This is a genomic window from Pseudosulfitobacter pseudonitzschiae, from assembly GCF_900129395.1.
GTDB lineage: Bacteria > Pseudomonadota > Alphaproteobacteria > Rhodobacterales > Rhodobacteraceae > Pseudosulfitobacter > Pseudosulfitobacter pseudonitzschiae.
In genome coordinates, this window is sequence record NZ_FQVP01000013.1 from 1 (window position 1) to 57,372 (window position 57,372).

The 57,372-nt window shown below is 65.4% G+C and carries 52 protein-coding genes (1 of these 52 only partly in view); 33 read left to right on the plus strand and 19 right to left on the minus strand.

What is annotated here, in order from left to right:
• The first annotated feature begins 197 nt into the window (after positions 1-197).
• The 9 genes from mmsA to BUC08_RS22130 all read left to right on the plus strand — a co-directional run bounded on the left by mmsA (position 198) and on the right by BUC08_RS22130 (position 10,124).
• A complete protein-coding gene (gene mmsA, locus BUC08_RS22090; protein WP_037930028.1) occupies positions 198-1,718 on the plus strand; it encodes a multiple monosaccharide ABC transporter ATP-binding protein in 1,521 nt (506 codons plus the stop codon).
• 12 nt (positions 1,719-1,730) lie between these two features.
• The gene (gene mmsB / locus BUC08_RS22095; protein ID WP_037930031.1) at positions 1,731-2,927 is read left to right on the plus strand and encodes a multiple monosaccharide ABC transporter permease; all 1,197 of its coding nucleotides are present in this window, start codon (positions 1,731-1,733) and stop codon (positions 2,925-2,927) included.
• A 12-nt stretch (positions 2,928-2,939) separates the two neighbouring features.
• Positions 2,940-4,682: an L-arabinonate dehydratase gene (araD, locus tag BUC08_RS22100; RefSeq protein WP_037930034.1), complete on the plus strand. Its 1,743-nt coding sequence runs from the start codon at positions 2,940-2,942 to the stop codon at positions 4,680-4,682.
• Positions 4,682-5,608, plus strand: coding sequence for a Gfo/Idh/MocA family protein (locus BUC08_RS22105; protein WP_037930037.1), 927 nt, complete (start codon positions 4,682-4,684; stop codon positions 5,606-5,608). The genes araD (BUC08_RS22100) and BUC08_RS22105 overlap by 1 nt, the downstream gene beginning before the upstream one ends.
• A 36-nt stretch (positions 5,609-5,644) precedes the next feature.
• The gene (locus tag BUC08_RS22110; protein WP_037930039.1) at positions 5,645-6,562 is read left to right on the plus strand and encodes a dihydrodipicolinate synthase family protein; all 918 of its coding nucleotides are present in this window, start codon (positions 5,645-5,647) and stop codon (positions 6,560-6,562) included.
• Positions 6,563-6,650: 88 nt separating this feature from the next.
• On the plus strand, positions 6,651-7,211 hold the full coding sequence (gene rfbC, locus BUC08_RS22115; RefSeq protein WP_037930041.1) for a dTDP-4-dehydrorhamnose 3,5-epimerase: 561 nt from the start codon (positions 6,651-6,653) through the stop codon (positions 7,209-7,211).
• A complete protein-coding gene (gene rfbB / locus BUC08_RS22120) occupies positions 7,208-8,263 on the plus strand; it encodes a dTDP-glucose 4,6-dehydratase (RefSeq protein WP_037930043.1) in 1,056 nt (351 codons plus the stop codon). The genes rfbC and rfbB overlap by 4 nt, the downstream gene beginning before the upstream one ends.
• Positions 8,260-9,138: a glucose-1-phosphate thymidylyltransferase RfbA gene (rfbA, locus tag BUC08_RS22125; RefSeq protein WP_037930045.1), complete on the plus strand. Its 879-nt coding sequence runs from the start codon at positions 8,260-8,262 to the stop codon at positions 9,136-9,138. The genes rfbB and rfbA overlap by 4 nt, the downstream gene beginning before the upstream one ends.
• Before the next feature lie 290 nt (positions 9,139-9,428).
• Entirely contained in the window at positions 9,429-10,124 is a 696-nt protein-coding gene (locus BUC08_RS22130; RefSeq protein ID WP_051694614.1) for a PRC-barrel domain-containing protein, read from the plus strand.
• A 197-nt stretch (positions 10,125-10,321) separates the two neighbouring features.
• On the opposite strand, the gene larC is transcribed toward BUC08_RS22130, so the two are convergent.
• From larC to BUC08_RS22145, 3 genes are read right to left on the minus strand one after another with little or no spacing between them, the layout of a single operon-like run.
• The gene (gene larC, locus BUC08_RS22135) at positions 10,322-11,500 is read right to left on the minus strand and encodes a nickel pincer cofactor biosynthesis protein LarC (protein WP_073194542.1); all 1,179 of its coding nucleotides are present in this window, start codon (positions 11,498-11,500) and stop codon (positions 10,322-10,324) included.
• Positions 11,500-12,816: a nickel pincer cofactor-dependent isomerase, group 22 gene (locus tag BUC08_RS22140; RefSeq protein WP_037930047.1), complete on the minus strand. Its 1,317-nt coding sequence runs from the start codon at positions 12,814-12,816 to the stop codon at positions 11,500-11,502. The genes larC and BUC08_RS22140 overlap by 1 nt, the downstream gene beginning before the upstream one ends.
• 16 nt (positions 12,817-12,832) lie before the next feature.
• A complete protein-coding gene (locus BUC08_RS22145) occupies positions 12,833-14,380 on the minus strand; it encodes a UxaA family hydrolase (protein WP_037930049.1) in 1,548 nt (515 codons plus the stop codon).
• 91 nt (positions 14,381-14,471) lie between these two features.
• Here BUC08_RS22145 and BUC08_RS22150 point away from each other — a divergent pair, with 91 nt between their 5' ends.
• Positions 14,472-15,242 (plus strand): GntR family transcriptional regulator, encoded by a 771-nt coding sequence (locus BUC08_RS22150; RefSeq protein WP_051694615.1) that lies wholly within the window; start codon positions 14,472-14,474, stop codon positions 15,240-15,242.
• A gap of 470 nt (positions 15,243-15,712) precedes the next feature.
• On the opposite strand, the gene BUC08_RS22155 is transcribed toward BUC08_RS22150, so the two are convergent.
• The 4 genes from BUC08_RS22155 to araD (BUC08_RS22170) all read right to left on the minus strand — a co-directional run bounded on the left by BUC08_RS22155 (position 15,713) and on the right by araD (BUC08_RS22170) (position 19,000).
• Positions 15,713-15,988 (minus strand): type II toxin-antitoxin system RelE/ParE family toxin, encoded by a 276-nt coding sequence (locus tag BUC08_RS22155; protein ID WP_037930052.1) that lies wholly within the window; start codon positions 15,986-15,988, stop codon positions 15,713-15,715.
• Positions 15,981-16,274: a type II toxin-antitoxin system RelB family antitoxin gene (gene relB / locus BUC08_RS22160; protein WP_037930055.1), complete on the minus strand. Its 294-nt coding sequence runs from the start codon at positions 16,272-16,274 to the stop codon at positions 15,981-15,983. Before relB ends, BUC08_RS22155 begins: the two co-directional genes overlap by 8 nt.
• Positions 16,275-16,344: 70 nt before the next feature.
• Entirely contained in the window at positions 16,345-17,250 is a 906-nt protein-coding gene (locus BUC08_RS22165; RefSeq protein WP_037930058.1) for a dihydrodipicolinate synthase family protein, read from the minus strand.
• Positions 17,251-17,260: 10 nt separating this feature from the next.
• Positions 17,261-19,000, minus strand: coding sequence for an L-arabinonate dehydratase (araD, locus tag BUC08_RS22170; protein WP_037930061.1), 1,740 nt, complete (start codon positions 18,998-19,000; stop codon positions 17,261-17,263).
• A gap of 260 nt (positions 19,001-19,260) precedes the next feature.
• Between araD (BUC08_RS22170) and BUC08_RS22175 the strand changes: the two genes are divergently transcribed.
• The gene (locus tag BUC08_RS22175) at positions 19,261-20,796 is read left to right on the plus strand and encodes an aldehyde dehydrogenase (NADP(+)) (protein WP_037930157.1); all 1,536 of its coding nucleotides are present in this window, start codon (positions 19,261-19,263) and stop codon (positions 20,794-20,796) included.
• A 5-nt stretch (positions 20,797-20,801) separates the two neighbouring features.
• Complete coding sequence (locus BUC08_RS22180; protein WP_051694616.1) at positions 20,802-21,776, plus strand: 2-hydroxyacid dehydrogenase; 975 nt, start codon at positions 20,802-20,804, stop codon at positions 21,774-21,776.
• A gap of 64 nt (positions 21,777-21,840) precedes the next feature.
• On the opposite strand, the gene BUC08_RS22185 is transcribed toward BUC08_RS22180, so the two are convergent.
• On the minus strand, positions 21,841-23,055 hold the full coding sequence (locus tag BUC08_RS22185) for an MFS transporter (RefSeq protein ID WP_051694617.1): 1,215 nt from the start codon (positions 23,053-23,055) through the stop codon (positions 21,841-21,843).
• Positions 23,056-23,156: 101 nt separating this feature from the next.
• Entirely contained in the window at positions 23,157-23,795 is a 639-nt protein-coding gene (locus tag BUC08_RS22190) for a TetR/AcrR family transcriptional regulator (protein WP_051694618.1), read from the minus strand.
• A gap of 59 nt (positions 23,796-23,854) precedes the next feature.
• Here BUC08_RS22190 and BUC08_RS22195 point away from each other — a divergent pair, with 59 nt between their 5' ends.
• Complete coding sequence (locus BUC08_RS22195; protein ID WP_037930063.1) at positions 23,855-24,283, plus strand: DUF4345 domain-containing protein; 429 nt, start codon at positions 23,855-23,857, stop codon at positions 24,281-24,283.
• Positions 24,284-24,511: 228 nt separating this feature from the next.
• Here BUC08_RS22195 and BUC08_RS22200 read toward each other — a convergent pair whose 3' ends face one another.
• Together BUC08_RS22200 and BUC08_RS22205 are read right to left on the minus strand one after the other, a co-directional pair.
• Positions 24,512-25,441 carry an alpha/beta fold hydrolase gene (locus BUC08_RS22200; RefSeq protein WP_051694619.1) on the minus strand — a complete coding sequence of 310 codons (930 nt, stop codon included), beginning with the start codon at positions 25,439-25,441 and terminating at the stop codon, positions 24,512-24,514.
• Positions 25,428-25,733, minus strand: coding sequence for an ArsR/SmtB family transcription factor (locus BUC08_RS22205; protein WP_037930066.1), 306 nt, complete (start codon positions 25,731-25,733; stop codon positions 25,428-25,430). Before BUC08_RS22205 ends, BUC08_RS22200 begins: the two co-directional genes overlap by 14 nt.
• Positions 25,734-25,861: 128 nt before the next feature.
• Here BUC08_RS22205 and BUC08_RS22210 point away from each other — a divergent pair, with 128 nt between their 5' ends.
• The 7 genes from BUC08_RS22210 to BUC08_RS22240 all read left to right on the plus strand — a co-directional run bounded on the left by BUC08_RS22210 (position 25,862) and on the right by BUC08_RS22240 (position 32,633).
• On the plus strand, positions 25,862-26,095 hold the full coding sequence (locus tag BUC08_RS22210) for a hypothetical protein (RefSeq protein WP_037930069.1): 234 nt from the start codon (positions 25,862-25,864) through the stop codon (positions 26,093-26,095).
• Between the two features lie 363 nt (positions 26,096-26,458).
• Positions 26,459-27,673, plus strand: coding sequence for a GTP-binding protein (locus tag BUC08_RS22215; protein ID WP_037930072.1), 1,215 nt, complete (start codon positions 26,459-26,461; stop codon positions 27,671-27,673).
• Entirely contained in the window at positions 27,670-27,957 is a 288-nt protein-coding gene (locus BUC08_RS22220; protein ID WP_037930075.1) for a DUF6525 family protein, read from the plus strand. Before BUC08_RS22215 ends, BUC08_RS22220 begins: the two co-directional genes overlap by 4 nt.
• Complete coding sequence (locus BUC08_RS22225) at positions 27,954-29,453, plus strand: ABC transporter substrate-binding protein (protein WP_037930078.1); 1,500 nt, start codon at positions 27,954-27,956, stop codon at positions 29,451-29,453. Before BUC08_RS22220 ends, BUC08_RS22225 begins: the two co-directional genes overlap by 4 nt.
• On the plus strand, positions 29,450-30,379 hold the full coding sequence (locus tag BUC08_RS22230; RefSeq protein ID WP_037930081.1) for an ABC transporter permease: 930 nt from the start codon (positions 29,450-29,452) through the stop codon (positions 30,377-30,379). Before BUC08_RS22225 ends, BUC08_RS22230 begins: the two co-directional genes overlap by 4 nt.
• On the plus strand, positions 30,376-31,188 hold the full coding sequence (locus BUC08_RS22235) for an ABC transporter permease (RefSeq protein WP_200796227.1): 813 nt from the start codon (positions 30,376-30,378) through the stop codon (positions 31,186-31,188). Before BUC08_RS22230 ends, BUC08_RS22235 begins: the two co-directional genes overlap by 4 nt.
• Positions 31,185-32,633, plus strand: coding sequence for an ABC transporter ATP-binding protein (locus tag BUC08_RS22240; RefSeq protein WP_051694620.1), 1,449 nt, complete (start codon positions 31,185-31,187; stop codon positions 32,631-32,633). The genes BUC08_RS22235 and BUC08_RS22240 overlap by 4 nt, the downstream gene beginning before the upstream one ends.
• A 30-nt stretch (positions 32,634-32,663) precedes the next feature.
• Here the strand turns inward: BUC08_RS22240 and BUC08_RS22245 are convergent, their stop codons facing one another.
• The 5 genes from BUC08_RS22245 to BUC08_RS22265 are packed head-to-tail and all read right to left on the minus strand — an operon-like array spanning position 32,664 to position 35,945.
• Entirely contained in the window at positions 32,664-32,981 is a 318-nt protein-coding gene (locus tag BUC08_RS22245) for an NIPSNAP family protein (RefSeq protein WP_037930083.1), read from the minus strand.
• A gap of 9 nt (positions 32,982-32,990) precedes the next feature.
• A complete protein-coding gene (locus BUC08_RS22250; protein ID WP_037930086.1) occupies positions 32,991-33,707 on the minus strand; it encodes a FadR/GntR family transcriptional regulator in 717 nt (238 codons plus the stop codon).
• A 15-nt stretch (positions 33,708-33,722) separates the two neighbouring features.
• Positions 33,723-34,418: a nickel pincer cofactor biosynthesis protein LarB gene (gene larB, locus BUC08_RS22255; RefSeq protein WP_051694621.1), complete on the minus strand. Its 696-nt coding sequence runs from the start codon at positions 34,416-34,418 to the stop codon at positions 33,723-33,725.
• A complete protein-coding gene (larE, locus tag BUC08_RS22260; protein ID WP_051694622.1) occupies positions 34,411-35,196 on the minus strand; it encodes an ATP-dependent sacrificial sulfur transferase LarE in 786 nt (261 codons plus the stop codon). Before larE ends, larB begins: the two co-directional genes overlap by 8 nt.
• On the minus strand, positions 35,193-35,945 hold the full coding sequence (locus BUC08_RS22265; protein ID WP_037930089.1) for a FadR/GntR family transcriptional regulator: 753 nt from the start codon (positions 35,943-35,945) through the stop codon (positions 35,193-35,195). The genes larE and BUC08_RS22265 overlap by 4 nt, the downstream gene beginning before the upstream one ends.
• Before the next feature lie 266 nt (positions 35,946-36,211).
• Between BUC08_RS22265 and BUC08_RS22270 the strand changes: the two genes are divergently transcribed.
• The 8 genes from BUC08_RS22270 to BUC08_RS22310 all read left to right on the plus strand — a co-directional run bounded on the left by BUC08_RS22270 (position 36,212) and on the right by BUC08_RS22310 (position 48,332).
• The gene (locus tag BUC08_RS22270; protein WP_224557603.1) at positions 36,212-37,174 is read left to right on the plus strand and encodes a TAXI family TRAP transporter solute-binding subunit; all 963 of its coding nucleotides are present in this window, start codon (positions 36,212-36,214) and stop codon (positions 37,172-37,174) included.
• Between the two features lie 85 nt (positions 37,175-37,259).
• A complete protein-coding gene (locus BUC08_RS22275; RefSeq protein WP_051694623.1) occupies positions 37,260-39,134 on the plus strand; it encodes a TRAP transporter permease in 1,875 nt (624 codons plus the stop codon).
• A gap of 21 nt (positions 39,135-39,155) precedes the next feature.
• Entirely contained in the window at positions 39,156-40,856 is a 1,701-nt protein-coding gene (locus BUC08_RS22280; protein ID WP_037930092.1) for a thiamine pyrophosphate-binding protein, read from the plus strand.
• A gap of 6 nt (positions 40,857-40,862) precedes the next feature.
• The gene (locus tag BUC08_RS22285) at positions 40,863-42,305 is read left to right on the plus strand and encodes an FAD-binding oxidoreductase (protein WP_051694624.1); all 1,443 of its coding nucleotides are present in this window, start codon (positions 40,863-40,865) and stop codon (positions 42,303-42,305) included.
• 23 nt (positions 42,306-42,328) lie between these two features.
• Positions 42,329-42,958 (plus strand): glutathione S-transferase family protein, encoded by a 630-nt coding sequence (locus BUC08_RS22290; protein ID WP_037930095.1) that lies wholly within the window; start codon positions 42,329-42,331, stop codon positions 42,956-42,958.
• A gap of 760 nt (positions 42,959-43,718) precedes the next feature.
• Positions 43,719-44,675, plus strand: coding sequence for a helix-turn-helix domain-containing protein (locus BUC08_RS22300; protein WP_224557576.1), 957 nt, complete (start codon positions 43,719-43,721; stop codon positions 44,673-44,675).
• A gap of 129 nt (positions 44,676-44,804) precedes the next feature.
• Positions 44,805-46,328 carry an acetaldehyde dehydrogenase ExaC gene (gene exaC, locus BUC08_RS22305; RefSeq protein ID WP_037930102.1) on the plus strand — a complete coding sequence of 508 codons (1,524 nt, stop codon included), beginning with the start codon at positions 44,805-44,807 and terminating at the stop codon, positions 46,326-46,328.
• Between the two features lie 168 nt (positions 46,329-46,496).
• Positions 46,497-48,332 carry a type II toxin-antitoxin system HipA family toxin gene (locus BUC08_RS22310; RefSeq protein WP_037930105.1) on the plus strand — a complete coding sequence of 612 codons (1,836 nt, stop codon included), beginning with the start codon at positions 46,497-46,499 and terminating at the stop codon, positions 48,330-48,332.
• Between the two features lie 286 nt (positions 48,333-48,618).
• Here the strand turns inward: BUC08_RS22310 and BUC08_RS22315 are convergent, their stop codons facing one another.
• Positions 48,619-49,305, minus strand: coding sequence for a 3-oxoacid CoA-transferase subunit B (locus BUC08_RS22315; RefSeq protein ID WP_037930108.1), 687 nt, complete (start codon positions 49,303-49,305; stop codon positions 48,619-48,621).
• Positions 49,302-50,009 (minus strand): 3-oxoacid CoA-transferase subunit A, encoded by a 708-nt coding sequence (locus BUC08_RS22320; protein ID WP_037930200.1) that lies wholly within the window; start codon positions 50,007-50,009, stop codon positions 49,302-49,304. Before BUC08_RS22320 ends, BUC08_RS22315 begins: the two co-directional genes overlap by 4 nt.
• A gap of 112 nt (positions 50,010-50,121) precedes the next feature.
• Here BUC08_RS22320 and BUC08_RS22325 point away from each other — a divergent pair, with 112 nt between their 5' ends.
• The 3 genes from BUC08_RS22325 to BUC08_RS22335 all read left to right on the plus strand — a co-directional run bounded on the left by BUC08_RS22325 (position 50,122) and on the right by BUC08_RS22335 (position 54,370).
• Positions 50,122-50,877: an IclR family transcriptional regulator domain-containing protein gene (locus BUC08_RS22325; RefSeq protein WP_037930111.1), complete on the plus strand. Its 756-nt coding sequence runs from the start codon at positions 50,122-50,124 to the stop codon at positions 50,875-50,877.
• 470 nt (positions 50,878-51,347) lie between these two features.
• On the plus strand, positions 51,348-52,937 hold the full coding sequence (locus BUC08_RS22330) for a CHAT domain-containing protein (RefSeq protein ID WP_051694625.1): 1,590 nt from the start codon (positions 51,348-51,350) through the stop codon (positions 52,935-52,937).
• Positions 52,934-54,370, plus strand: a complete 1,437-nt coding sequence (locus BUC08_RS22335) for a hypothetical protein (protein WP_037930114.1) — start codon at positions 52,934-52,936, stop codon at positions 54,368-54,370. Before BUC08_RS22330 ends, BUC08_RS22335 begins: the two co-directional genes overlap by 4 nt.
• 132 nt (positions 54,371-54,502) lie before the next feature.
• Here BUC08_RS22335 and BUC08_RS22340 read toward each other — a convergent pair whose 3' ends face one another.
• Entirely contained in the window at positions 54,503-55,513 is a 1,011-nt protein-coding gene (locus BUC08_RS22340) for a replication initiation protein (RefSeq protein WP_037930116.1), read from the minus strand.
• A gap of 625 nt (positions 55,514-56,138) precedes the next feature.
• Here BUC08_RS22340 and BUC08_RS22345 point away from each other — a divergent pair.
• Positions 56,139-57,341, plus strand: coding sequence for an AAA family ATPase (locus BUC08_RS22345; protein WP_037930118.1), 1,203 nt, complete (start codon positions 56,139-56,141; stop codon positions 57,339-57,341).
• Positions 57,338-57,372, plus strand: partial view of a ParB/RepB/Spo0J family partition protein gene (locus BUC08_RS22350; protein WP_037930121.1) — the 5' end (the start) only. Its footprint extends 949 nt past the window's final position; the window shows 35 of its 984 coding nt (coding positions 1-35); it begins with the start codon at positions 57,338-57,340; its stop codon lies beyond the right edge, outside the window. The genes BUC08_RS22345 and BUC08_RS22350 overlap by 4 nt, the downstream gene beginning before the upstream one ends.

Here is a 57,372-nt window from a genome sequence, read left to right on the forward strand (position 1 = left end):
ATGACAATGGCGTCAAGGTCGTGCCGTCCTACCTGCTGGAGCCTGTGTCGGTGGACGCCAGCAACTACCAGACGATCGTTATCGACTCGGGCTACCACTCCAAAGACGATCTGTAAGACCGGATCGCGATTGCAAAATCGCCTGTCCCGCGCGCCGTGACCGGTGCCGGGGCAGGTCGCAGGAATGGGGGCAGGGCAATGACAACTCTTCTGGAAATGCGCGACATCACCAAGACCTTTCCGGGGGTCAAGGCGCTGGACAACGTCAACCTGAAGGTGACCGCGGGCGAGATTCACGCGCTGGTGGGGGAAAACGGCGCGGGCAAGTCCACGCTGATGAAGGTGCTGTCGGGGGTCTATCCGCAGGGCACCTATGACGGTGACATTCATTACGACGGGCAGGTCGCGCGCTTTGGCGGGATCGCGGACAGCGAGGCGCTGGGGATCATCATCATCCACCAGGAGCTGGCGCTGGTGCCGTTGCTGTCGATTGCGGAAAACCTGTTTGTCGGCAACGAATGCGCCAGCAAGGGTGTGATGAACTGGCCCGAAACATTCCGGCGCACCGAGGCGCTGTTGAAAAAGGTCGGGCTGAAAGAGGCTCCCGCCACGCCGGTGGACCGGCTGGGTGTGGGCAAGCAGCAACTGGTCGAGATCGCCAAGGCGCTGTCCAAGGACGTGCGGTTGCTGATCCTGGACGAACCCACCGCCGCGCTGTCGGAATCGGACAGTCAGGCGTTGCTGGATCTATTGCTGGAGCTGAAGGCCGAGGGGGTCACGTCGATCATCATCAGCCACAAGCTGAACGAGGTGCGCCGCGTGGCTGACACGATCACCGTGATCCGCGACGGGGCGACGGTGTCCACGCTGGATGCGCGCACCGAAAGCATCACCGAGGACCGCATCGTGCGCGACATGGTGGGGCGCGACATGTCGCAACGCTATCCCGAACGCGAGCGGCGGGCGGGGGACATGCTGATGGAGGTTCAGGGCTGGAACGTCTGGCACCCCGAGCACGCGACGCGCCAGATGATCAAGGACATCAACTTTCACGTGCGCGCGGGCGAGGTCGTGGGCATTGCCGGGCTGATGGGTGCGGGGCGCACCGAGCTGGCGATGAGCCTGTTCGGCCGCAGCTATGGGCAGAACATCAGCGGCACCGTGAAGCTGAAAGGGCAGGTGGTGGACACCTCGACCGTCGCGGCGGCGATCCGCAGCGGGCTGGCCTATGTCACCGAGGACCGCAAGGAACTGGGGCTGGTGCTGGAGGACACGATCCAGCGCAACATCACACTGGCGAACCTGAGCGATGTGTCCCGTTCCGGCGTCATCAACGAGGCCGAGGAAACCAAGGTGGCCGAGCGGTATCGCAAGGCGATGAACATCCGCACGCCCAGCGTGTTCCAGCGTGTCATGAACCTGTCGGGCGGCAACCAGCAAAAGGTGGTTTTGTCCAAGTGGCTGTTTGCGGGGCCGGAGGTTCTGATCCTGGACGAGCCGACGCGCGGCATCGACGTGGGCGCGAAGTTCGAGATTTACGGCATCATCAACGAATTGTCGGCGCAGGGCAAAGGGGTGGTCATGATCAGTTCCGAAATGCCCGAGCTGCTGGGCATGAGCGACCGGATTTACGTCATGAACGAGGGCGGGTTTGTCGGAGAGCTGGACGCCTCCGAGGCCAGTCAGGAACGCATCATGTCGTTCATCGTCACAGACTAAGGGAGCGGCAGAATGACCGATACCACACAGGGCGAACGCGCCACACAACCGAATATGGGGGCCTATCTGTTGGGCCATTTGCGCGAATACGGGCTGTTGTTCGCCCTGATCGCGATCATGCTGTTTTTCCAGGTGGTGACCGACGGCACGCTGTTGCGGCCCGTGAACATCACCAATCTGTTCTTGCAGAACAGCTATATCATCATCATGGCGCTGGGGATGCTGATCGTCATTGTCGGCGGGCACATCGACCTGTCTGTCGGCTCTGTCATGGGCTTTGTCGGGGCGCTGGCGGCGGTGATGATCGTCAATCTGGACGTGCCGGTGGCGATCACCATACCTGTCTGTCTGGTGGTTGGCGGGCTGATCGGCGCGGCACAGGGGTACTGGGTGACCTATTGGAACATCCCCAGTTTCATCGTGACGCTGGCGGGGATGCTGGTGTTTCGCGGGCTGTCGCTGTGGCTGCTGGAGGGGCAGTCGGTGGGGCCGTTCCCGCGAGAGTTCCAGTTGCTGTCGACGGGGTTCATTCCCGATGTGTTCGGGGTTGGCCGTCCCAATGTCACGGCGCTGGCCGTGGGGGTGATTGCCGCCTGTGCCATCGTCTACCTTGGGATGCGCAAACGCGCGCGCAACATGGCGTATGGGATCGAGGACGAGCCGATCAGCTTTTTCGTGGTGCGCAATGCGATTGTCGCGGGGGCGTTGCTGTTCGTGATTTACAAGCTGTCCACGTTCCGGGGCCTGCCCAACGTGCTGGTGACCATGGGGCTGCTGACCATCGTCTATGCGTTCCTCACCGAACAGACGACCATCGGGCGGCGGGTCTATGCGCTGGGGGGGAATGTGAAGGCGGCGAAACTGTCAGGCATCCCGACCGAGCGGCTGACCTTCCTGACCTTTGTCAACATGGGCGTGCTGGCGGCGCTGGCCGGTCTGATCTTTGCAGCAAGGCTGAACACGGCGACGCCCAAGGCGGGCTTTGCCGTGGAACTGGACGTGATTGCGGCGGTGTTCATCGGGGGTGCCTCGATGTCGGGCGGCGTTGGCAAGATTGTCGGCGCGGTGATCGGCGCGTTCATCATGGGCGTGATGAACAACGGCATGTCGATCATGGGCATCGGCATCGATTACCAGCAGGTGATCAAGGGTCTGGTGCTGCTCGCTGCCGTGATTTTCGACGTCTACAACAAGCAAAAACAACGCTAAGGGGCATTCAAGATGACGTTCAAACCCGCCGCATGGCCCCGCAAACTGCGCTCGCAGGAATGGTTCGGGGCCGACAGCCGTGACCATATTTACCACCGCAGCTGGATGAAGAACCAGGGGCTGCCGGCCGATCTGTTTGACGGGCGTCCCGTGATCGGCATCTGCAACACCTGGTCGCAGCTGACGCCCTGCAACGCCCATCTGCGCGATCTGGCCGAACGGGTGAAGCACGGGATTTACGAGGCGGGGGGGCTGCCGCTGGAGTTCCCGGTGTTTTCCACCGGTGAAAGCGCGCTGCGGCCCACGGCGATGATGTACCGCAACCTGGCGGCGATGGACGTGGAAGAGGCCATTCGCGCCAATCCGCTGGATGGCGTCGTGCTGTTGTGCGGCTGTGACAAGACCACGCCCGCGCTGCTGATGGGGGCGGCGTCGGTCGATCTGCCGGCGATCATGGTGTCGGGCGGGCCGATGATGAACGGCTGGTTCCGGGGCGAGCGGGTCGGGTCGGGCACGGCGCTGTGGCAGATGTCCGAGGACATCAAGGCGGGCAAGATGACGCGCGAGGATTTTCTGGAAGCCGAGCAGGCGATGAGCCGCAGCCCCGGATCGTGCAACACCATGGGCACCGCGTCGTCGATGGCCAGCATGGTCGAGGCCTTGGGCATGGCGCTGTCGGGCAATGCGGCCATTCCCGCCGTCGACAGCCGCCGCCGCGTCATGAGCCACGTCACCGGCCGGCGCATCGTGCAGATGGTCAAGGACGACCTGAAGCCGTCCGACGTGCTGACGCCCGAGGCGTTTCAGAACGCGATCCGCACCAATGGCGCGATTGGCGGGTCGACCAATGCGGTCATTCACCTGATGGCGATTGCGGGCCGTGTGGGGATTGATCTGACGCTGGACGATTGGGACACCTTCGGGCGCGACGTGCCGACGATCGTGAACCTGATGCCCTCGGGCAAGTACCTGATGGAAGAATTCTTTTATGCCGGCGGCCTGCCCGTGGTGATCAAGCGGCTGGGCGAGGCGGGATTGCTGAACCGCGATGCGCTGACCGTGTCGGGTGACACCGCGTGGGATCAGGTCAAGGATGCGGTGAACCACAACGAGGACGTGATCCGCCCCGCAGGGGAACCGCTGGCGAAACAGGGCGGCATTGCCGTGCTGCGCGGCAATCTGGCACCCAAGGGGGCGGTGTTGAAGCCGTCCGCCGCCAGCCCGCATTTGCTGACCCATCGGGGCCGCGCCGTGGTGTTCGAGGACATCGACGACTACAAGGCGCGGATCAACGATGACGATCTGGACATTGATGAAACCTGTGTGATGGTGCTGAAAATGTGCGGCCCGCGCGGCTATCCCGGCATGTCCGAGGTGGGCAACATGGGCCTGCCGCCGAAGGTGCTGAAAAAGGGCATCACCGATATGGTGCGCATTTCCGATGCGCGGATGTCGGGCACCGCCTATGGCACCGTGATCCTGCACACCAGCCCCGAGGCAGCAGCGGGCGGGCCGCTGGCCATCGTGCAGGATGGTGACATGATCGAGCTGGACATGCCCAACCGGCGGCTGCATCTGGACGTGCCCGACGCCGAGATCGCGCGGCGGCTGGCGGCGTGGAAGAACCCCGTTGTGCCACCCGCCAGCGGCTATGCGCGGCTGTTTCATGACCACGTGCAGGGGGCCGACACGGGGGCGGACTTTGATTTCCTTGTCGGCTGTCGCGGCAACGCCGTGCCACGGGATTCGCACTGATGGCGGGGCAGGGGTTGGCGATTGTTGGCGTCGGCAAGATCGCCCGCGACCAGCACATTCCGTCGATTGCGGCGACGCCCGCGTTCACCTTGCAGGCCACGGCCAGCCGCAATGCGGGGGTGGACGGGGTCGCGCGGTATGACCGGCTGGAGGATCTGCTGGCGGCGCATCCGGGGGTGTCCTGTGTTTCGCTGTGTACGCCGCCTCAGGTGCGCTACGCCGATGCGCGCCGCGCTTTGCTGGCGGGGCGGCACGTGATGCTGGAGAAACCGCCGGGGGCGACGTTAAGCGAGGTACACGACCTGATCGCATTGGCGCGCGCGCAGGGCGTGGCGCTGTTTGCCACATGGCATTCGCGCCATGCCGCCAGTGTTCAGGCGGCCCGCCAGTGGATGCAGGGCAAGGACATCAAACGGGTCGAGGTGATCTGGAAAGAGGACGTGCGCCGCTGGCATCCGGGGCAGGACTGGATCTGGCAGGCGGGGGGCTTGGGTGTGTTCGATCCGGGCATCAACGCGCTGTCGGTGCTGTCCGAGATTTACCCGCGCGCGGTGCATCTGACGCAGGCCGCGCTCTATTTCCCCGCCAACCGCGACACGCCGATCGCCGCCGACCTGACGTTCCACGACCCCGGCGGCGCGGATATGACCGCCGCGTTCGACTGGCGCCAGACCGGGCCGCAGACCTGGGACATTCGCATCGAGACGGCCCAGGGCAATGCCACGCTGAGCGATGGGGGTGCGCGGCTGGTGGTGGATGGCGCAGAGGTCAGCGCGGGGCCGGACCATGAATACCGCGCGCTCTATGCCCGCTTTGCCGAGGTGGTGGCGATGCGGGCGGTCGATGTGGACCTGCACCCGATGATCCATGTTGCCGACGCTTTCACATTGGGCCGCAGACAGGCGGTTGACGCCTTTGACTGGTAAACCCCGAGACATTTGAACACCCGAAAGGACGACGCTTTGACACAGACTTTGACAGGCATTTTGCCAGTGGCCCCGACCCCGTTTCTGGACGATGGACAGGTGGACGAAGACGGCATGCGCCGTGTTCTGGACTGTTTGATCGACATGGGCGTGGATGCGATCTGCATCCTTGCCAACTATTCCGAACAGTTCCTGTTGTCCGACGCCGAGCGCGCCACGCTGATGCGCATCAGCCTGGAGCATGTGGCGGGCCGTGTGCCGGTGATCGTGACGATCAGCCATTTCTCAACCGACATCGTGGTCGCGCGCGCCAAGGCGGCGCAGGCGATGGGCGCGGCGATGGTGATGATGATGCCGCCCTATCACGGGTCGGGCCTGTTCCCTGCCGAGGCGGGGGTGTTCGAACATTTCGACGCGGTCAACCGGGCGATTTCCATTCCGATCATGGTGCAGGACGCCCCGCTGAGCGGTGTGACCCTGCCGGTGCCGCTGCTGGCGCGGATGGCACGCGAGCTGGAGAATGTCAGCTATTTCAAGATCGAATGCCCCTTTGCCGCCGACAAGCTGGCCTCATTGATCGAAGCGGCGGGCGACCACATCGCGGGGCCGTTTGACGGCGAAGAGGCGGTGACCCTGCTGGCCGATCTGGACGCGGGGGCGACGGGGACCATGACCTCGGGGCTGTTTCCCGAACACATCCGGCCCATTGTCACCCGCTATCTGGCAGGCGACCACGATGCGGCGCTGAAACAGTGGCAGGTCTGTCTGCCGCTGATCAACCACGAGAACCGCCAATGCGGGCTGCGCGCCTGCAAGACGGTGTACGCGGCGGGCGGGGTCATTCGCAGCGACCACGTGCGCCATCCGCTGAAACCGCTGTCGGAGCGGACGCGCGCGCGGCTGCTGCAACTGGCCGGTGACATGGACCTGATCGCGTTGAAATGGGGGAAATAGCGGGCTGATCCGGTCAGACGAGTTGCATTCGGGCGCGAAATCAGGCTCTTGAAGGGTCAGGTTTTCCCGGCCAAAGGTGCCCCAGACGATGAATTTCCAGCCGACCCGCCTGCCCGAGGTGATCCTGCTGACGCCGCGCCGTTTTGGGGACGCGCGTGGCTGGTTCACCGAGACGTGGAACAAGCGCACGCTGGCGCAGGGCGGGATCGGGGCGGATTTCGTGCAGGACAATCATTCGATGTCGGCGGAGGTGGGCACGCTGCGCGGCCTGCATTACCAGGCACCGCCCCATGCGCAGGACAAGCTGGTGCGCTGCACCCGTGGTGCGATCTGGGACGTGGCGGTGGACGTGCGGCGCGGGTCGCCGCGCTATGGCCAATGGGTTGGCGTGGACCTGACCGCCGAGGGCGGCGCGCAGCTGTTCGTGCCCAAGGGGTTCCTGCACGGCTTTGTCACCCGCACGCCCGATTGCGAGGTGCAGTACAAGTGCACCGATTACTATGCGCCGGACGCCGACGGGTCGGTGGCCTGGGACAGTCTGGGCATTGACTGGGGGCTGAAGGCTGCGCCGGTGCTGTCGGACAAGGACCGTGCGGCACCTGCCTTTGGCGACTGGACCTCGCCCTTTGTCATGGAGGGCGCGGCGTGAAGATATTGGTCACAGGCGGTGCGGGGTTTATCGGCTCGGCCGTGGTGCGCCGTGCCGTGGAGCAGGGGCACGCGGTGGTGAATGTCGACGCGCTGACCTATGCGGCCTGTCTGGAGAATGTCGCATCGGTGGCGGGCAGCCCGCTGTACAGTTTTGAGCAGGCCGACATCCGCGACCGCGCGGCGCTGGACCGGATATTTGCCACCCACCAGCCCGACGCGGTGATGCATCTGGCGGCAGAAAGCCACGTGGACCGGTCGATTGACGGGCCTGCGGATTTTATCGAAACGAACATCACCGGCACGTTCAATATGCTGGAGGCGGCGCGGCAGTACTGGATTGCCCATGGGCAACCTGCCGGTTTCCGCTTTCACCACATCTCGACCGATGAGGTGTTTGGGTCGCTGGGTGCGGCGGGACTGTTTACCGAAGATACGCCTTATGATCCACGGTCACCCTATTCCGCGTCCAAGGCGTCGTCGGATCATCTGGTGCGGGCCTGGGGGGAAACCTATGGCCTGCCGGTGCTGGTGACCAACTGTTCCAACAACTACGGCCCCTATCATTTTCCCGAAAAGCTGATCCCGGTGGTGATCCTGCGGGCGCTGGCGGGCGAGGCGATCCCGGTCTATGGCGACGGGCTGAACATCCGCGACTGGCTGTATGTCGAGGATCACGCCGACGCGCTGCTGTGTGTGCTGGGGCAGGGGGCGGTGGGCCGGACCTATAACATCGGCGGCGAGAACGAGGCGACGAATATTGATCTGGTGCGCATGATCTGTGCCGAGCTGGACCGGCACCGCCCCGATGCCGCGCCGCATGCCGACCTGATCACATTCGTCACCGACCGCCCCGGCCACGACCGCCGCTATGCCATCGACCCCACGCGCATCCGCACCGAACTGGGCTGGCGGCCCTCGGTCACGCTGCAACAGGGGATCGCGCGGACAGTGCAATGGTATCTGGACAATGCGGACTGGTGGCAACCGCTGCTGGCGCGCGACGGTGTGGGCAAGCGGCTGGGCACATCCACGGGAAAGGCAGCGACATGAAACGCAAGGGCATCATTCTGGCAGGCGGGTCTGGCACGCGGCTGTATCCGATCACCATGGGCCTGTCGAAGCAACTGATCCCTGTCTATGACAAGCCGATGATCTATTACCCGCTGAGCGTGCTGATTTTGGCCGGTGTGACCGAGATCGCGATCATCACCACGCCCGAGGATCAGGACCAGTTCAAGCGGCTGCTGGGGGATGGCAGCCAGTGGGGGCTGCGGTTCGACTATATCTTGCAGCCGTCGCCGGACGGGCTGGCGCAGGCCTATCTGCTGGCCGAGGATTTCCTGGCCGGTGCGCCGTCGGTGCTGGTGCTGGGCGACAACATCTTTTTCGGGCACGGGCTGCCCGAGCAGTTGCAGGCGGCGGATGCGCAGGCGCAGGGCGGGACGGTGTTCGGTTACCGCGTGTCCGATCCCGAGCGGTACGGCGTGGTCGGCTTCGACGCGCAGGGGCGCGTGCAGCAGATCGTGGAAAAGCCGCAGGTGCCGCCGTCGAATTACGCGGTCACGGGGCTGTATTTCCTCGACGGGCGCGCGCCGGAGCTGGCCAAACAGGTCACGCCGTCGGCGCGCGGCGAGCTGGAGATTGCGGACCTGTTGTCGCTGTACCTGGCCGAGGGCACGCTGACGGTCGAAACGATGGGGCGCGGTTATGCGTGGCTGGACACCGGCACCCATGCCAGCCTGTTGGACGCCAGCAATTTCGTGCGGACGCTGACCATGCGGCAGGGGCAACAGGTGGGATCGCCGGACGAGGTGGCGTACCGGATGGGCCTGATCACCCGCGCGGCGCTGCGCGCGCGGGCGGCGGCCTTTGCCAAGAATGCATACGGGCAATACCTGCTGGACATCTGCGACGAAGGGGCGTGAGCGCCGCGCGGGTTCCACGCCCGCACCTGCCGATCTGCCATTGATCGCGTGGCAAAACCGGCCCGCACAGCGGACAGGGCATCAGGACGCCCTGTTGGCGGTTCCGGGTAAACCCATGTTTATTCGCGGTTTTTTCCTCTGCAATGCACTTTTTCGGCGAGAATCCGTCAATTTACACCCATAGGTGGCAAGAGACCGCCGATCTCCTCCGACCGGTCCGACGCGCCGGGAACAAGGGTGCGGGCCCGTGTGTTGCCCTCGCATAACCCACCTTGAAGGAGGAACTGGAAATGAAACTCAAGGCAATCATGATGACCACCGCGGTCTCCGCAGTCATGGCAACAGGCGCATTCGCTCAGGTGAGCAGCACGCCCGAAGCAGACCCGAACGCGGCAACCACAACCGAGCAAGCCGTTGCCCCGACATTCATGTCGCTTGATGAAATGACCGTCGGCGACCTGCTGGGCAAAAGCGTTTACGAGCCGAACGGCGATTCCATCGGTGACATCGACTATGTTCTGGGCAGCGAAGGCAGCGCGAACGTGGTGATCGGCATCGGCGGCTTTCTGGGCCTTGGCGAATACACCGTCGCTGTGCCGCTTGACGAGCTGACCTTTGACGCAGAGTCGCAGAACGTTCAGATGGACACCACCAAGGAAGCGCTGAAAGCGCTGCCTGAGTTCGACGAAAGCGATGCCGAAAGCCTGCCGGACGAAACACAGCTGAGCACGCTGATGGCTGCCGATGACTCGGCCGCGCCGGCTGACTCGACTGCCCCCGCGGCAATCGCACCTGCGGACTCGAGCGAAAGCTCGGGTGCTGCGACCGAACCGTCCAGCACGATGTCTGACGACAGCGCGGCAGACACCGCCACCGACGCCGCACCTGCGGATTCGGCAGCTGATCCTGCGGCCGATCCCGCAGCGGACGCGGCAACCGATGACGCCACCAAGACGGAAGAGCCCAAAACTGAATCGTCCAACTGATAGCGTTGCATCGTTGCATATCAGTTTGACAGAAAGCGCCCCCGGTCAGCTTGATCGGGGGCGTTTTGTTATGTGTGTGGGGGGGCCGGTGGATTTGGGATGTGCAGAATAATTACATAATCGGTATTATAGGTGGCATTCTCGCATGTTGGCGCGCGCCACACTTTCAGTGTGGCTCCTGCCAGAAACCAATCGCGTTATCCCTCGGTTTCCCCCTTCCGCGCGGCTGTCCGGCGGGCGGCCAGTGTCGGACTGGCATCCAGATCATCGCTTTCCACTTTCAGCGTGTCATGCCCTGCGGGGCGGCGGGTGCGTTTGCGGCGGGTGCCGTCGGGGGTTGTCTCGATGCTGCGGGGCAGGATCAGCCGGTCCACCACGCTGCGGCGCAGGCCCAGGGTCGAGGTCACGTCGAACATGCGCGCGGCCACGGCCTCGGCGGCGTCCGGTTGTACCAGCAGGTCGATGCGCACCACGGGGCGGGATTTCTTGCCCATGGCGGTCAGCAGCAGCACATCGACCACGCCCGCCGTCGCGCGCAGGGTGTCGGTGGCAGCGCCCAGTTCCTCGCCCGTCATGTCGTCGATGTCGCAGGAGAGTTGCACAAGCTGGTCCTGCATCATGCCGCTTGTCGCGGTGTCGAACATCGTGACGCGCAGGATATTCGGCAGGCCCTGCATTACGCGCGTGCCTGCGCCGGAACCCACACCCGACAGCCGTCCGGGGGGGCGGGTGCCGTGGCTGCCGCCGGTGACATGGGCCAGAATGGCAGCACCTGTCGGCGTCACCCGTTCGCCCGCGATGCCGTCGTCGTGCCAGTCATAGCCTTGCAGGATCAGCGCCGTCGCGGGCGCCGGCACCGGCAGCTTGCCGTGCGCTGTATCGACCAGGCCGCCACCCAGCGGCAGCGGGGCCAGGCTGTAGGTCGCCCCGTCCAGCGCGGCACAGATGCTGCCCGCCGCCGTCACGTCCATCAGCGCGTCCCAATCCGCGATTTCGTGGAAATGCACGCGGTCGATGGGGATGTTGTGGACCTTTGCCTCGGCCTCGGCGATGCGGTGCAGTATGGCACAGGCGGCGTCCGCCGTGCCGTCGGACAGCGGCGCGGTTTCCAGCAGGGCGCGCATCGCCTTGTAGGTGGTGTCGGTCCCGTGCCGCGCGGCGGTGCCGCCGTCGGCCAGCACCAGACGGAACTGGCGCGACATGATGCCGGAGGCGACATGTTCGGTCAGCGCGGGATGCCCTACCTCGGCGGGCAACACGGCGGCGACATCGGCCAGAACGCGGTCGGTCAGGTCGGGGCGCGCGTGCAGCATCGCCGCGATGAACATATCGCCCGCAGCGCCACCAACGGGGTCCAGATGCAGGTGCAGCCCCATCAGTGTGCGTCCGGCCAGGGGTTGACCAGACGGCCGTCCTCGAACTGCATTTCCTCCAGCTCCCCGATGATCTCAAAGCCCGGACGGTCGCGCAGCTCGGGCAGCATCGCCTCGGACGCATAGAGGTATTCCAGTTTCAGCGTGTTCGGGATGCGCAGCAGGCGCGGCTTGGTGATGTCCTCGGCCCCGCAGGTTTTCACCACCGTTTGAATGGCCGAGCGGGCACAGGGCATGACCATCGGCAGCTTGGCCTGCATCAGCACCTGCGAGGTCAGGCAGTTGGCATAGACGGCCTCGCGGTCAAAGTTTTCCTCGATCTGCGCGGTGATCACATCGGCCCGCGCCGCCCCGTTGCCGTTGCCATTGCTGCGCGGCGACAGCCCCAGCGCCACCAGCCGTTCGATGTGCAGGTGCACCTGCATCTTGGGGCTGGAAAAACGGTGGGTGATGTTGGGGTCCATGCCGGTGCCGGAAAACTCCTTGCCGATTTCGTCCACCACCAGCACGTCCAGCGTGCCGGATGCCGTGGGCTGGTCCAGCGGCCCGACCGGCAGGCGCGGCATGTTGGCCATCGCCTCTTGCAACAGCGGTGCCTCGGCCTCGAGCAAGCCATCGCTGTCCAGAACCTCGACCCGCGCCAGTTCGTCATAGGCGTTTTCGATGGTGCCGATGCCGAACAGCACCTTGCACCGCTCCAGCTTCATCCGGGCCATCAGGGCGACATAGATGCCGACGTTGTCGATGCCCCGCGCATGGCAGTTTTCAGCCCCCGATTGCTTGCCCAGCCCGATCGACAGCATTTTCGCCAGACCGCTTTCGTTGGGCGCGCGGAACGAGGTGTGCGGTTTGATCCGGTTGAACAGGATGATGCCGTCGGCGGCATTGGCGTGGCGGTCCATGCGCACCGACATGCCGTTGTCCAGAACGCCGATTTCGTCGGTTTCCATGGACGAGCGGATGGGGCAGCCGATCACGGCCTCGGTCACGCCCAGCTTGGCCAGCAGGGCGGTCTGCCCCTCGGCGGTGGCGCCGCCGTGGCTGCCCATGGAGGGCACGACGAACGGATCGGCCCCGCGTGCGCGAACCTCGGCCACGATGGCGGTCAGCAGTTCGGGGAAATCCGCGATGCCCCGGCTGCCTGCGGTGATGGCGATGGACATGCCCGGTTTGACTTTGTCCGTGCAGGCGGCGCGCGCCATCGCGTCGCGCACGGCGGCGGCGGGGTCGCCCGCGCGGGTGGCGGCAAAGGTCTGGCGGCACAGCGCGATGCGGGGCAGCACGGTGTCCTGCACCAGTTTCACGTAATTCGGTGTCATATCGTGGTCTTCCTTGTCAGCCCGTCACGCCAATCGGCCACGGCGCGAATTCTTCTTCCCCGACGCCAAGCGCCTCGGATTTGCTGGCCTGCCCTGACGCCACGGCCAGAATATGGTCGAAAATCTCCTGCCCCAGCTCGGCAATGGTCTTGTCCCCATCAATCACCGTGCCACAGTTGATGTCCATATCGTCCTGCATCCGGGTGAACATCGGCGTGTTCGACGCCAGCTTGATCGTGGGCGACGGGTACGAGCCAAAGCACGAGCCGCGCCCGGTGGTGAAACAGATCAGGTTGGCCCCGCCCGCGATCTGCCCCGTGGCGGACACCGGATCAAAGCCGGGGGTGTCCATGAACACCAGCCCCTTCTGCGTCACCGGCTCGGCATAGCGGTAGACTTCCATCAATCCGGTGCTGCCGCTTTTCTTGGCCCCGCCCAGCGATTTTTCCAACACGTTGGCCAGCCCGCCGGCCTGATTGCCGGGGCTGACAACGCCGTTGATCTGGGTGTCGCGGCCACGGGTATAGTCCAGCCACCAGTCCATGCGCTCGACCAGCTTGCGGCCCACGGCCTCGGATCGGGCGCGGCGGGTCAGCAGGTGTTCGACGCCAAAGATCTCGGGCGTTTCGGACAGGATCGCGGTGCCACCGTTGCGCACCAGAATATCCGCCGCCGCCCCCAGACCGGGGTTGGCCGACAGCCCCGACAGCCCGTCCGAGCCGCCGCATTGCATCCCGATGGTGATGTGTTCGGCGCTGCATGGGGTGCGCTGCACCTGATTGGCGGCTTCCAGCATCTCGCGCACAGCGGCCTTGCCTTCGGTGATGGAGCGCGCGGTGCCGCCGACGTGTTGCATGGTGATGGTTTTCAGCATCTTGCCTTCGGCCAGGCTTTGTTCTTCGAAGAACTGCGCCAGGTTGTTCCGCTCGCAGCCCAGCGACAGCACCACGGCGCCGGCCATGTTGGGGTGCCGGATATAGCCCGCCAGCGTGCGCCGCAGCAGGTCCATCGGCTCGCCCGTCATTTCCATGCCGCAGCCGGATTCGTGGATAAAGGGGATCACCCCGTCGACATTGGCCCAGTCTTCCATGCGCTCTTCGTCGAAATAATTGCCGATCTTGCGCGCCACGGTGGCGGAACAGTTCACGGTGACGAACAGGCCGATATAGTTGCGCGTGCCGACCTGCCCGTTGGCGCGGCGGATGCCCATGAAGCTGGCGCGCTGGTCCTCGGGCAGGATGTCCGTGGGCACGTAATCGCGGGCAAAGGCGTAATCCTTGTCCACCGCGTCAAAGCGGATGTTGTGGCTGTGCAGCCAGTCGCCCGGAGCGATGTCATGGGCGGCATAGCCGATGACCGTCTCGAATTTCAGGATCGGCGCACCGCTCTGGATCGGGCGGATGGCGATCTTGTGGCCCTGCGGCGTGTCGTGGTTGGCGGTCACCCCGTGGTCGGGCAGCGGCGTGCCCTTGGCAATCGGTCCGGTGGCAACCACCACGTTGTCGCCATCCGACAGCAACAGTACCCTTGCGGTGGCGTTTCGGTCTAGGGTGGGGCTGTCCATCGGCTGAGTGCTTTCGGTTGGCTGAAAAAAGACTTCGGGTTTGGGATGCAAACTGATATATTAGGATTAACAGGAACAAAGTGCCCTCGCAATGAATGAATCCAGCAAATCACAAGGCCCGGCGATGAGCCTGTTGCCCAAGGCCATGCGCAGCGCCGGCATGGCGCTGTTCGAGGGCGGGCCAACCGGGCGCGGCGTCTATGACAGCCTGCGCGACCAGATCGTCAAGCTGGACCTGCCGCCGGGCACGCCCCTCTTGCGGGCCGAGTTGGCGGAAACCTATGGCGTCAGCCTGACACCGCTGCGCGATGCCTTGCAGCAACTGGCCAAAGAGGGGCTGGTGCATATTTTCCCGCAGTCGCGCACGCTGGTCACGCCCATCGACGTGACCGCCATCCGCGAGGCCCAGTTCATGCGCATCGCGCTGGAAACCGAAGTGGTGCGCGAACTGGCGTCCGGGATTGCCCCCGAAGATCTGGCGCGGCTGCGCAGCATCGTGGCGCTTCAGTCCGGGATCGCGCAGAACCCAAGCGATGTGCCGACCTTTCAGGAACTGGACGAGGCGTTCCACCAGACGCTGTTCGTCGCCGCGCGCCACGTACAGACCCAGCGGATTTTGCGCAGCCACGCGGGCCACCTGGAACGCCTGCGCCGCCTGCACCTGTCCGACACGGATGACGCGGGCCGGATGCGCAACAACCAGCAGGTGGTCGAAGGGCACACGCAGGTGGTCGATGGCATCGAAGCAGGCGACGCCCCCCGCGCCATGGACGCCCTGCGTCGGCATTTGCAACGCACGGTGGACCGGATCGCCGAGAAGCGGGCGGCTTTCCCGGAGTATTTCGCGCCCGAGAAGGGGTAGCTTTGGACCTGTTTATGGGTCCAGTTGCTGGTGCCGTCTTGTTTTGCAGGGTCGCCAGAAGCGGGTATTCGTGCATCGCGTGGCGAAGGGTAGGAAAGAGCCCTCTCCGCATTCCCCAAGCGCGGAATCGAGGCCGCAGGCCGCCGCGCATCGCCGGGCCGTCCGCCGGCACGGCGATTTGGCTGCTGTTGTGGATTACCGCCAGCTAGGATGTGCTTAGCAGCCATAAAGTGCCAGTCACGCAGGTCGGATCGCCGCACCACGGCCCAACGATGCGCGGCTTAGCACTCTATTTCATGCGTCCGCTTCGTCCCGCACACAGCACCAAGACAGCTCAGCGGATGCACGTCGGCGCGCACGTCCGTCCGCATCTGTGCCTACAGCCCCGCCAAACCGTTCGCCTTTACAAACCCGTCCAGCGCCGCCTGTTGGCGGTCAGCAGCCGGATTCTGACTGCTGACTGCGCAACCTCAGGGCCACATCTGCGCCGCATGAAGAACGCGCAGAACGGTGACCGCCGCCGTGTTTTCAGCATAGACGACGATATATTTGGGCCGGATCACCAGCTCTCGCGTGTCGTTCACCCTACCGGGGCGGCCCGATTTGGGATGCGTCAGAAGGCCAAGCACCTTGTCTTGAATGTCGTCCATCAGGGAAATTGCGGCATCGGGATTGTCATCCGAGATATAGTCAACAATCGCCATCAGGTCCGCGACCGCCAATGCCTTCCATTCAAGGTCAGGCACCGCGCTTGCCGTCGATCAAGGCGCGCGCGTCTCGCATCACCTGATCGTGCGGCTTGGCCGGTGCTGCGTCGGCCAATGCGTCCTGTACCTTGGCGCGGAACCAGGCATCGTAGGCGTCAGCATTTGCCGTTAACCCTGCGGGCAAGCCACCCTCTGCTGCCACGCGGGTCAGCAGGATGCGCACGGCGTCCGACAACGTCAGGCCGACACCGGACAGGGCATCCGTGGCCTTTGCCTTGAGCTGATCATCTACACGAACATGAATCATCGAGGTTTGAGCGGACATGACTGAGCCTCCTTGGAGGCGTCAGTATGTATCTCAATTGAGATACTTTCAAGTCCGCCGTGCAAGCCCCCTACAACCCCGCCAACCCGTTCGCCTTGATAAACCCGTCCAGCGCCGCCTGTTGGCGGTCGGTCAGCGGCCATGCGGACGGCGGGCGCGTCGGGCCGCAGTCCTGGCCGATGGCCATCAGCGCCGCCTTGACGCCGGTGACGTTGGTGCCGTTCTGCTCTTCGGCGCGGATGTCTTCGAACACGCGCATCTCGTCGATCAGGTGGTTGGCCGTCGGATAATCGCCCGCGTCCAAGGCCGCGTGAATCTCCATCGACCGCTCGGGCCAGACGTTGATCAGCCCAGAGGTGAACCCCCGCGCACCGACGGCATAGAGCGGCGGCGCCCAGACCTCGGCCAGACCGCCGACCCAGACGATATGATCGGGGCAGGCGGCAATGGCGCGGGCCAGGTTCAGCGGGTGCGGCGTGGCCCATTTCACGCCCTTGACCCCCTCGACCTCGCACAGGCGGGCGATGCCCTCGGGGCCCATGGTGTCGTTGCGCAGGTACAGCATGACGGGCAGCCCGCCCGACGCGTCGCGCACCGCCTTGATGTAATCCACCGTCCCGCGCGGCGACACGAAGGGATCGGGCGGCTGGTGGATCATCAGCGCATCGGCCCCTGCATCGGCGCTGGCGCGGGCCAGCACACAGGCGTCGCGGATGCCGCGCCCGACACCGGCCAGAACCGGCGCGCGCCCTGCCACCATCTGCGTGACGGCGCGCACCATGGTGCAGGCCTCGTCGGTGGTCAGCGCGTAGAACTCGCCGGTGTTGCCGTTGACGACAGGGATATGCACCCCTGCCCCGATGGCGCGGTCGATGATCGGCGCCAGCTTGTCAGGCGCGATCTCTCCTGCGGCGTCATAGGGGGTTACCAGAATGCCCGAGATTCCGGTCAATGCTTTTGTCAGATCATGGGTCATGGGCCTGCCTTTAGTAAATGTCCGGCTCAGCCGCAGCCGCGCCGAATTGCGTTGTCAGATAGTCGAAGTCACAGCCCTGATCGGCCTGCCCGACGTGGCGCTGGAACATATAGCCCCAGCCGCGTTCATAGCGGGGCGCGGGCGCGACCCAGGCGGCACGGCGCGCGGCGATCTCGTCCTCGTCCACCAGCATGTCCAGCGTCCGCGCCTCTAGGTCCATGCGCACCATGTCGCCGGTTTTCAGCAGCGCCAGCGGCCCGCCGATGAACGCCTCGGGGGCCACGTGCAGGATGCACGCCCCGTAAGAGGTGCCCGACATCCGCGCATCGGAAATCCGCAGCATGTCGCGGTGGCCTTGCTTCAGCAGCGCCTTGGGCATCGGCAGCATCCCCCATTCGGGGAAACCGGGGCCGCCCTGCGGGCCTGCGTTGCGCAGCACCAGCACGTGATCGGGGGTGACATCCAGATTTTCATCGTCGATGGCCGCCTTCATCTCGGGATAGCTGTCGAACACCAGCGCGGGGCCTTCGTGGTGGTAGAATTTCGGATCGCAGGCGGCGGGTTTGATCACCGCACCATTGGGGCACAGGTTGCCGCGCAGCACGGCCAACGAGCCTTCTTTATACACCGGATTGGACAGCGGGCGGATCACGTCGTCATTATAGACCGGCGCGCCCGCGATGCCGTCGGCCAGCGGCTTGCCGGTGCAGGTGATCGCGTCGCGGTCCAGCTTGTCGCCCAGCTGATCCATCAGCGCGCGCAGGCCGCCCGCGAAATAGAAGTCTTCCATCAAATAGTCCGCGCCCGAGGGCCGGATGTTGGCGATCAGCGGGGTCGTGCGCCCCAGCGCGTCCAGATCGTCCAGCTCAAGCGACACACCGGCGCGGCGTGCCATGGCCAGCAGGTGCACCACCGCGTTGGTGGAACAGCCCGTCGCCATCGCCACGATCGCCGCATTGCGCACGGACGCGGGGGTGATGACCTTGTCAGGCGTCAGATCCTCCCAGACCATATCGACAATGCGCCGCCCGCAGGACGCGCTCATCCGTTTGTGGCCCGCGTCGGCGGCAGGGATCGACGAGGCACCGGGCAAGGTCAGCCCCATCGCTTCGGCAATCGCGGTCATGGTGGATGCGGTGCCCATGGTCATGCAGTGCCCGTAGGACCGCGCGATGCCGCCCTCGACGCCGACCCATTCTTCGGACGAGATATTGCCCGCGCGCCGCTCGTCCCAGTATTTCCACGCGTCCGACCCGGACCCCAGCGATTTGCCCGCATAGTTGCCGCGCAGCATCGGGCCCGCGGGCAGGAAAATGAACGGCACACCGGCGCTGATCGCGCCCATGGTCAGGCCGGGGGTGGATTTGTCACAGCCGCCCATCAGCACCACACCGTCCAGCGGGTGCGACCGGATCGTCTCTTCGGTCTCCATGGCGATCATGTTGCGGTACAACATCGAGGTCGGCTTGGTAAAGCTTTCGTCAATCGAGATGGTGGGGATCTCCAGCCCTAGACCGCCGGCCTGGGCGATGCCCTTTTTCACGTCCTCGGCGCGGTCGCGGAAATGCAGGTGGCAGGGGTTCATCTCGGACCAGGTGTTCAGGATGCCGATGACGGGTCGGCCTTCCCAGTCCTCGGGGCCAAGGCCCATCTGCATCATGCGCGACCGGTGGCCAAAGCTGCGCAGGTCATCGGGGGCAAACCAGCGCGCGCTGCGCAGCTGATCGGCGGTTTTCTTGTGCTGGGTCATCCTGGCCCTCCCAAAGCGGTGGATTTTGCAGAAGTTCTGGCGTTTGGGCCTTAACTTTTCCCAACTAATATATTACCATATCAGACAAGATGTCGAGCTTGTTTTGGAAAAGCCCCGCTGCCGGATCGCCACAACGGCACGGGGGCGGTGCGTCGCTGCTGTTCCGGCCCGTGGTTGATCCGGTTCAGGCGAAAACCTACAAGTTCGCACAAACGGCGCAGGACGACTGCGCCGAAACACATATGAAGCAGGAGCATTTCATGACCGCAGACACCAAAGGTTTCACCCCGCACGGCAAACACCTGATCGCGGGCGAATGGGTCGCAGGCGAGACCACGTTTGAAAACGAACCGGCCACGGGCCGCCGCGACAGATTCTCGGTCGGGACACCCGCCCACGTGGACACCGCTGCCGCCGCCGCCGAGGATGCATTCTGGACCTACGGCTATTCCACCCGCGCCGAACGCGCCGCCTTCCTGAACGCCATCGCGGACGAGATCGAGGCCCGCGCCGACGCAATCACCGACATCGGCAGCCGCGAATCCGGCCTGCCCACCGCCCGCCTGCAAGGTGAACGTGGCCGCACCACGGGCCAACTGCGCCTGTTCGCGGATCACATCACCAGCGGTGCCTATCTGGACCGGCGCATCGACGCCGCCCTGCCCGACCGCCAGCCCGCGCCGCGCCCCGAAATCCGGCTGATGCAGCGGCCCATCGGCCCGGTTGCCGTGTTCGGCGCGTCGAACTTTCCGCTGGCCTTTTCCACCGCCGGGGGCGACACCGCCGCCGCACTGGCTGCCGGTTGCCCCGTCGTGGTCAAGGGCCATTCGGCCCATCCCGGCACCGGCGAAATCATCGCCGAAGCCATCCATGCCGCGATCAAGTCCTGCGGCGTGCATCCCGGCGTGTTTTCGTTGATCCAGGGCGGCAAGCGCGACATGGGTCAGGCGCTGGTGCAACACCCGCTGATCAAGGCCGTGGGCTTTACCGGATCGCTGGCCGGTGGCCGCGCGCTGTTCGACCTGTGCGCCCAACGCCCCGAGCCGATCCCGTTTTTTGGTGAGCTGGGTTCGGTCAACCCGATGTTCATCCTGCCCAATGCCGCCGCCGCACGCGGTGCCGACATCGGCACCGGCTGGGCCGGATCGCTGACCATGGGCGCGGGCCAGTTCTGTACCAACCCCGGCATCGCCGTGGTGGAAAAGGGCGCCGATGGCGATGCGTTCGTGGCCGCCGCCAAGGCCGCACTGGCGAAGGTGGACGGGCAGGTCATGCTGACCGACGGCATCGCGCAAGCCTACCGCGACGGGCAGGCCCGCTTTACCGGGCGCAACGCAGTGCAGCCGCTGCTGGAGACCAAAAGCGAGGGGCGCATCGCCAATCCGAACCTCTACGAGACCGACGCCGACACCTACCTGCAAGATCACGCGCTGGGGGAAGAGGTCTTTGGCCCGCTGGGTCTGGTGGTGCGCGTCAATTCCGCCGACGACATGCGCGATCTGGCCAAAGGGTTCGAGGGCCAGTTGACCGCGACGATCCACATGGACGACGCCGACGCCGATGCCGCCCGCGCCCTGCTGCCCATACTGGAGCGCAAGGCCGGCCGCGTGCTGGTCAACGGCTTTCCCACCGGCGTCGAGGTCAGCGAGGCGATGGTCCACGGCGGACCCTACCCCGCCTCGACCAACTTCGGCGCGACATCCGTGGGCACCATGTCCATCCGTCGTTTCCTACGGCCTGTGTCCTATCAGAACGTGCCGACCTCGATCATGTCCGACGATCTGGCCGAAAGCTGAAGGCCATGGCCACCAAATCGCCCAGCGGTCTGATCGGCCCGGTTGCCGTGCTGGACGTGCTGACAGCGGAGGTGCAGGCACAGGTGCGCGGCTATGCGGCGGGCCTGGACCTGCGCTTCGCCCCGTCCGCTTCGGCGCAGGACTTTGCCGCCACGGTCCGGGGTGCGCCCTATGTCGTGGCGCGCAGCCTTGGCTTGCCAGCCGAGGTGCTGCAACAGGCCGACGCGGTGCAGCTGGTGCATCAATGGGGCACGGGCACGGACGGCATTGCGCTGGACGTGGCCCGCATGCGCGGCATTCCGGTGGCGCGCAGTCCGGGGCTGAACGCGCCCACCGTGGCCGACCTGACCATCGGGCTGATGCTGGCCACGCTGCGCCGCATCCCGCAGATCGACGCCACCACGCGGGCGGGCAACTGGGGGCCGGCGGCGCTGATTTCCGGCGCGCGGGATCTGAACGGGATGACCGTGGGGCTGGTCGGCTTTGGCGCCATCGGGCAAGAGGTGGCGCGGCGTTTGTCCGGCTTCGGCTGTCCGGTGCTGTATCACCGCCGTTCAGGTCCGATTGCGGGCAGCACCGCCCGCCATGCCACGCTGGACGAGATTTTCAGCACCTGCGATGTGGTCAGCCTGCACGCGCCGCTGACCGACAGCACGCGGCACCTGGTGGGGGCCGACCGGCTTGCGCAGATGAAGCCGGGGGCGTTCCTGATCAACACCTCGCGCGGCGGGCTGGTGGACGAGGCGGCGCTGACCACGGCGCTGCAGAGCGGTGCCATCGCGGGGGCCGGTCTGGACGTGTTCGCCCAAGAGCCGGTGAACCCGGACAACCCGCTGCTGGCGCTGGACAACGTGGTCGCCCTGCCCCACATCGGCGGGCGCACCGACGACAATCTGGAGCGGATGGTGTCCCATTGGGCCGCCAACATCCGCGCCTTTGACGCGGGTCAGGGGATCGATGCGGAATGTATCGTGCCGTAGGCACGTAGTTTTGATCGTGCCGTAGGCGCGTGGGGCTTGGCGGTGCCGTAGGCGCGTGGCGCTCTTATCGTTCCGCAGGCGCGGACAGGAAGCGGCCGATCGATCCCTTTGGGATCGCGATCAGGATCAGCAGCACGGACAGCAAGGCTGCGCACAGGAACGCGAAGGCGATGGCATAGACCGGCCCCGCCGCCGCCCGTTCGATTGCCGTGGCAAAGACAAAGGCCACGACACTGGACAGCGATGCGATGATCGAAGAACTGAGGCCCGCAAGCGCCCCCAATGGCCGCATCGCGAACGCATTGAGATTGCCAAACAAAAGCCCAAGCGCGAAAAAGCCGACCCACGCCAGCCCAAGCAACAGCGCGAACGGGGGCTGGCCGCCTGTCAACGCGGCCGCCACAAGCAGCGCCGCCCCCGACAGGCCAAGACAGCCAAGGCCCGCGACAATGGGCGCCTCCATCCCGGTGCGGCGCACAAAACGCACGTTCAGCAGCAATGCGGTCCCGGTGCCCGTTGCCAGCAGCGCGAAAAACAGGGGCATCGACGCAGGCAGGCCATACACCGTGCCGAACAAATCCGCCGCGACCGCGAAATAGGTCAGCTGCGCGCCAAAGACAAAACCCGTGGCGATGACAATCGGCGTGACATCCTTGCGCCGCAGCACGGCAAGGGTATTCGCCTTCAGCCGCCTGTATTGAAACGGTATCCGCTTGTCCGCCGGCAGCGTTTCAGGATGCCTGAGCCACAGCCACGCGCCCAGCCCGAAGGCCAGCGCGAAATAGCCCCAGAACACGCCCCGCCACCCGCTTGCCGCAGCGATCTGCGCGCCGATGGCGGGCGCGATCATGGGGACAAGGATCAGCAGGGTGAAGATGACGGACATCACCTGTGCCATCTCCGCACCCGCATAGCGATCCCGGATCATCGCCCGCGTGCCGATCTTTGGCCCCGCCACGCCGACACCCTGAAGAAACCGGCCCGCGACAACGGCCCCGAGGCTGTCACCAGTCGCGGCCAGCACCGTTCCGGCGACAAAGACGAACAGCCCCGCGATCACCGCCGGACGCCGCCCCACCGCGTCGCTTATCGGGCCGATGAGCAGTTCACCGAAGGCCATGCCAAACACGAAAACGGTGATGATCTGCGGGACGGAGAACGGGGGCGCTGCGCCAAGCTCGGCCTCGATCAAGAGCATCGCGGGCAGCACGCCGTCGATTGCCAGGGCCGTCAGCGCGGTGAGCGCAACATACAGCGAGAAACGTTCGATAGTGCGCATGTGCGTGTCCCGTGGATTGATTTTGGCCCGGCGCCGACCCCTGCGAGGTCTACCAGTCGTTCAAATGAATTGCAGCATCAAGTCGCAAGCGCCGGAAAACCCTAGCGCACTGTCGCCCCGCGCACGATCTGCTCCACCATCTCTGCCGCGGCGGGCCAGTCGTGATCCTTGATGGTCACGCGACAGAGGGACACCCCGATCAATCCCGCAATCAACGTGTCGGTGCGCGCGCGCACTTCCGTTTGGGTCATCGGCACGGCGCGCGCCAGAAGGTCACGGAACCGGTCAAAGTGACCCTTTGTGCGCGGGTCCGACATGATCGTGGAGACATCCGCGCGCGCGACACCCGCCGACATGAAAACCAGCCGGAACCGCTCGGGATGCGCCGTCCAGTAGCCGACAAAGGCCTGCGACGCCTCGGACAGGGCGTTGCCCTCCGCCGAACTGGCGGCCGCCTCTACCGTCGCGATCATCTCGTCGAGTACGAAGGCCCAGAGATAGAGCAGGATATCGGCCTTTCCGGAAAAGTGGGCGTAGAGGGTCGCGGGCGAACAGCCGGCCGTCCGCGCGATCTCGCGCATGGAAACGGCCTCCGCGCCTTTGCGCAGATAAAGCTCCAGCGCCTGCGCGCCGATGTGCGTCCGGAACGCTTCTATCTCGTGGTCGCTGCGCGGGGGGCGTCCGGGCAAAGCGCCCTGACGGGTGGGCGGATCATTTTTTTCGTAACGCGTATCAGACAACTTCCCATCCCCTCCGAATCTTTGTATGAACGCGTATCAGATAATTCGGAGGTCTTCCAATGCCAAGCCCAATCAACCCCGCCCTTCGCCTTGTGCTCGCGCTGGCAGGCGCCGGCATCGTCTTGCTGGGGATCGACAACGCCGCCGGGGGCATCGCGACGCTCGGCTGGCAGGTTTCGCCTGATTTCTTTTCCGTCAACGACAGGGATGCCTTCGCCGTGCGCGACAGCCATGCACGGTTTCTCGGCGGGGTCTGGCTTGCCATGGGCCTCGTATTCGTTGCGTCCGCGATCCGGCCGATGCCGCTCGCGCGGACTGTGCCCGTGCTATGCGGCGCGATTTTCCTGGGCGGTCTTTTGCGGTTCACGCAGGTGCAAGACCTGTCCGTGCTGGTCTCGGGCGACATTCTGCCCTCGCTCGCCCTGGAACTGATCCTGTTTCCGCTGATCGGATGGTGGACGATCCGGGAAACCTCGAAAGACCGATAAGTTTCACCATGCCGACGCGCTGGAACCGACGAGGGTGGCGCGTTTATGATCCTTTCCGCCGGTGACGGAAACGGTTGAGTTCTGGCACATCCTGCGGTGCGGAGAAGCTCAGGAACGGGCCCTGTCCGCAATCCCCCGCGCGGGATCAAGGCGCAGGCCGCCGCGCACACCGGACACAAACCCCCTGACAGAATCTACGGGCCAAAACCGGTCCTTTGTGCCATGCCCTTACACCTCATCCATCAGGAATGTGTTGAGGGCGGCATAGGCTTGGTCTGGGGCTTCTTCTGGAATGAAATGCCCGCTTGGCATCAATGCGAAGCGCGCATCGTCACACCATGAATTCCAGATCGCTTCGACATCGAAGTGCCGTCCTATCACGCCTTGCTCTCCCCAAAGCACCAAAGTCGGGCACCGGATTTTGCGACCGGCTTCCCGGTCAGCCGCGTCATGTTCCCGGTCAATGGTGTAGCCAGCCCTGAAACACTCGCACATTGCCGAGACAGAAGCGGGCGCGCTGGAGAGCGCCAGATAGAGTGCTAAAGCGTCTGCGTCATAGGGCACTGGCTTGTCCCCAAGACCAAACAGGATTTGGCGCTGAAATCCTTCCGGATCGCCAGCTATCAGCCTTTCCGGCTGGGGGTACGGTTGGGTCAGGAAGAAGAAATAGAAGTAATCCTGCGCAATCTCGGACGTTGTGCTTTGATAAAGGTCCAGCGCTGGAACGATGTCCATGACGCACAGCCGCTCTACGCGGTCGGGGTGATCGAGCGCGATCCGCCGAGCGACCCGTGCTCCGCGATCATGGCCAACAAGAGCAAAGCGTTCGAAACCAAGCTGTCGCATCACAGAGACCTGCTCCGCCGCCATGATGCGCTTGGCGAAAGCGTTTGGTGTTTGCCCCGGTTCGGGCTTATGGCTCTCGCCCCGACCGCGCAGATCAGTAAGCACAACAGTAAACCGGTCCACGAGACGCGGGGCAATATGATGCCAGCAGAGGTGTGTCTGTGGATCCCCATGCAGCATCAGCAGCGGCGGACCAGAGCCACCGATGAGTGCCAGTATCTGGTTGTTGTCGATGGTGATCCAGCGACGTTCAAATCCCGGTAGCAACTTGGCGTCTAGGTTTTCGGGATGGGGGGCGTCAGAGGCTATCATTGAGCCAGTCCTTATAGGCGGCAATACCTGCCTCGTTGCGTTTGAAGAATGCCCACTTCCCAATGCGTTTCACCGTCAGGAAGTCCGCGCGGCGCAAGAGTTCGAGATGGCGGCTCACGGTTGGTTGCGCCATGCCGAGCTTCTCTGTGAGCAGCGTAACGCACACCCCGATCTCACGCGGATCGCCGGTCACCTGATGCGAGAAGTGATCCCAGGGGTTGGCGAGCCATTCGAGGATCGCGATACGGTGCTCGTTTGCGAGCGCTTTTGATTGTTCGAGTCGATCGGACATGGCAAAATCATATCGAATAAAAGCTATCTGTCAATATAATACGGCTTCGAAAACGCAGGAGAAGGATGCCGCATCTATGACCTTTCCGGAAAACCAAGACCAACAGCCTCAGCTCGGACTTGATCCCAATGCACCGGTGGGACGAAGCTGGCAAACAGCTTGCCGATTTTGCACTACGGCTGGAGGACACGGGCGCAGAGGCCATCGCGCTCGCAGTCAAAGAGCGCAACATCGGAGCCGTTGCGCTTGCCTGCACCAAGCTGCCGATGCCGGAGCTGGAATTGCTTCTGCCTGATTTGCCTGTAGCGGACTCAACCGGCTCTCACATCGAAGCATGTGTAGATTTCATCGTCGGCAGTTGAGTTGGGGAGTAATGGCGTAAACGGTCTTTTCCGCCTCGCCACGCAAAAGCGGCGCGCCGGTCCGCACCGCGCAATTTTGCCAATGTGACCTGCCGTTGAAAATCGGGCTTGAACTTTGGTCACGTTACAAGATAACAAAAGAGTTACGTTATAACATACCATTGTTTGGGATGTGTGCACGCCCCGGCTCCCCCCGGCGGCGTGGCACGGCCTGACCCTGGACACGCAATCACCCGGCGCGCGCGTGACCGGGAGGGGAGGACTCTTGCCATGCGCAAGGCGATCACACTCGGCAAGCACCGCAGCACCCAGACCCGCACGCGCCGACCGCATATTCACTCCAGCCATCGACAAGGAGGCCGCATGACGACCACCGCTGACCCCCGCCTGCCCGTTACCGTCCTCTCCGGCTTTCTTGGTGCCGGCAAGACGACCCTGCTGAACCGCGTCCTGAACAAACGTGACGGACGCCGCGTCGCCGTCATCGTCAACGACATGTCCGAGGTGAACATCGACGCCGACCTTGTCCGCGCGGACACCGAACTGTCGCGCACCGACGAGACCCTGGTCGAGATGTCCAACGGCTGCATCTGCTGCACCCTGCGCGACGACCTGCTGCAAGAGGTGCGCAAGCTGGCCTGTGCGGGGCGCTTTGACTACCTGCTGATCGAATCCACCGGCATCTCCGAACCCCTGCCCGTCGCCGCGACCTTCGATTTCCGCGACGCGTCGGGGCAAAGCCTGTCGGACGTCGCGCGGCTGGATACGATGGTGACGGTGGTCGATGCGGTGAACCTGTTGAACGACTACGCCAGCCACGATTTCCTGCGCGACCGGGGCGAGACATTGGGCGAGCAGGACACGCGCACGCTGGTTCACCTGCTGACCGACCAGATCGAATTCGCGGACGTGGTGATCCTGAACAAGGTCACGGATGCCGGCCCGGACAAGGTCGATGCCGCGCGCAAGATCATCCGCAGCCTGAACGCCGATGCCCGGATCATCGAAACGAACCGTTCGGATGTCGCGCCGGACGCGATCCTGGACACCGGGCTTTTCGATTTCGAAAAGGCGCATGCGCATCCGATGTGGGCGAAAGAGCTGTATGGCTTTGCCGATCACGTGCCGGAGACCGAAGAATACGGCGTGGCTTCCTTTGTCTACCGCGCGCGGCAACCCTTTGACCCCGCGGGCATCATGGCGGTGCTGAACGGCGACCTGCCCGGCGTCATCCGCGCCAAGGGGCATTTCTGGATCGCCACGCGGCCCGACTGGGTGGCCGAATTCTCGCTGGCCGGTGCGCTGTCGTCGGTCACGCCGCTGAGCCAGTGGTGGGCGGCGATCCCGCAGGACCGTCACCCGGACCACGACAGCGCCCGCGCCTATCTGGCGCAGCACTGGCAGGAGCCGTGGGGCGACCGGCGGCAGGAAATCGTCTTTATCGGCGCTGGCATCGACTGGCCCGCGCTCAGGGCGCGGCTGGACGGTGCATTGGTGCCGGAAGAGATCGCGCCGGGTCCCGATGCCCTGCCGGACCTGCCCGATCCTTTCCCGGTCTGGCGGAAGGCAGCGGCATGAGCCGCAACGTGTCCACCACCCTGCCCCGCAGGCGGCGGCCCGACCCGATGCGGGCCTATGACGCCCTGCCGCGCCCGCTCAGGGCGTGGATGGCGCAGGCCGCGCTGCCCTGGTCGCCTGCCTCGTGCCGCCGGATCTGGGTCAGGGCACGGGCCGAGGGCGCAAGCTTTGACGACATACTCGACCGGCTCGCAAGGGCCGAACGGATGACCCTTTCCCGCGACCGCTTGTCACCGCACGCGCACCGCGCCCCGATTCACGATCAACAGGACGACAACAGATGAAACACACCCTGGCCTTCCTTGCCGCAGCCCTGATCGCCACGGCCCTGCCCGCGCAGGCCGACGACACGCTCGACGTGGTCGCGCAATTCGAGATCCAGTCGCCCGAGCCTTCGACCACGGGCTATATCTTTACCCGCATGGGCATCACCGAGACGCTGACCCATGCCGACCCCCAGGGCGTCCTGACGCCGGGCCTAGCCACGGACTGGACGGCCGACGGGGATGGGCTGAGCTGGACCTTCACCTTGCGCGACGGCGTCCGGTTCCATGACGGCACCGCAATGACCGCAGAGGCCGTTGCCGCCGCGCTGGACATTGCCCGCACCAAACCCGGCCCGCTGGCCAAGACGCCGATCACGGCGATCAAGGCCATGGACGGCGCGGTCGTGATCACCCTGTCAGACCCCTTTGCCGCGCTGCCGGCTTACCTCGCCCACTTCAGCGCGCAGATCCTCGCGCCCGCCGCCTATGGGGCGGAGGACGCGGGGGTCACTGTCATCGGAACCGGTCCTTACAAGATCACGGACCTGGCCCCGCCGCTCAGCCTGAAGGCCGAAGCCTTCGACGGCTACTGGGGCCCCGCGCCGCATGTGCCGAACGTCCGCTATTCCGCCGTCAGCCGGGTGGAAACCCGTGCGCTGATGGCGGAATCCGGTGATGCGGACTTTGTCTTTGGCCTTGACCCCGCCTCGGTCGCGCGGCTGGGCCTGTCGGACGCGGTGACCGTGCATTCCGTCGCCATCCCGCGTGTCCTGCTGATCAAGGTCAATGCCGACCACCCGGCCCTGTCGGAACCGGAGGCCCGTCGGGCCCTGTCGCTGGCCATTGACCGCGAAGGCATCGCCAGGGCGGTCCTGCGCTATCCCGAAGGGGCAACACAGCTGTTCCCGCCCTCGGTCGGGGCATGGCACAACGACAGCCTTGTGCCGCTGGCCCACGATCCCGGGAAAGCGAAAGAACTGTTGCAGGGTCTGGGCTGGACCATGGGTGGCGACGGCATCCTGACCCGGAACGGCGAACGCTTTGCCCTGACGCTGACAACCTATCCCGACCGGCCCGAACTGCCGCTGGTGGCCGCCGTGCTGGAACAGCAATTCCGCGCCATCGGGGCAGAGCTGACCATCAACACCACCAATTCCTCCGAGATCAGCGCGGGCCATGCCGACGGGTCGCTGGACCTTGGGCTGATCGCGCGCAACTTTGGCCTGATCCCGAACCCCGTGGGCACAATCCTGTCGGACTATGCGCCGACGGGCGACTGGGGGGCGATGGGCTGGCAGAATGACGAGATCACGGACCTGGCCCGCAGCGTCGGACGCGGCGATGGCGGCGCCCCCGCGCGTGCCCGGATCACCGAGATCCTGCAAACCGAACTGCCGATCATCCCCATCGCCTGGTATCGCCAGACGCTGGCCGTGGCCAAAGGCGTCGAAGGCGCGGTGATCGACCCGTGGGAGCGGACCTTTGGCCTGCCCGAGTTGAGGCTGTCGCAATGAACACGCTGGTGACGCGGGGCATTCAGGCCCTGATGGTCGCGGTCCTGATCGGGGCTGCCACCTTTGCCATGATGCGCGCCCTGCCCGGCGATGCGGCCTATCGCATCGCGGCCGGGCGGTATGGCTATGACAATGTCGACACCGCCGCCGCCGATGCGGTGCGCGACGAACTGGGGCTGGATGGCCCGGCGCTGCCCGCTTTGCTGCACTGGCTGGGCGACCTGCTGCGGCTGGATTTCGGCAATTCGCTGGTCTCGGGCCAGCCGGTGATCGCAGAGATCGGCCACCAGTTGGGCGCATCACTGTCGCTGGCGGCGGTTGCGGTTGTGCTGTCGCTGATCATGGGGCCGCCTCTGGGCATCCTTGCGGGCCTCAGACCCGGCGGGCTGCTTGACCGGGGGCTGCTGGTCGTCTCGACCGGACTGAAAGCGGTGCCACAGTTCCTGATGGCGCTGATCCTCATCCTGATCCTGTCGGTTCAGTTCCGCCTGTTGCCCGCCGCCGGATATGGCGCGGCGCGGCACTTTATCCTGCCTGCGCTGGCACTGGCCCTTGGGCTGGCGGCGGTGAACGCGCGGATTGCGCGGGATGCCATGGCGCGGATCGGGGCGATGCCCTTTTACAGCTTTGCACAGTGGAAGGGGCTGAGCCGACGGCAGGCCCTGCTGCACCACGGTCTGCGCAATGTCTCGGTGCCGCTGCTGACCTATCTGGGGCTGCAATTCGTCACGCTGGTCGAAGGCGTCGTCGTGGTCGAGGCGATCTTTGGCTGGCCCGGCATCGGCCATGCGCTGGTACACGCCATCTTTTCCCGCGATGTGCCGATGGTGCAGGGCACGGCGCTGTGTCTGGGCCTCGGCTTTGTCCTGATCAACACAGCCATCGACCTGCTCACAGCCCGCATTGACCCAAGGAGAGCCGCATGACCGATGCCGTGATGATCCCGCGCCGCGCGGGCCATGCCCTGCGCTGGACGGGGGCCGCATTGGTGGCAGCCAGCCTGATCCTTGCCGTGGTCGGGCCGCTGGCCGTGCCGGGCGATCCCCTTGCCCAGTCGCTGACCAAGGCGCTGTCAGGGCCGGAACCGGCGGCACCGCTGGGCTATGACCACCTTGGGCGGTCGATCTTTCACCGTCTGGCTGCCGCCTTGCGCCTGTCACCCGCCATCGCCATCGCCGCCGTGCTGACCGCCGGGCTGGCGGGGCTGGTGCTGGGCACATGGGCGGCGGCGCGCGGGGGCTGGACCGACCGCATCCTGACGATGCTGGCCGATGCGCTGCTGGCGCTGCCGGGGCTGCTGCTGGTGCTGATGGTGCTGGCCATCGTGCCGGGCACCGCGCCTGGTTTCTGGGCCGGTCTGTCGCTGGTGCTGTGGGTCGAGTTCTTTCGCCTGACCCGCGCCGCCACGCGCGCAGTGCTGGCCTCCCCGGCGGTGCAGGCCACGCGCCTGCTGGGGTTCGGGCCGGTCTATGTCTTTCGCACCCACATCTGGCCGGAAATCGCGCCGATGATGCTGACCGCCGCCGCCTTTGGCACCGCCACGGCGATCATGGCCATTGCCGCGCTGGGTTTCGTGCACGTGGGCATGCGCGCGCCAACGCCCGAACTGGGCCTGATGATGGTCGAACTGTTGCCCTATTGGCGCGAGGCTCCACTGGCGCTGCTGTCGCCGGTGATGGCCACCTTTGCCCTGCTGCTGGGCCTGACCCTTCTGGCCGGGAGCCGTGACACATGACCCTTCTGAAAGCCGATGACATCACCGTGGCCCAAGGCGGCACGCCGATCCTGCACCCAGTGTCCCTGCACCTTGAGCCGGGGGAGCCGCTGGTCATCCTGGGTGAAACCGGATCGGGCAAAAGCCTGCTGGCGCAGGCGATCATGGGCACCCTGCCGCGCGACCTTGCGGCGCGGGGGCGGGTCGTGCTGGGCGACCATTTGCTGGACGCGGCACGGCCCGAGGGGTTCCGCCCGCTCTGGGGACGTCAGATCGCGGTGCTGCCGCAAGAGCCGTGGCTGTCGCTTGATCCGCTGATGCGGGCCGGGCGGCAGGTGACCGAGGCGCACCACCTTGTGCGCGGCCTCGGGACGCAGGACGCGCGGGCGCAGGCGGCAACCGACCTCGACCGCCTTGGCCTTGCCCACGCGGACACGCGGTATCCGCACGAGCTGTCCGGCGGCATGGCACAGCGCGTGGCGATTGCAGCGGCGCGGGCCGGGGGGGCCGGCATCGTCATCGCGGACGAGCCGACCAAGGGACTGGACGCCGCGCGCCGGGACGAGGTCGCGGACCTGTTGCTGGCCGAACTGGCGCGGGGCGGTGGCCTGTTGGTCATCACCCATGACCTCGCGCTGGCGCGACGGATCGGCGGGCGGATGATCGTCCTGCGGGCGGGCCGCGTGGTGGAAACCGGCCCCACCGCCGCCGTGATGGCCGTGCCGACCCAAGCCTATACCCGCGACCTGATCGCCGCCGACCCGGAAAACTGGCCCGCACGAAGCCGGCGGCCTGCCGGTGCGCCGGTGCTGACAGCGACCCGGCTGGCGGCAGGGCGCGGCGGGGTGCGGCTGTTTTCCGACCTGTCCTTTGACCTGTCGGCGGGCCGCATCCTTGGCGTGACCGGCCCGTCCGGTTGCGGCAAGTCCACGCTTGGGGACGTGGTGCTGGGCCTTGCGCCTCCGGCTGCGGGCCGCGTGAACAGGTCAGCGGGGCTGGCCCCGACCGCATTCCAGAAGCTCTATCAGGACCCTGTCGCGGCCTTTCCGCGCCACCGCACGCTGGGCCGTACGCTTGCGGACGTGGCCCACCGCCACGGACAACCCCGCGACCGGATCGACACGCTTTTGCCGCGCCTTGGCCTTAACCCTGTGCTGTTGACACGCACCCCCGGTGGCGTGTCGGGCGGCGAGCTTCAGCGGCTCGCCTTGCTGCGGCTCCTCCTTGTCCGGCCAAGGTTCATCTTTGCCGACGAGCCGACCTCGCGCCTTGATCCGATCACCCAGAAACAGGTGATCGACCTGCTGCGCGACACCGCCGCGGCCGAGGGCTGCGCGATCATGCTGGTCAGCCACGACCCGGAGCTGGTCGCGCGGACGGCAGACCATGTCCTGTCGCTTGCCCCGGCAAAGACCGGTGGCGACCTGTCAGGGCAGGCTGTGAAACGGGCCGGAGGTCTCGGATAGGCTGTGCGTACAGGTGGGTGACAAGGCCCCCTACCCTTCGAAAAACGGCGCCGGGGTCAGGATCTTGTTGGTCTGGCTGACCAGATAGCCCGCCTCGGCGCTGCGGCGCAAATAGTCCTGCCAGTCGGGGTCCGCCATCAGGCGCGCCCGCTTGGCGGCGCGGTCGGCGGCGTCGTCATAGGTCCAGACGTGGACAAATGAATTCACGTCCCCCGTCTCGACCTGAGCAAATATCACCGGCGCGCCCAGAATCCGCCGCTGTGCCGGATAGCCATAGGTGCCGTACAGCGTCAGGTGTTTCTGGATCGTGCCGGGGCGGCAGACATAGGTGCGGTGGTCGTAGATCATGGGAGTCCTTCAGGTGTTCCGGCTGTGGTCGGTGACCCGCTGGCGCGCTTGCAGCAGGTGATAGGACATCGACACCGCCGCCGCCTCGCTGTCGCCGGATTTGATCGCCTCTAGGATCTGGCGATGTTCGCGCAGCACCGTGTCGATGCGTTCCTGCGACCCTTCGCGCGTCAGCTTTTGCGCCACGTCGATCGACTGTTCGACCTCTGACCTTGTGCTGTCCAGCATCCCCGCAAAGACCGGATTGCCCGAGGCCTCGGCAATGGCGCGGTGGAACATGTAATCCGCCTCGACCGAGGGCGTGCGCGCCTGCATCGACGCCTCCAGCTCGGCCAGCGTGGATTCGATCCGGGCGATGTCCTTGGGGCCCGCGCGCAGGGCGGCCATGCGGGCGGTGGCGTGTTCCACGACCATCCGCGCCTCCATCGCGCGCATCAGCCCCGCGACCGATCCGGCGGTGGCAAATTCGATCAGCTTTTCCGGCGGACGGCGGCGCACGAACGACCCCACCCCGCGCCGCGCCTCGACCAGCCCGTCCTCTTGCAGCTTGCGCAGCGCCTCGCGGACCACGGGCCGCGACACGCCAAAGCCGGTGGCGATCTGGTGTTCCGACGGCAACCGCTCGCCCTGTTTCAGCAGGTTGGACACGATCTGTTCAAGGATCTGCCCATAAAGCTGGTCGGCCAGCGTCTGCCGTTTCTTGATCATCAGTTTCGGCTGGTCCATCGGCCCCCCCTGGCGTCAGCGCGCCGGTGCAGCGCGGCGCATCATGTTGGCCGTGCGCAGTGCCGCCGTGGCCGCGCCATAGCCGTTGTCGATGTTCACCACTGTAACGCCCGCGGCACAACTTGCCAGCATCGCGTCCAGCGCCACGCGCCCGCCGGTGGCGACGCCATAGCCGACCGAGGTCGGCACGCCGATCACCACGCCGGGCACCAGCCCCGCCAGAACCGAGGGCAACGCCGCGTCCATGCCTGCAAAGACGATGATGATATCCATCGCGCGCAACTGCTCCTCGCGCGCCAGCAACCGCCACAGGCCCGCGACCCCCACGTCTGAAATCGCGGTGGCGTCGAACCCGGCAAAGGCCAGCACCCGCTGCGCCTCGGCCATCGGTCCCGCGTCCGAGGTGCCCGCACTGACCAGCGCAATGCGCGGTGTTGTGGCAAGGTCAGGCATCGGGCCAAGGATCGCGGTGCGGGACAGCGCGCAAAAGTCCAGCGCCCCGCGCAGGTCGTCCGGCAACCGGCCATGTTGCGCGGCGTCCAGCCGGGTCAGCAGCAACCGCCGCCCCTCGCGCACAGCATCGCCGATGATCGCCGCCACCTGCGCGTCGGTCTTGTGGCCGCACAACGCCGCCTCGTCTATCCCGATGCGGGCGGCGCGGTCGCGGTCGAAGGTCACGTGGGGGTCACCGTCTTTGGGCCTGTCAGACATGAACGAAGGTGCTTCCTTGTTTATACGCCTGCACCGTCACGGGCAGGTCGCCGCCAATGGCCCCGCGTGCCAGATCATGCAGGGCGGCGCGACGGTCAGGTGTCAGCGCATCGAACACCCCCCGGTCCAGCGCGATTTCCCAGCCGCCGTGCATCCGCCGGCAGCGCAGGGTGATATTGCCCAAGGCGTCCCGCAACAGGGTTTCCACGCGGTCGATGGTGGCCAGTTCTTCCGGCTCCACCCGCAGGCCGGTCTGAATCCGGCTGGCCAGACAGGGCGCGGCCGGCAGGTCCGCCAGGTCGCCCAGCCCCAGCACCCGCGCCAGCGCGCGCACATCCGATTTGGCCATGTCGGCCGCAACAAAGGGATGAATCACATTATGCTCATCCGCCGCGATCAGGCCGGGGCGGTAGTCGGACAAGTCGTCCGTATTGGTCCCCGCCGCCACCACATCGCCCATGCGCGACAGGGTGCCGTAGAGGTTGACCTTGCAGAAATAACAACGGTTCACCGGATTGGCGCGATAGGACGGATCGTCAAATTCACCCGATTGCACCAGCTTCAGCGTCAGCCCCCGCGCGGCGGCAAAATCGTGCACGCGCGCCGTCGCCGCCGCAGGCACCGCAGGCGACACCGCGTGGCACAGGGTCACGCCATCCGCCCCGCGCGCAAGCGCCGCCGCCGCCGACAGGGTCAGGCTGTCGATGCCCCCGCTCAGCGCCACGGTCAGCGACGCGGGCGCGGTCAGCGCATCGTGCAGGGCTGCGGGCAGCGTCATGCGTCCGACGCCTTGATCCGGCGCAGGTTCCCCAACAACCGCTGCCCCGACAGTTGCAAATGCAGCCGCATCCGGTCGCGCGCCAGACCGCTGTCGCCTGCCGCAATCGCCGCCGCGATGTCGTGATGTTCGGCCACCGCGTCGCGGCTGTTGCCACCGCGTTCAACCGCCTTCAGCCGACCGGCCAGCATGGTCTCGCGCAGGCTGGCGCCCAGGTAGTTGAACAGCCCCAGGTAATAATCGTTGCCCGTCGCGGCGCTGACCGCGCGGTGAAACCGCAGGTCGGCCTCGACCCCCTCGGAGACACCCGAGGCACCGGTTTCGGCGTTGTCGAACATGTCGGCGGCGGCCTCGATCTCGGCGCGGTGCGCGTCGGTGGCGCGTTCGGCGGCAAAGGCGGCGGCCTCGATCTCCAGCCCCATGCGCAGTTCAAGGATATGCGACAGCTTGCGCAGGCTTTCCACGTCCTGCTTGTCGATGGCAAAGCCCATCTGGGGCCGGTCGCTGGACACGAAGGCCCCGCGCCCCTGCTGGCTGGACAGCATCCCCTCGGCCTTCAGCCGCGACACCGCCTCGCGCACCACGGTGCGGCTGACATCCAGATCCTGCGCCAGCGTGGTTTCCGACGGCAGCATCGACCCCACGGGCCAGGCCCCGCTGACCACGTTGTGCCGCAGCACTTCGGTCACCTGATCGCCCAACGTGGCCCCCCGTGCCAGCGGCGCCGAGGCTTGAAATAAGTCGGTCATCTGATCGCCCCTTTTGACAGAGTGATACATCTGTATGACAAGTTGTCAATATTCATGACAACCAAGCAGAACACAGCGTTTCCCCTTGTTTTACCGGCATTCAACATGACAGCAGAAGGGAAATACCGCCATTTTTGTATTTTTATTTGACAAGTAGGGAGAAGCGGCACAGTCTGCCCCCAGCGTCGGCACGCCCGTGCCGTCACAGGAGGAGCAAGCCCGCAAACCTGCGGGTTTCGTCTATATTCGAACTCGGGAGGGGTTTCATGTCCATGTTTACCAAAGCGGTCCGTCGCACCACGGCGGCCACACTTATGTTTGCCGCCGCAGGCGTTGCCGCACAGGCCGAAGAATTTGTCATGGCCACAGGCCAGCAGGGCGGTTCGTGGTATCCGGTCGGCGGCGCGATCAAGGCGATTGTCGAGCGCGAGCACCCCGACATCACCATCACCGTGACCCCCGGCGCGGGTGTGTCGAACGTGGTCGGCGTGGATGCGGGCCGGTTCGCCATCGCCTTTGCCAACTCGATCTCGACCGTGGACAGCCTGACCGGCAAAGAGCCGTTCCGCAAACCCACCACCAACGTCTGCAACCTGGGCATCCTGTATCCGCAGTATTTCCAGATTGTCGCGCTGGCCGATTCCAACATCAAGACCGTGGCCGACATGAAGGGCAAGGGGCTGACCACGCAACAGCTTGGCAACACCGGCGAATTCCTGACCCGCGAACTGCTTTCGACCGCCGGTCTGACCTATGACGACCTCAGCAGCGTTGCGCACACGTCCTATTCCGACAGCGCCTCGCAGATGAAAGACGGCCATGCCGATTTCTTCACGCTGGGTTCGTCGCTGCCCACCGGTTCGGTGATGGACCTGGCGTCCTCGCGCAAGATCACGCTGGTCGACGTGGACCCCGAGACCTTCAAACACTTCAAGGATCAGAACGCGGCCTTCCAACTGCGTGAAGTCAAGGCAGGCGCCTACCCCGGTTTCGACGAAACCGTGCACGCCATCAGCTATGACACGCATATGGTCGCGCCCTGTGACTACAACGGCGACACCATCAAGGCGGTGCTGAGCGCGATTGCCGACAACCCCGACAGCTTTGCCGCGATCAGCAAGACCATGGCGAACCTGACCGTCGAGGAAATGGCGACCGACATCGGTATCCCCTTCCACCCCGCAGCCAAGGAATTCTACGCCGAACGTGGCGTGGCGGGCATGGAATAATCCAGCCCTGGCATTCTGATCGGGCGGGGCCGCTGGCCTCGCCCGTTTTTGACTTTCATCCTTACCAACTGCGCGGGGCCTGCACATGAACCTGGCAATTCTCACCGACAAGATGCCCATCTTTGCCCGAATTTCGCGGCTCATGCTGATCGGCATGGCGCTTTGGCATCTCTACGTTGCCTTTGCCGGTCCCCCGAACCCCTACATCATGCGCGGCGTGCACGTGGCGCTGGCGCTGGTGCTGATCTACTGGACCACCGACCGGCGCGGCCTGCGCACGGACACACCCGGCTGGATCGACGTGATCCTGGGCGCGGTGGCCATGGGTGCGGCGCTGTATCCGTCGTTCAACCTGGATTACATCACCCAGCGGTTTCTCTACGTCGATCCGCTGCTGCCCATCGACATCGTGGTGGGGATCACGCTGGTGGTCCTGCTGCTGGAGGCGACGCGGCGGATGCTGGGGCCGATGCTGCCGCTGACCGCAATTGCGTTCATGGCCTATGGGCTGATGTTCACCTCGACCCTGCCGTCGGTGATCCTGGAACAATTGTTCATGACGCCCGAGGGCATCTTCGGCATCCCGATCGCGGTGTCGGCGACCTATATGGTGCTGTTCATCCTGTTCGGATCGCTGGTTGAAAAGATGGGCGTGGGGCAGTTGTTCATGGACTTTGCCGTCGCGCTGACGGGCCGTCAGGCCGGCGGCCCGGCCAAGGTGGCCTGTGTCACCTCGGGCCTGTTCGGCTCGGTCTCCGGCTCGGCTGTGGCCAACGTGATGACGACGGGCACGTTCTCGATCCCGCTGATGAAACGCATGGGCTTCAAACCCGCCTTTGCCGGCGCGGTCGAAGCTGTTGCATCCACCGGCGGGCAGATCATGCCGCCGGTGATGGGGGCTGCGGCCTTTGTCATGGCGGAATACCTGGGCGTGGGCTACCTGACCGTCGCCAAATACGCGCTGGCCCCTGCGATCCTGTTCTACGTCGCCCTGTTCGCCGCCGTCCACTTCGAGGCCAAGCGCAAGGGCATCGGGTCGGTCCCCAAAGAGGACCAGATCCCGATCAAAGAGGTGTTGATGGAACGCGGCCACCTGTTCATTCCGCTGATCGTCATCGTCGGCGTGCTGATCATGGGCTATTCCGCCCCCTATGCGGCGCTGTGCGGGATCATCTCGGTCGTGCCCGTGGCCGCCATGCGCAAGACCACGCGCCATTACGTGACCGTCGAAAATATCCTCGATGCGCTGGAAAACGGCGCGCGCAACGTGCTGTCCATCGCGGCGGCCTGTGCCTGTGCGGGTATCGTCGTTGGTGTCATCGACATCACCGGCCTTGGCCTGACCTTCTCGAACTTCGTGATCGAGGCCGCACAAGACCGTCTGGTGATCGCGCTGATCCTGTCGATGGTGGCGGGGATCATCCTGGGCATGGGGATGCCCACGACACCCGCCTATATCGTGCAGGTTGCCCTGCTGGTGCCCGCACTGGTGAAACTGGGCGTACAGGTCGAAGCGGCGCACCTGTTCGTGTTCTACTTTGCCATCCTGTCAGCCATCACGCCCCCCGTGGCCATGGCGGTCTATGCCGCCAACACCCTGTCCCACGCCAAGATCGTCGAGGCCAGCTGGGCCGCCGTCAAACTGGGGGCCACAGGATTCATCGTGCCGTTCATGTTCGTCTATGAACCCGCGATCCTGATGCAGGGCGACTGGGTGCACATTGCCATCGTCATCACGCAGGCGACCATCGGTGTGATCCTGCTGGCGGCGGCGCTGCAACGGTATTTCTTCGGGCGCATGGATCTGATCACATCGGCGGTGCTGTTTGCCGCATCCTTGTGCCTGATCTATCCCGATTACCGGATCACGCTGGTGGGCCTTGCCATTGCAGGCGGCGTTCTGGCACTGCAAAAGGTGCGTCACCGCGATACGGTGGCGCCGACACCTGCCAACAACTGAACCGAACGGAGCGTTTTCCACATGACCCAGACCACCCAGACCAAAAGCCGGACCGGCGGACAGGTTCTTGTTGACCAGCTTTTGATTCACGGGGCCGACCGCGCCTATTGCGTGCCCGGCGAAAGCTATCTGGAAGTGCTGGACGCGCTGCATGACGTGCAGGACCGGTTCACCCTGATCAACGCCCGTCACGAGGCGGGCGCGGCCAACATGGCCGAAACCCACGGCAAGCTGACGGGCCAGCCCGGCATTTGCATGGTCACCCGTGGCCCCGGCGCCTGTCATGCCGCCATCGGGGTACACATCGCCCAGCAGGACAGCACGCCGATGATCCTGCTGGTGGGCCAGATCGCCCGCGACACCACCGACCGCGAAGCGTTTCAAGAGGTTGATTACCGCGCCATGTTCGGCCCCATCGCCAAATGGGCCACCCAGATCGACGACGCCCGCCGCATTCCCGAATACATGGCCCGCGCCTTTCGCGTCGCCACCTCGGGCCGCCCCGGCCCCGTCGTCATCTCTCTGCCCGAGGATATGCTGACCGACGTGGTGCAGGTCGCCGACGCGCGCCCCTACGCCGCCACCCACGCCGACCTGTCGGACAGCAGCCTTAAGGCGCTCAAGGCGGAACTGGCAGGGGCCGAACGCCCGCTTCTGCTGCTGGGCGGCTCGGGCTGGTCGGACGAAACGGCCGCCAACATCACCCGCTTTGCCGAAGCCAACAACATCCCCGTCACCACGTCCTTCCGCCGTCAGGACATCGTGAACAACCTGTCGCCGGTCTTTGCAGGCGACTTTGGCACCTCGACCGCGCCCAGCCTGTACGCGCACCAGCGCGAGGCCGATCTATTGGTGGTCATCGGGGCCCGTCTGGGGGAAATGACGACCAAGACCTATACCACCATCTCCTCGCCCAATCCGGCGGTCCGGCTGGTGCATGTCTACCCCGACGCGGACGAGATCGGACGCGTCTATTCCCCCGATCTGGGTCTGGCCGCCGCCCCCGCATCTGTCGCCGCCGCTCTGGCGGATGTCGATCTGGGTCGCGCCGACGCATGGGGCGGCTGGTGCGAGAAACTGCACAACGACTACCTGACCGATTCCGAAGCCCCCAACGGCGGCGACTGGGAACTGGACATGGGCGTCGCCCTGTCCCAGATCCGCGACAGCCTGCCCGACGACATCGTGGTGACACTGGACGCGGGCAACCACACCGGATGGGCGCAGCGGTTTTTGCGCTTTGGCCGTCCGGGGCGCATCATCGGCTCGACCTGCGGCGCGATGGGCTATTCCGTGCCCGCCGCCGTGGCCGCATCGCTGGAAAACCCCGACCGGCTGGCGCTGTCCTTTGTCGGGGACGGCGGCTTCATGATGAGCGGCAACGAACTGGCCACCGCCGCGCAATATGGCGGCTGTCCCATCGTTCTGGTGTTCAACAACGGCGTCTACGGCACCATCCGTATGCATCAGGAGCGTGACCACCCCGAACGCGTGTCGGGCACAACGCTGAAGAACCAGGACTTTGTCAAAATGGCCGAAGGTCTGGGCGCGCACGCCGAACGCGTGACCAAAACCGCCGATTTCGCCGATGCCTTTGCCCGCGCCCGCGCGGCGGGCCGTCCGGCGGTGATCGAACTGGTGACCAACCCCGAGCAGATCTCGACCCGCACCACGATCACCAAACTGCGCGACGCCGCGAAACAAAAAGCAACCGCCGGATAACAGCCAATGTCCCCCACTGCACACCCCTCTGCCGCCATCGTGGCAGAGGATCACAGCGCCCTGATCGCCAAACTGACCGACGCCATCGGGGCGGCCTATGTGCTGACCGATCCCACCGACATGGCGGGCCGTCTGGTCGAGGATCGGGGCCTGTACACCGGCACCGCCATCGCCATCCTGCGCCCCGGATCAACCGAGGAAGTCGCCGCCTGCGTGCGCCTGTGCGCAGCGGCGGGCGTGGCGATTGTCCCGCAGGGCGGCAACACCGGACTGGTCGGCGGCGGCGTGGCGAATGGCGGCGTGATCCTGACCACCGACCGCATGAACCGCATCCGCAACGTCGATGCCACCAACGCCACACTGACCGTCGATGCGGGCTGTATCCTGGCCAACATCCAGCAGGCTGCCGACGACGCGGGCGCGCTGTTTCCGCTGTCGCTGGCGTCCGAAGGGTCCTGCCAGATCGGCGGCAACCTTTCGACCAACGCGGGCGGCACCGCCGTGCTGCGCTATGGCAACATGCGCGATCTGGTGCTGGGGCTTGAGGTTGTGCTGCCCGATGGCCGCGTGCTGAACGACCTGAACGGCCTGCGCAAGAACAACACCGGCTATGACCTGCGCAACCTGTTCATCGGGGCCGAGGGCACGCTGGGCATCATCACCGCCGCCGTGCTGAAGCTGTTCCCCAAACCGGTCACCCGCGCCACAGCACTTGTTGCCTGCGACGGTCCCCAGGCGGCGCTGGCGCTCTACACCCGGATGCGCGCGCAGAACGCCGACACGCTGTCCACCTTTGAATATGTCGAACGCATGGCGCTGCAGATGGTGCTGGACCACGCCCACGGCTGCACCGACCCGATGGCCGAGGTGCACCCCGCCTATTGCCTGATCGAACTGACCAGCGCCAATGCCGCCGACACGCTGGACGCCCGCATGGAAACCGCGCTGGAAGCGGCGTTCGAGGCGGGCGAAATCCACGACGCCGTCATCGGCGCATCCGAAGCGCAAAAAGACGCGCTGTGGGCGCTGCGCGAACACCTGTCGGAATCGCAAAAGCCCGAGGGCGCGTCGATCAAGCATGATGTCTCGGTCCCCGTCTCGCGCGTCGCCGATTTCATCACCACGGCCAAGGCGGCGTGTCTGGCCCACATGCCCGACCTGCGCCCCTGCCCCTTTGGCCACTTTGGCGACGGCAACCTGCATTTCAACCTGTCGCGCCCCGTGGATATGGACGACGCGACATTCCTGGCCGAATACCCCACCTTCAACCGCATCGTGCATGACATCGTGCACCAGATGGACGGCTCCATTTCCGCCGAACACGGCATCGGCCAGGTCAAGCGCGCCGAGCTGCGCCGCTACAAGGACCCCGTGGCGCTTGAGCTGATGCAACAGTTGAAATCGGCAATCGATCCGGCCAACATCATGAACCCGGGCAAGGTGCTGTAACCGCCCCAGACAAGGAACCGCCGATGATCGACCTGTACACATGGACCACCCCGAATGGCCGCAAGGTCTCGATCCTGCTCGAGGAACTGGGCGTGCCCTACACCGCCCATGCCATCGACATCGGCAAGGACGAACAGTTCGCCCCCGATTTCCTGAAGATCAGCCCCAACAACAAGATCCCCGCCATCGTCGATCAGGACACCGGCCTGTCGGTGATGGAATCGGGCGCGATCATGTATTATCTGGCCGACAAACACGGGCAGTTCCTGCCATCGGACGCCGCAGGGCGCGCCAAGGTGATGGAATGGCTGATGTGGCAGATGGGCGGTCTTGGCCCCATGGCCGGACAGGCGCACCATTTCCTGCATTTCAACCCCGGCAAGGCCGCCTATGCCGAAGAACGCTACGCCGCCGAGGTCAAGCGCCTGTACGGCGTGCTGAACACCCAGCTTGAGGGGCGCGATTACATCTGCGACGCCTATTCCATCGCCGACATGGCCTGCTGGCCGTGGGTGTCGCGGTACGAATGGCAGGGGGTTGATCTGGCCGATTTCCCCAACGTCCGCGCATGGTATCAACGCCTGCTGGCGCGCCCCGCGGTGCAAAAGGGGTATCACGTGCCAAAGGTGATGGGCGAAATTCCGGCTGGTTAGGGCCGCGCCGGGCCGAAGCGGGGTAATCAAACGTTAACACCGCTCACCAAAGCCCGGAACAAGGTGCGTAGCACCGCCGGGCAGCGCCCGACCGCCCGTCACGCCAGAGGCGTGCCTAAGATAATCGGCGCACCTTTGGTGCGACGGGCGGGCGCTTCTTCACCGTCCTGCAATTCTGGAACCACACGCCAAAGCGTAGAAATAAAGTGGCATCCACCAAGGTGGTGATGCCCACCCGCGGTCAGGCGCGGCCCTCTGTGGCAAGGTCACTTTCCACTCAGACCGGACCTTCGCCACGTCCGCAAGCAAAAGCGGTGCAAAACCTGACAACCAACGGCCGCTCTGCGGGACTTTGCTGCCGTTTGAAACGGAGTGCAAAGCCGCGCATCGCTGGGCCGAGGTGCGGCGATCCGACCTCTGTGCTTGCCACTTAATAGCAGCCAAACACATCCCACCGATCTGTCACGCACACCATCAACCAAATCGCCGCGCCGTGGGGCGGCCCGGCGATGCGCGGCGGCCTGCGGCCTTGAATCCGCGCGGGGGAATGCGGAAGGGGGTCAAACCCGACCTTCGCCGCGCACGCAAGCAAAAGCGGTGCCGTGGGGCGGCCCGTCATGCCGTAGACATGCCTTGGGCATGATGCGCGGCGGCCTGCGGAAAGGCCTCGTGCCCCCAACCCGCAAAAACCCAAGACTGTTGCGCGATCAAGGGAATCGCCTGTAAACTGCTGCACACCCGCAACCGCCAGAGGTCAGCCGTGCCCCGCGCCCCGTCCCATGCCGACAAGGTCCTGCAGGCGACACAGTCGCCTTCTGCCGCTGCCCGGTCCCAGATCGCGGCCAGCTGGCACCGGTCGGTGCAAAAACACGGGCTGACCCCCGACGAACACCGCGCGCCCGAACGGCTGGAGCAAAGCGCGCTGAACCAGCGCCGCGCCGCGGTCGAGCAATTCCTCAGCGTCGCCGCCCCGCGCCTGGACGCGCTTTTTGCGCTGGTGGGCCTGTCCGGCTTTGCGGTTCTGCTGACCGACAGCGACGGCGTTGTGCTGGACCAGCGCATCTCGGACGCCGACACCGCGGCCTTTGAAAGCTGGGGCCTGTGCGCCGGGGCGAACTGGAGCGAGGAACGCGAGGGCACCAACGGCATCGGCACCTGCCTGACCGAACGCCGCCGCGTCATTATCCACCAGGGCGACCATTTCCTGTCCCGCAACACCGACATGAGCTGTATCGACGCGCCGATCTACGGGGCCGATGGGGCAATCATCGGCGCGCTGGACGTGTCATCGGCCCGCGCCGACCAGACCGAGGCGTTCAACCGGCTGATCAGCGCGCAGGTCGCCCAGACCGCCCGCGCCATCGAAGAGGCCAACTTTCGCTCCACCTACACCCCCGCGCGGATCATCGCCGCAGGCACCGACAGCGACGCCGCCACATTGCTGGCGGTGGACGGCAACGACCTGGTGGTCGGGGCCACCCGCGCCGCACGGGCGCTGTTCGGCATGGCGGGCACCGGCCCGCTGACCGCCCGCCCCGCCGCCGACCTGCTGGGGCGCGACGACGAGAGAACCGGCTTTGAACGGGCCGAACGCGCCGCCGTGATGCGCGCGCTGGCCCGTGCCGGCGGCAACGTCTCGCAGGCCGCACGACAGCTGGGCGTGGGCCGCGCCACCCTGTACCGGCGCATGAAACGGCTGGGGCTTGCCGAAACCTGACCCCGCCTGTCTCACTTCCGAGACAGTTTTCCCGAATTTCCCATTTCCCCCTGATGACGGCTGCCCCGCGCCCCGTCACCTTGAGCGCAATCCGGGAGGGAGACCCGGTAGTCTCAGGAGGAAACACCCATGAAAGATCTCGCACATACCGAATCCGGCACCTACACATCGCCGTTCAAGACCCGCTACGACAACTTCATCGGCGGTTCGTTCGTCGCCCCCGTCAACGGGCGCTATTTTGAAAACGTCACGCCGATCACCGGCGAAAAGATCAACGATTGCGCCCGCTCGGACGCCGAGGACGTGGAACTGGCGCTGGACGCCGCCCATGCCGCCAAGGGTGCGTGGGGCAAGACCTCGGCCACCGAACGCGCCAACCTGCTGCTGAAGATCGCCGATGCGATTGACGCGAACCTGGAACTGCTGGCCCAGGCCGAAACATGGGACAACGGCAAGCCGATCCGCGAAACCATGGCCGCCGACATTCCGCTGTCCGCCGACCACTTCCGCTATTTCTCAAGCGTGCTGCGCGGGCAGGAAGGCTCAATGAGCGAGATCGACGCCGACACCGTCGCCTATCACTACCACGAACCGCTGGGCGTGGTCGGCCAGATCATCCCGTGGAACTTCTCGATCCTGATGGCCGCGTGGAAACTGGCCCCGGCGCTGGCGGCAGGCAACTGCATCGTCATGAAACCCGCCGAACAGACCCCCGCCGCGATCATGGTGCTGGCCGAGATCATCGCCGACATCCTGCCCGCCGGTGTGCTGAACATCGTCAACGGTTACGGGGCCGAGGTCGGCGCGGCGCTGGCCACGTCCAAACGCATCGCCAAGATCGCCTTTACCGGATCGACCGCGACAGGCCGCACGATCATGAAAGCCGCCACCGAAAACCTGATCCCGGTGACGCTGGAACTGGGCGGCAAAAGCCCCAACATCTTCTTCGCCGACATCATGCGCGAGGATGACGCCTTTCTGGACAAGGCGGTCGAAGGGTTCGTTCTGTTCGCCTTCAATCAGGGCGAGGTCTGCACCTGCCCGTCGCGTGCGCTGGTGCACGAGGACATCTACGACGCCTTTATGGAGCGCGTCATCGCACGGGTCAAAGCGATCAAACACGGCGACCCGCGCAACCCCGAAACCATGGTCGGCGCACAGGCCAGCAAGGCGCAGCAGGACAAGATCCTGTCCTATTTCACCATCGGCCGCGAAGAGGGCGCCGAGGTGCTGATCGGCGGCGCGGCGGCAGAGTTCACCGGCGAGCTGGCGGGCGGCAACTATATCCAGCCGACCATCCTGAAAGGCCACAACAAGATGCGCGTCTTCCAGGAGGAAATCTTTGGCCCCGTGGTGTCCGTGACCACCTTCAAGGACGAGGCCGAAGCCCTGGCGATTGCCAATGACACCATGTACGGGCTGGGCGCCGGCGTCTGGTCGCGCGACATGAACACCTGCTACCGCGTCGGCCGCGCCATCGAAGCGGGCCGGGTCTGGGTGAACAACTACCACGCCTACCCCGCCCACGCGGCCTTTGGCGGCTACAAACAGTCGGGCATCGGACGTGAAAACCACAAGATGATGCTGGACCACTACCAACAGACCAAGAACCTGCTGGTCAGCTACAACCCCAACAAGCTGGGCTTTTTCTAAGACTGCTACAGCCCCTCGCGCGGACAGCGCGGGGGGCATCCTGTCCCCACAGACCATCGCAAAACCAAACTTTCGCGCATGTCAGATGCGGGAAAGTTCTAAATCCTTGACGCACACAAGGAAGTCACTATAACTTTCACGCATCTGACATGCGCGAAAGTTTAGCAGTTGCTCTATCTCATCGGTGAAAACCTCGACAAGGCCCGCGCCCACTATCAGGCCGAGACGGGGAAAATCGTCCAGCTTATGCGCGGCATCTATGTCGATGCGGACGCCGATATTGATGCGGTTGTCCTGCGCAACGCCGTGCGGATCGCGCATTACCTTTATCCCAACGCCTACCTGTCCGCCGCCAGCGCCACGCTGCTGGCCCCCACGCGCGACGGGCGCCTGTTCATCAGCGGCAAACGCAACCAGCGGACCCGCCTCAGGGCGCTGGAAATCATCCAGAACGTCGCCCCCGACCAGCCCGCAGTTGCAACCGCCATCGTCGGGGACAGCACCGGGGAATTCCAGATTGCCGTGTCCTCGATGCGGCAGCGATGTCTCGAAGCTTTCCGGCAGCGCAGCGAACACGCCAGCGCCATCGACGACGGAATGCGCGCCCAGATCGCGCTGCGTCTGGTCGAAGAATACGGCAGCCCCGCCGCCGCCGCAGATGCCGTCTGGGCGCTGGCGCGGGACAACAAATGGTACCGCGAGGGCGAACAGGCCGAACGGTATCTGTTGCGCTCTGCCGTTGCCGTGGATGTGCGCAACGAAGCCGCGCTTTCGTTTCATGTGGGCTGGCACGGGCAGGTCATAGGCCGGCTTGATCACGACGGTTTCGAATGGCGCTGGCAGCCGGACGGCGGTTTCGACCTGCCGCTGGTGCAACAGCGGGTTCCCGGCAGGCTGCCCGCTTTCATCCTGTCCCTGCTGCCCGAGGGGTGGCTGGAAAAGGTTCTGAAGGACAAGGACGAACGCGCCATGCTGCGCAGCGGCAAACGGTATATGTCCAACATCACCATCAGCGCGGACGCCGCCGAGCTTGGCTTGCTGCCTGCGGACACGCTGGCCACACGCCTGGGCGACCATACCCGCAACGGCATCTTTACCGGCACTTACGCGGGTCCGGGGCGCGGCAGGCTGGAAGCGGATTTCGAGGCCGGTCTGGCGCGCCTGTACCGGCGCGCCGACACCCCGCGCCTGTCCGGTGTCCAGATCAAGGCGCCGATGTTTCTGGCCCGCGATGGTCGATTGTCGCCAAGCGCCGGATTGCCCTTCACCCACATCCTGAAACCGGCAGGCACCAGCGGGTTTCAGGCGCTGCCGGTGATCGAATATCTTGCCATGTCGCTGGCCGGTGCCACGGGGCTGGCGGTGCCCGCCATCGCACTGGTGCCGATGCCCGACGCCATGCCCCCCGCCCTGCTGGTCGAACGGTTCGACATCCGCACATCGGCCAGCGACACCCGCCGCCTTGCGCTCGAGGATATGTGTTCGGTTCTCGACCTGACGCCTGACGCCAAATACGACGGCACCATCGAACGGATCGCCCGCGCCATCCGGCCCCTGTCAACCGCGCCGCAGGAGGATCTGCTGCTGCTCCTGAAACGCGCCTTGTTCGCGTGGCTGATCGGCGACGGCGACATGCACCTGAAAAACCTGGCACTGCTCAAGATCGCTTCCCCCGCTGCGGACCGGTTCGACACGATCCGCCTTGCGCCGGTCTATGATGCGGTCACGACCCGCGTCTTTCCCGGTCTGGAACACGACCGCATGGCCCTGAAACTGAACGCCAAAGATGACCGCTTGCAGCGGCGGGATGTCTTGCAGGTGGCGGTGGTCGCCGGTCTGACGGCTGTCGGCGTGAACGACGCGATTGACCGGTTCCTGCAACAGTTTGCCCATGCCGCAGACGCGCTGCATGTGCCGGACCTGCCCGGTATCGACCGCGACATCACACAGCGCGCGGCGGCGATGATTGCGATATGCAAGGAGCGGCTGGCGGGGTTCACCTGATCACAGTGGCCAAGGCGCACCTGTGGTTCTGGGTGACAGCCAAATGAACATCCATATGCAGCGAAGGGCGGCTTCAAGCCTTTTGCGCGGAGACAAGGCCGCAGGCCGCCGCGCATCGCCGGGCCGTCCCCCGGCACGGCGATTTGGCTTCGGGTGTGGGCAACAGTCAGGTCGGATGTGTTTGGCTGCCATTAAGTGGCAGGAACCAAAGTTGGATCGCCGCACCACGGCCCGTCGATGCGCGGCTTTGCGAACGGCAACTCAGTCTGCCTAGCGACCACCCGCCCTACAACTCAGGCACCACCAGTTCGCCCACATCCCCGTCACGGTGCAATTCCGCCCCCGTCACCGACTGCAGATCCTCCAGCGACACCGCCGCCAGCTTTTCGCGCAGCACGAACCGTCCGCCGGTCACATCCACCACGCACAGCGACGTATAGACCCGCGTCACACAGCCCACGCCGGTCAGCGGCAGGTTGCAGGCCTCGACCAGCTTGGGCGCGCCCTTCTTGGTCACGTGGTCGGTGATCACCGCCACCCGTTTCGCCCCGTGCACCAGATCCATCGCACCGCCCACCGCAGGCACGCCGCCGCGCCCGGTGGACCAGTTCGCCAGGTCACCGTTCTGCGCAACCTCGTAGGCGCCCAGGATCGCCACGTCCAGATGCCCGCCCCGCACCATCGCAAAGCTGTCGGCGTGGTGAAAGAACGCGGCACCGGGGTTCAGCGTGATCGCCTTTTTGCCCGCGTTGATCAGATCCCAGTCCTCATCGCCGGCATCCGGCGCGCGGCCAAAGCCCAGAACGCCGTTCTCGGTATGAAACACTGCTTCGCGGCCCTCGGGCTGGAACTTGGCCACCATCTCGGGAAAGCCGATGCCCAGGTTGACATAGGCACCGTCCGCAATGTCCTGCGCCGCCCGCCATGCGATTTGCGCGTTGCTCAGCTGGATATCGTTCAGATCAAGGCTCATGGGTACACCGCCTCTTGCCGGTTCAGGATTTCTTCCTGTTGGGGGTTGGGAACATGGACCACGCGGTTGACGAAAATCCCCGGCGTGATCACGTTTTCCGGGTCCAGATCGCCCGCCGCCACCACATGCGACACCTGCGCGATGGTCACCGCCGCCGCCGTCGCCATCACGGGGTTAAAGTTGCGCGCAGCCATGCGGTAGGTCAGGTTGCCCATCGGGTCGCCCCGCTCGGCCTTGATCAGGGCAAAGTCCGCCTTCAGCCCGCGTTCCTGCACATACATGCGCCCGTCGAACTCTGCCACGGGCTTGCCCGTCGCGAGGTCCGTGCCATAGCTGGTGGGCGTGTAGAACGCCGGTATCCCCGCCCCGCCCGCGCGGATGCGTTCGGCCAATGTGCCCTGCGGGACGATCTCCAACTCGATCCCGCCCGCCAGGTACAGCTCGGTAAACACCTTCGGGTCAGCCGAGCGCGGGAACGAACAGATCAGTTTCGCCACCTGCCCCTGTTCGATCAGCGCCGCCAGCCCCACGTGCCCGTTGCCCGCGTTGTTGTTGACGACCGTCAGGTTCTTCGGCCCTGCGTCGATCAGCGCATGGATCAGCTCGATCGGCGCGCCCGACCCGCCAAAGCCGCCGATCATCACGCATGCCCCGTCCGGTATGTCGGCCACGGCCTGCGCTGCGGTGGTCACTGTCTTGTCCATCGTCATCCCCCGGTGTGATCCTCTGTGCCTGATCTCCGGGATCGCGGGGCATCGGGCAAGGGTTTTCGGTCACATATTGAAACTTGTTCGCATCCCGATAAGATCGGTTCGCATGGCGCACAAAACAGATATCATCGGATCACTGACCAAGGGGCTTCAGGTCCTCGAATGCTTTGGCACCGACCGGCCCCGCCTGTCGATTGCCGAAGTGGCCGCCCTGACGGGACAGGACCGCGCGTCGGCGCGGCGCTGTCTGCTGACCCTGCACCACATCGGCTATGCCGCCTATGACGGCAAATATTTCAGCCTGACGCCCCGCGTCCTGCGGCTGGGCATGGGGGCGCTGGCCGCGCTGCCGCTGCCGCAGATCGTTCAGCCGTGGCTGGACCAGCTGTCCGAGCAGATCGGGCAGTCGTGTTCCGTGTCGATGCTGGACGACACCGAAATCGTCTACCTTGCCCGCGCGGCACAGCGGCGGGTGATGTCCATCGGCCTGATGCCCGGATCGCGCCTGCCCGCCCATTGCACGTCGATGGGCCGCGTGTTGCTGGCCGCCCTGCCCGCGCAACAGGCCCGGGCGGTCATCGACGCCTCGGACCTGACGCCGCGCACGGTCCATGCCCTGCACGACCCCGCCGAGATCATGGCCGAGATCGCCCGCGTCCGCGCGCAGGGCTTTGCCGTGATCGACCAGGAGGTCGAGCTGGGCCTGCAGTCGCTGGCGGTGCCGATCATCGACGCCAAGGGCCGCGTGGTCGCCGCGCTGAACACAGGCATGGCCAGCCTGCACGCCACCCCGACCGCGCTGCACGACACCTACCTGCCCGCGCTGCTGAAGGTCCAGGAGGGGCTGCGCCGGGTGCTGTGAAGGCTGTTGCAAGGTCGGGCCGTGCCGGCGGGCGGCCCAGTCCCCGGGCAAGCACGCGAAGGTCTGCTGAGCGGACTTTGTTGCCGTTTGAAATAGAGTGCTAGGCCGCGCATCAACGGGCCGTGGTGCGGCGATCCGACCTGCGTGACTGGCACTTTATGGCAGCCAAGCACATCCCACCTATCCGTCACGCGCAACGGCAGCCAAATCGCCGTGCCGTGGGGCGGCCCGTCATGTCGCAGACATGCCTGAAGCATGATGCGCGGCGGCCTGCGGCCTTGTCTCAGACTTTCCGCGCCTCTTCTGCCCCACGCCAAAGATTAGAAATAAAGTGGCACAAACCGACGTCCCGATGCCCACCCGCGGTCAGGCCATGCACTGTGTCGCTAGGCCACTCTGGCCCCGCTCCCCACCCACCAAACAACATTTGTCACTTGACCCCGCAACGCACCCTCGCGGACAGTCCCCCCATGCTGCGCCTGATCCTTGCCTGTGCCCTGATGCTGCCCCTGCCGCTGCGCGCGCAGGAGGACCCCACGCCCTTGCAGCGCACCGACCTGATGTTCCAGATGGCGCAAACCGTGCAGAACTCGGAAGCAGCGCAGGCCGTACAACAGATCGCCCTGCGCCTTGCCGCCAAGGAACAGGGGCTGGAACCGCTGGCCATCGCGCGCCGTGATCTGGTCGAACGCATCGCCCGCACCCGCGCTGACCCCGCGCTGGACGACGCCGCCCGCCGCCAGCGGCTCGAGGAACTGGACGTCGCCCTGCGCGTCAACGATCAGGCGCTGGCCAAGGGGTTTCCGGCCTACCTCGACATCGTTGCCCCCGACCCGCTGACCATTGCCGAGGCGCAGGCGCGGCTCGACCCCGACGAGGCGCTGATCCAGATGCATCAGGGGCAGGACTGGCTGACGCTCTGGCTGATCTCGGGGCGGCACGTGCTGTGGCACCGCTTGCCGGTGACGCAATCCGACGCGGTGGAACTGGTGGCGATGTACCGCGACACCATGGGGCTGACCGGCACCCTGCGCGCCGCCGCCGCGCTGGACGATGAACCGGTGGCCACGCAACCCTTCAACACACGGCTGGCCGCGATCCTGTACCAATGGCTGTTCGCACCCTTTCAGGCCGAGCTTGCGCAGTACCCCCACCTGATGATCGTCGCGGACAAATCGTGGATCGGGATGCCTTTCGCGACCCTGCTGACCGATCCGGCGCAGGCAGACAGCGACCCCACCCCCGACATGCTGCGCCGCGCCAGCTGGATGTTGCGCGACCATGCCATCACCATGCTGCCCTCCGCGGTCAGCCTGCGGGCGGCGCGGGCGAACCGCCCTGCCCCGCTGCCTGACAGCGGCCTGCCCACCACCACCCTGCTGGCCATCGGCGATCCGGTGTTCACCGGCACCCAAGGCACCGACGCCGTGGTGCGTGCCGCCACCGGCACCGTCGATGTCAGCCGGCTGGCCCCCCTGCCCGGCACCCGCCGCGAGGTCCGCGCCATCGCCGCCGCCTTTGACCAAAGCCACGCGCAGGTGCTGCTGGGCGCCGATGCGTCCGAGACGGTGCTGGAAACGATGGACCTGAGCGACCGCGACGTGATCGTCTTTGCCACCCACGGGCTGATCGCGGGCGAATTGCAGGGGCTGGCCGAACCCGCGCTGGCGCTGACCCCGCCCGCCACGATAACCGGCACCGATGACGGATTGCTGACCGCGGGCGAGGTTGCGGGGCTGACGCTGACCGCCGATTGGGTGGTGCTGTCGGCCTGCAACACCGCCGCCGGCGATGGCGCGGGGGCCGAGGGGCTTTCGGGTCTGGCCCGCGCCTTCTTTGCCGCAGGCGCGCAGGCGCTGCTGGTCAGCCACTGGCCCGTGCGCGACGACGCGGCCGCCCGCCTGACGGCATCAGCCTTTGCCGAAATGCGCGCCCACCCCGACCTGCGCAAGGCCGAGGCGATGCGCCGCGCGATGCTGGCGCTGATGGACGACGACAGCGATCCCAGCCTGTCGCACCCCGTCGCATGGGCGCCGTTCTTTGTGGTGGGCAACCGATGATCCGGCGGCGTGTGATCCCCGCGCTGCTGGCGCTGATGCTGGCCCAGCCGGTGCAGGGGCAAAGCCCGGCGGACTTGCTGAACGATGTCGACCGGATACTGGCCGACGGCGGCGGTCTGGCGCTGGACGTGGAGCTGACCCGCGCCCTGCGCGCCGCCCGTGCTGAGGGTCCGCTTGGCCCCGACTGGGCGCAGGTGATGGTCGTGACCGCAAACCTGATCGCCACGGGCCTGTGCAAGGCCGAACGCGCGCTGGACCTCTATGACAGCGCCCTGACCGTGGCGCAGGACGCCCCCGAGATGCAGCAATTCGTACGCATCTGGCGCGCCTATACTTACGCCTATTTCGGCCGCCCCGATCTGGCCCGCGCCGATCTGGATCGCGTCACCGTGGACCCCGCGACATACCTTGAACGCGACTATGCCGCGCAATTGCAGGGCTGGCTGGCCGGTCCGGTCTCGGTCAGCGACAGCCCCGGTTTTCTGAAATGCACCCAAGTGGCCAGCGACGCCGCCGATCTGTTCAACGCGGGCGATCTGGATCAGGCGCGCAGCCTGCTGATTGGCCTGAACCTGCCCGAGGTGCTGGCGCAGGAACCGCTGGTGCGTATTTCCAACCTGTCGGTGCTGTCGCTGCTGGCGGTGATCAGCGGGCGGATGGGACAGGACGACAGCGCCGTGTTCGACCGGATCATCACCGACCTCTCCGTGCCCGACGTCACGCCCCCCACCCTGCGCCCTGACATGGTCACCGATGCGGGCCACGCGCAGATGGTGGCGGATGTGCTGGACATGGTGGTGAACAGCGACCGCGCCGGCGGATCGGACTCGCGCCGCGCCACGGCCCAACGCTGGCTGGACGGGCTGGCCCCGCAGGACGCGCAGGCCCAGGTCCGCAAGCTCAGCTTTGCCGTGAACGACCACCGCATCGCGGGCGACTGGCACCGGGCCGCGCAGACGGTGCAGGCGCTGCTGGCCCTGCCCGATCTGGACGCCGACCTGCGCGCCATGGCCGAGGTTGAGCTGGTCGAGCTGCAATCCTACATCGCCGTGGCCGAGGGGCGGCCCGTTGACCACATCGCGCTGGCCAATGCCTTTCGCACCGTGTTTGACACCGATGGCATCGCCGTCGCCGTGCGGGTGGACGTGGCCGGCCGGCTGGTGGGGGCGTTTGACCACGCGGGCCACGGCTATCTGGCGCATGTGGCGGGGATCGAGGTCTGGCAATACATGCGCGATGTTCAGCGCGCCACGGCACAGGCGGGCGATTCGGTCGCCGGACAGGGCAAGGTCCTGCGCGCCACCGCCGACATCACCATCGCGGACGGGTTCGACGTGGCCGCCCAGCCCCCCGACGGCACCCCGCCCCCGCCGGGCCTGTGCCAAGAGGTCGTGGGGATCGAGCTGTGCACGATTGTCCTGCAACAGCCCTAAGGCCACAGTGACCCGCGCGGAACCAAGGCCGCAGGCCGCCGCGCATCGCCGGGCCGTCCGCCGGCACGGCGATGCACGGCTTTGCGTTCTATTGCGGAGGGAAGGAGGAAACGGCTTCGTGTCACCCAACCCTCACAGCGGGTTCCGTTCGGCAAACGTGCGGAAAAACGCCAGAAACGCCTTGTCAGGGTCTGTTGCCGGTGCGCGGTCCTTGGCCCATGCCCGCCATTCCCCCTCGACGTGGTAAATGTCAAACCCCGGATGCCGCAGCCGCGCCGTCTCGTAGGTCTCGGACCGCAGCGCCTGCCCCCGGGCCTCCAGCCAGCCGGGGCGGGCGGGCAATGTGTCGCCTTGGGTCCGCTGCTTGCGCCCAACCTTGGAAAACTGCAACTCGCGCTCCGCCGTCGCCGTGCCGCTGGCATCCTTGGCCCACCAGCGCAGTTCCACATGGGTCACCCGCCGCCCGGTCTTGATCGGCTCGACCGACACCACGTAATCGCTCAGCGCGTTGACCTCGACCAGCGCCGGTTCGATCGCCCGCAGCTTCAGGTTCGACCACGAGGTCAGCTTGCCCTTGGGCACGCCCAGAATCCCGCGCAGGTCTTCCAGGCTGAACCGTTCCGACGACCGCCACCTCAGCTTGCCGCGTTTCTGGATCATCTCGTAGAGCGTCAGCGCGTATTTCGATGACAGCGCGAACATCACCTCGCGTTGCAGGCGGGCAAATACGGTGCTGTCCTTGATGATCTTGCGCAGACGGGTGGGAATTTCATATTCGAACAACCCGTCGCGGCGGCTGGATTCGATGTTCCCGCCCAGCAACTGCACCCGTTCAATCGCAGGCGCGCCGTCACGGGTGATGCGCACCTTGACGATACAGGCCATCAGCCGTTCGATGGATTCGCCCACACGGTCGTTGGAATTGTGCGACCCGCGCAGGTCGCCCTTGGAAATGACATGGGTCACCGGCTTGTCGATGGCATCCCACGCGTTTTCCAGAAGCTGGTTGTAAATGCGCCGGTCGGCCAGCGTCAGCGGTGTGACCTCGACCAGGTCCACCAGCTCGCCGGGTTTCACCAGCGTGTCGGCATTGGGCCGCGCTTCGACCGTGCGAACGGGTTTGGGTTTCACGTCCTTCGCCATTGGACTTACCTGCTCAAACTTACTTTTGTAGTTGTTGTCGTGTAAGCTATCACGAAAGGAGGCTTTGGTAAATCACCCGAAACGTAAGCTTTGATTCGGGGCAAAACAGGCACCCGATTCGCATCACGCTGATATTGTTGCAGAAAAAACGGCATTTTTCACCCCCTTGGGACGCCCCCGAAAAGTAAGCTTTGGGCCCGCCCCGATCCGTAAGCGGACAGGCCCCCAGACGTAAGGCCCGCCGCCCCGAACCGTAAGCCAAGCGGCCCCGATATGTAAGCGTAGTGACTGTTTTCCGTGTATTTCCAGTGCATTACAAACCATGAACAAGAACTATTAGAATCCAGAACCAAACAGGGTTTTTCATATTTGATTTTGAGGGGGTGTTGCGCGTTCCGACAGATCACCGCACGCACCGGTAACCCAAAGCTTACAAATCGGGTGCACGGTGCCAAAACCCCGGTAGAATGACGGTGTTGGGCTGGTGATAGGCGTAAACTTCCACTCTTTGACGGCAGAACCCCCAGCTTGCGGTTTTTCGCACGTGATCCGTCAAACTTCGCACTTTACCATCCAGCCCCAAGGGTTCATGATTCGGCGCATCCTCATTGTATTGCGAGCCATCATGGACAACCCTGCCCTTCCCCGCGTCCGTCTGGATGACCTTGAAAACCTCGCCCGCCGCGCCGACACCGTGATCGGCCGCCTGCGCGACCGCATCTATGCCCCCGGCACAGAGAAAAAGCTGGACCTGCGGTTTCCCGTGCGCCGCGCCGCCGAGATGGTGGGCCGCAGCGAAAAGGCCATCCGCGACGCCGAGGACGATGGCCGCCTGCCGATGCCGGACAAGGACCCCGAAACCGGCCGGCGCACCGGATACGAGCTGGCCGACATCAACCGGATGCGCGCGCTGTTCGGAACCCTGCCCCACCGCGCCGACAGCGACGAGGCGCTGGTGCTGGCGGTGCAGAACTTCAAGGGCGGCGTCGGCAAATCCACCGTCGTGTGCCATCTGGCGCAGTATCTGGCGCTGAAAGGTTACCGCGTCTGCGTGATCGACTGCGACAGCCAGGCCAGCACCACGTCGGTGTTCGGCCTGAACCCCGACGTGGACGTGGACGAGGATGAGGACACGCTGTACCCGTTTTTCCGCCACGGCGGCCCGACCTCGCTGCACTATGCGCTGCGGGCGACCTATTGGCCGGGCATCGCGCTGATCCCCGCGAACCTGGGGCTGTACGACGCCGAATACGAATTCGCGGCGCGGATGGTGCGCGAACAGTCCTTTGTGCTGGACCGCCTGCGCGACGGCATCGCCACGATCCGCGACCAGTTCGACGTGATCCTGATGGACCCGCCCCCCGCCTTGGGGATGCTGTCGCTGTCGGTGCTGCGTGCGGCGGACGCGCTGGTGATCCCCGCGCCGCCCAACAACATCGACTTTGGCAGCACCGCGCATTTCCTGAAGATGATGGGCGCCACGCTCAAGGAACTGGCCGCTGCCGGTGGCCCGCGCGACTATGCGTTCCTGCGCATTCTGGCGACCAAGATGAACGACAACAAATCGGCCCACACCGCGATCAAGCGGATGATGGACGCGGTGTTCCCCATGGACATGATGAGCGCGGTCCTGAAAGACAGCGCCGAGTTCGACAACGCCGCCGCCGACCTGGGCACGGTCTATGAAATAACAGGCCCTGCGACCCGCACAGAGACACATAAACGCTGCCGGGCCTATCTGGATTCTGTCAACCGCGAGATCGAATTGCTGATCCGCAAGACATGGCCCAGCCACCACGCTGACCTGCGCAAGGAAGGACTGTTATGAGCAAGAAACACGACGCCCTGTACAACGACGT

Coding starts and splice junctions, on each gene's coding strand:
- mmsA (WP_037930028.1), top strand. CDS start 198: ATGACAACTCTTCTGGAAATGCGCGACATCACCAAGACCTTTCCGGGG.
- mmsB (WP_037930031.1), top strand. CDS start 1,731: ATGACCGATACCACACAGGGCGAACGCGCCACACAACCGAATATGGGG.
- araD (WP_037930034.1), top strand. CDS start 2,940: ATGACGTTCAAACCCGCCGCATGGCCCCGCAAACTGCGCTCGCAGGAA.
- BUC08_RS22105 (WP_037930037.1), top strand. CDS start 4,682: ATGGCGGGGCAGGGGTTGGCGATTGTTGGCGTCGGCAAGATCGCCCGC.
- rfbC (WP_037930041.1), top strand. CDS start 6,651: ATGAATTTCCAGCCGACCCGCCTGCCCGAGGTGATCCTGCTGACGCCG.
- rfbA (WP_037930045.1), top strand. CDS start 8,260: ATGAAACGCAAGGGCATCATTCTGGCAGGCGGGTCTGGCACGCGGCTG.
- BUC08_RS22130 (WP_051694614.1), top strand. CDS start 9,429: ATGAAACTCAAGGCAATCATGATGACCACCGCGGTCTCCGCAGTCATG.
- larC (WP_073194542.1), bottom strand. CDS start 11,500: ATGGGGCTGCACCTGCATCTGGACCCCGTTGGTGGCGCTGCGGGCGAT.
- BUC08_RS22140 (WP_037930047.1), bottom strand. CDS start 12,816: ATGACACCGAATTACGTGAAACTGGTGCAGGACACCGTGCTGCCCCGC.
- BUC08_RS22145 (WP_037930049.1), bottom strand. CDS start 14,380: ATGGACAGCCCCACCCTAGACCGAAACGCCACCGCAAGGGTACTGTTG.
- BUC08_RS22150 (WP_051694615.1), top strand. CDS start 14,472: ATGAATGAATCCAGCAAATCACAAGGCCCGGCGATGAGCCTGTTGCCC.
- relB (WP_037930055.1), bottom strand. CDS start 16,274: ATGTCCGCTCAAACCTCGATGATTCATGTTCGTGTAGATGATCAGCTC.
- BUC08_RS22165 (WP_037930058.1), bottom strand. CDS start 17,250: ATGACCCATGATCTGACAAAAGCATTGACCGGAATCTCGGGCATTCTG.
- araD (WP_037930061.1), bottom strand. CDS start 19,000: ATGACCCAGCACAAGAAAACCGCCGATCAGCTGCGCAGCGCGCGCTGG.
- BUC08_RS22175 (WP_037930157.1), top strand. CDS start 19,261: ATGACCGCAGACACCAAAGGTTTCACCCCGCACGGCAAACACCTGATC.
- BUC08_RS22180 (WP_051694616.1), top strand. CDS start 20,802: ATGGCCACCAAATCGCCCAGCGGTCTGATCGGCCCGGTTGCCGTGCTG.
- BUC08_RS22185 (WP_051694617.1), bottom strand. CDS start 23,055: ATGCGCACTATCGAACGTTTCTCGCTGTATGTTGCGCTCACCGCGCTG.
- BUC08_RS22195 (WP_037930063.1), top strand. CDS start 23,855: ATGCCAAGCCCAATCAACCCCGCCCTTCGCCTTGTGCTCGCGCTGGCA.
- BUC08_RS22200 (WP_051694619.1), bottom strand. CDS start 25,441: ATGATAGCCTCTGACGCCCCCCATCCCGAAAACCTAGACGCCAAGTTG.
- BUC08_RS22205 (WP_037930066.1), bottom strand. CDS start 25,733: ATGTCCGATCGACTCGAACAATCAAAAGCGCTCGCAAACGAGCACCGT.
- BUC08_RS22210 (WP_037930069.1), top strand. CDS start 25,862: ATGCACCGGTGGGACGAAGCTGGCAAACAGCTTGCCGATTTTGCACTA.
- BUC08_RS22215 (WP_037930072.1), top strand. CDS start 26,459: ATGACGACCACCGCTGACCCCCGCCTGCCCGTTACCGTCCTCTCCGGC.
- BUC08_RS22220 (WP_037930075.1), top strand. CDS start 27,670: ATGAGCCGCAACGTGTCCACCACCCTGCCCCGCAGGCGGCGGCCCGAC.
- BUC08_RS22225 (WP_037930078.1), top strand. CDS start 27,954: ATGAAACACACCCTGGCCTTCCTTGCCGCAGCCCTGATCGCCACGGCC.
- BUC08_RS22230 (WP_037930081.1), top strand. CDS start 29,450: ATGAACACGCTGGTGACGCGGGGCATTCAGGCCCTGATGGTCGCGGTC.
- BUC08_RS22235 (WP_200796227.1), top strand. CDS start 30,376: ATGACCGATGCCGTGATGATCCCGCGCCGCGCGGGCCATGCCCTGCGC.
- BUC08_RS22240 (WP_051694620.1), top strand. CDS start 31,185: ATGACCCTTCTGAAAGCCGATGACATCACCGTGGCCCAAGGCGGCACG.
- BUC08_RS22245 (WP_037930083.1), bottom strand. CDS start 32,981: ATGATCTACGACCACCGCACCTATGTCTGCCGCCCCGGCACGATCCAG.
- BUC08_RS22250 (WP_037930086.1), bottom strand. CDS start 33,707: ATGGACCAGCCGAAACTGATGATCAAGAAACGGCAGACGCTGGCCGAC.
- larB (WP_051694621.1), bottom strand. CDS start 34,418: ATGTCTGACAGGCCCAAAGACGGTGACCCCCACGTGACCTTCGACCGC.
- larE (WP_051694622.1), bottom strand. CDS start 35,196: ATGACGCTGCCCGCAGCCCTGCACGATGCGCTGACCGCGCCCGCGTCG.
- BUC08_RS22265 (WP_037930089.1), bottom strand. CDS start 35,945: ATGACCGACTTATTTCAAGCCTCGGCGCCGCTGGCACGGGGGGCCACG.
- BUC08_RS22270 (WP_224557603.1), top strand. CDS start 36,212: ATGTCCATGTTTACCAAAGCGGTCCGTCGCACCACGGCGGCCACACTT.
- BUC08_RS22275 (WP_051694623.1), top strand. CDS start 37,260: ATGAACCTGGCAATTCTCACCGACAAGATGCCCATCTTTGCCCGAATT.
- BUC08_RS22280 (WP_037930092.1), top strand. CDS start 39,156: ATGACCCAGACCACCCAGACCAAAAGCCGGACCGGCGGACAGGTTCTT.
- BUC08_RS22285 (WP_051694624.1), top strand. CDS start 40,863: ATGTCCCCCACTGCACACCCCTCTGCCGCCATCGTGGCAGAGGATCAC.
- BUC08_RS22290 (WP_037930095.1), top strand. CDS start 42,329: ATGATCGACCTGTACACATGGACCACCCCGAATGGCCGCAAGGTCTCG.
- exaC (WP_037930102.1), top strand. CDS start 44,805: ATGAAAGATCTCGCACATACCGAATCCGGCACCTACACATCGCCGTTC.
- BUC08_RS22315 (WP_037930108.1), bottom strand. CDS start 49,305: ATGAGCCTTGATCTGAACGATATCCAGCTGAGCAACGCGCAAATCGCA.
- BUC08_RS22320 (WP_037930200.1), bottom strand. CDS start 50,009: ATGGACAAGACAGTGACCACCGCAGCGCAGGCCGTGGCCGACATACCG.
- BUC08_RS22325 (WP_037930111.1), top strand. CDS start 50,122: ATGGCGCACAAAACAGATATCATCGGATCACTGACCAAGGGGCTTCAG.
- BUC08_RS22330 (WP_051694625.1), top strand. CDS start 51,348: ATGCTGCGCCTGATCCTTGCCTGTGCCCTGATGCTGCCCCTGCCGCTG.
- BUC08_RS22335 (WP_037930114.1), top strand. CDS start 52,934: ATGATCCGGCGGCGTGTGATCCCCGCGCTGCTGGCGCTGATGCTGGCC.
- BUC08_RS22340 (WP_037930116.1), bottom strand. CDS start 55,513: ATGGCGAAGGACGTGAAACCCAAACCCGTTCGCACGGTCGAAGCGCGG.
- BUC08_RS22345 (WP_037930118.1), top strand. CDS start 56,139: ATGGACAACCCTGCCCTTCCCCGCGTCCGTCTGGATGACCTTGAAAAC.